Genomic DNA, 54931 nt, shown 5'->3' on the forward strand with positions numbered 1-54931 from the left:
GCTTCAGCCATTCCAAGGCGGGCGCTCGGGCTGGGTGGGGAAGCGTTCGAGGCGGTGAGGAATGACGAGGTCGACACCGCAGGTGGGACTCTCTCTTGGGGCCGCTTCATCCTTCCTGCTGCATGAGCAGGTCGCGGAGCAGGCTCGGCGCACGCCGGATGCCATCGCGATCTGGTCCGAAGAGGGAGAGGTGTCCTATGGGGCGTTGGAGGCTCGTGCCAACCGGCTCGCCCACCACCTGAGGCGGCTCGGGGTGGGGCCCGAGTCCATCGTGGGGCTGCACGTCCCACGCTCCATCGACATGGTGGTCGGTGTGCTTGGGATCTGGAAGGCGGCGGGTGCCTATCTTCCGCTCGATCCGGAGTACCCCGCCGAGCGCCTGCGGCGCTTCCTGGCGGACGCGCGCGCGGACGTGCTGGTGACCTCCGGCGCCGGGGACGTGCCGTGGGAGTGGGGCGGCCATTGTGTCGTCGATCTACGCCGGGATGCGGCCCGAATCGCTTCCGAGCCCGATTCTCCGCCAGACAACGGACTCACCGCCGAGCACCTGGCCTATGTCATCTACACGTCGGGCTCTACCGGGAGCCCGAAGGGCGTGATGGTGACGCACCGGGCGGTGGCCAACCACTTGCGCTGGCGTCAGGCGACGTACCCCCTTGGGGCGGCAGACGCGTTCCTGCAAAAGGCCTCACTGAGCTTTGACATCTCGGTCTGGGAGATCTTCGCGCCATTGATCGCTGGCGCGCGTCTGGTGCTGGCCCGGCCGGGTGGGCAGCGGGATGGAGGCTACCTGGCCGACCTGATCGCGCGGCAGGGCGTGTCCATCGCGCACTTCGGTCCCACGCTGCTTCGGTTGGTGCTGGACGCGCCGGAGCTGGAGCGCTGCACCTCGCTGCGGCACATCTTCTGTGGTGGTGAGGTGGTCCCGGTCTCCTTGTGTGAGCGGTTGCTCGCGCGGGTGCCGGCGCGGCTTCACCACCAATATGGGCCGACCGAGGCGACCATCGATGCTTCCTGCTGGGACTGTGTCCCGGGGGAGACGCGCTCCTATGTCCCGATGGGAGCGCCGGTGTCGAATACGCGGCTCCATGTCCTGGACGCGCGTGGTCACCTCGCCGCGCCGGGGGAGGTGGGAGAGCTCTTCATCGGGGGCGTGGGGCTGGCGCGGGGATACCTCCGGCGCCCGGACCTCACCGCCGCGGCCTTCGTCCCGGATCCGTTCAGCGAGGAGCCGGGCGCGCGGCTGTACCGCACGGGAGATCTCGTCCGAGGGATGCCGGATGGGACGCTGCACTTCCTTGGCCGCCGCGATCATCAGGTCAAGGTGCGTGGCTACCGTGTCGAGCTGGGCGAGATCGAGGCGGCCCTCTTGGGCCACCCCGGGCTCCGCGAGGCGGCGGTGGTGGTCCGTGGCGAAGGGGAGGACGAGCGCCGACTGGTGGCCTATGTCGTCCCGGCGCGGAATGCCGCGGAGCCGCTCGAACTCACGGGGCTTCGGGCGTTCCTGGAGCGGTCCTTGCCGGATTACATGGTTCCGGCGGTCTTCATCCCGCTGGACGGACTTCCGCTCACCCCGACAGGCAAGGTGGACCGCGGCGCGCTGCCTGAGCCATCGGAGTTCAACCGCCTCGTGCCCTCAGGCATCCATGAGGCGCCGCGAGGTGCGCTGGAGGAAAGGTTGTCTCGGCTCTGGGGCGAGGTGCTGCGCGTCGCGCTCCCAGGGCGCCACGCGCACTTCCTGGAGCTGGGGGGCGACTCCATCCTCGCTGTCCGGCTCGCTGCCCGTCTCCGCGAGGCGGGTTACCGGTGCCGCCCCTCCCAGCTCTTCAGCCATCCCACCATCGCGGAGCTGGCCGGGGTGCTGCGCGCGGCCTTGCCGAAACTCCCGGACGGAGGGAGCGCCTCCGCTGTCCCGGAGGACGAGTGGCCCTCCTCTGCCGTGTCAGAGCCGTATCCGCTCACGCCCATGCAGGAGGGAATGCTGTTCCATACGTTGCTCGCGCCCGATTCGCGCGTGTACCACGAGCAACTGGAGTTCGAACTTCGCGGTCCGCTCGTTCCGGAGCTCATCGAGCGCGCCTGGTGCGAGGTGGGCGCCCGCCATCCGGGGCTGCGGATGCGCTTCCAGTGGGAGGGGCTCTCTGCTCCACGTCAGGTCGAGGCGCGGGAGTTGCCGCCGATCGAGTGGTGGGACTGGCGCTCACAGGATCCGCTCGCGTTCGAGGAGCGGCGCGAGCGTTTTCTCGCCGAGGATCGTGCGCGCGGTTTCACGCTCACGGACGCGCCGCCGGTGCGCCTGGCGGTGGTCCAGTTGGAGGACGGGCGGTATTGGGCCGTCTGGAGCCTGCACCACCTCGTCTTTGATGGCTGGAGCGCGGCGCTCGTGCTGGGCGAGCTCTTCGCCACGTACGCGGCGCTCCGGGCTGGGACCCGCCATGAGCTGCCTCCGGCCCGACCGTACCGGGATTTCGTGCGCTGGATTCGCTCGCGCGACTTCTCCGCGGAGGCTCCGTTCTGGAGGGAAACGCTGGGCCCTGGTGTCTCGCCAACGCCCTTGTTCGTGGACCGCCGGCCCAGCCGCCGCGTGCCGGAGCCGGACGCGGCGCTGCTGCTTCGGCTCGACGCCGGACGGACCGCCCGGCTCAAGGCCCTGGCGGTGCGTCACCGCGTCACGCTGAACACGCTTCTGGCGGGAGCGTGGGCCGTGCTCCTGGGGTGCTACAGCGGCCAGCGCGAGGTCACGTTTGGGCTGGCGGTGTCCGGGCGCTCCATCGAACTGGACGGAGTGGAAGGCATTGCCGGGTTGCTGCTCAACACGTTGGCCGTGCGGGTGGAGGTGCCCTCCCAGGCCACTGCCGACGGCTGGCTGCACACGCTCCAGGCTCAGCTCACCGAACTCCTCGCACACGAGCAGACACCCCTGGCCGAGGTCCAGCGTTGGTGCGCTGGCAAGCCCGGTGAGGCGCTCTTCGAGAGCCTGCTCGTCTTCGAGAACTACCCCGCGGAGGCGGCGTGCTGGAGCCCGCCGGGGGCCGGGCTCGTTGTCGAGCGCCGGTTCGGCGCGGCGCGTGCTCCTTATGCGCTCACGCTCACCGCGCGTCCGGGCGAGTCGCTCGAACTCTGGGCTTCCTACGAACGTGACCGGTTCAGCGACGAGGTGATTCAACGGTTGTTGCGGCACCTGGAGCAGTCACTCTGGGCGCTGGCGGAGGGCGGCTCCAAGGTGTTGGCGTCGCTGGAGTTGCTGCCGGCGGACGAACTGTCGGCGCTGCTGGAGCGAGGCCGAGGACCGCGGGTGGCACCACCGGACGAGGCCGATCTCCCCGCCCTGTTCGAAGCCCAAGCCGCGCGCACCCCGGAGACCGTCGCTGCGGTGTTCCAGGATGAGCGGGTGACGTACCGCGAACTGGATGCGCGCGCGAACCAGCTCGCGCACATGTTGCGAGGCCATGGCGTCGGTCCAGAGGTGCGGGTGGGGCTCTGCCTCCCGCGCTCGCTGGAGTTGCTGGTCGCGGTGCTGGGGGTGCTCAAAGCGGGCGGGGCTTATGTCCCGTTGGATCCAGACTACCCGGCCGAGCGGACGGCCTACGTGATGGCGGACGCGGGCGTGGCCGTGCTGTTGACGCAGTCCTCGGTGCGCGGCCGGCTCCCCGCGGGGCAGGTCCGGTCAATCCTCTTCGATGAAGTGCGCGCCGAGCTGGCCGCGTTGCCCTCCAAGCCGCCGCCGCGTCCGGCGCTCTCCACCCGGTTGGCGTACGTCCTCTATACCTCCGGCTCCACCGGGCGTCCCAAGGGCGTGATGGTGACGCACCAGAATGTGCTCAACTTCCTCCAGTCGATGCGGCGCGAGCCGGGGCTGCGGCCGGAGGACGTGGTGCTCGCGCTGACCTCGCTCTCCTTCGACATCGCGGGGTTGGAGCTCCTACTTCCGCTGGCGGTGGGGGCCCGCGTGGTGATCGCGCCACAGGCGTGGCAACGCGATGGGGCACTGCTGGCCGCGGGGGTGAGCAGGTGCGGCGCGAGTGTGTTGCAGGCCACTCCCGCCACCTGGCAGATGCTGTTGCAGGCCGGGCTCCCAGCGGGCCTGCGGCTGCGAGCCTTCTGCGGTGGAGAGGCCATGTCCCGCCCGCTCGCCCGCGCGCTCGGAGAAGTGGCCGGGAGCGTCTGGAACCTGTATGGCCCCACCGAGACGACCATCTGGTCCGCGGTGGAGCGCCTCCAGGACGAAGAGGCCGACCCGTTACTCGGGCACGCCATCGACAACACGGAGTTGTACGTGCTCGATGCGAGTGGTCGCCCGGTGCCGGTGGGCGTCCCCGGTGAGCTGTTCATTGGCGGCGAGGGGGTGGCCCGGGGCTACCTTGGCCAGCCAACGCTCACGGCGGAGCGCTTCGTTCCGGATTCCTTCTCGGCCAGGCTGGGGGCGCGCCTGTACCGCACGGGCGATCTCGTCCGCTGGCGGGAGGGCGGGGGGCTCGAGTTCCTTGGGCGCGTCGACCATCAGGTGAAGGTGCGTGGTCACCGCATCGAGTTGGCGGAGATCGAGACGACGCTCGCGGGGCATCCGGCGGTGGAGCAGGCGGTGGTCGTTGCCCGGGTGCTCGCAGCAGAGGATGTGCGGCTGGTGGCCTACTTCATCCCGCGGACGGGGCAGGACGGAAGGGATGTGCAGGCGCTGCGCCAGTGGCTCTCGGAGCGGTTGCCTGGGCCCATGGTGCCCACCGTGTTCGTCCCGCTGGCCCGCTTCCCGTTGACGCCGAACGGCAAGGTTGATCGCCGCGCATTGCCAGCACCGGATTGGGGGGCCGTGCCACGAGGCGCGGGGGCGTCCGTCCCGCCGCGGAGTGCCACTGAGCGCGCCGTGGCGGAGCTCTGGCGCGAGCTGCTGGGAGGGAGTGCGGTCTCCGGCGTGTTCGACAGTTTCTTCACGGTGGGCGGACACTCGTTGCTGGCGGTCCGGTTCGCCATGCGGGCGCGCACGACCTTCAGGGTCGAGCTGTCGCTTCAGGCGCTGCTCGAACAGCCGACTATCGCGGGGATGGCAGCGGTCATCGACGCCGCGTTGGAGCGCTCGCCAGTTCCGGGGGGCGAGGCGGAGGTGGATCCGATGGCCGACGCCGTGCTGCCACCCGGGCTCGAACCTCGTGGCCCGATGCCCGCGCGGCCTCGCCCCCCTCGGCACCTCCTGCTGACTGGGGCGACCGGCTTCGTGGGGGCCTTCCTGTTGAAGGAGCTGCTGGAGCGGTTGCCCGCGCGCATCCACTGTCTCATCCGCGCGGCTGGGCGCGAGGAGGCGGGGGCCAGGCTGGAACGTAAGCTCCGCGCCTATGGGCTCTGGGAGGAGCGCTTCCGGGAGCGGATTGAACCTGTTGCGGGAGATCTGGCGGAGCCCGGGCTGGGGCTCTCGTCCGCGCAGCTCGAAGCACTTGCCGGGCGGATCGACGCCATCTACCACTGCGGCGCGGTGGTGAGCTTCCTCTACCCGTACCGGGAGATGAGGGCGCCCAACGTGCAAGCGACGCAGGCGCTTCTGGAGCTCGCGTGCCGGGGCCGGCCGAAGGTGTTCCACCACGTGTCCACGCTGTCCGTCTTCCCGCCGCATCTTCGCCAGGGTGGGGGCCTGCTCGCGGAGGATGATGGCATCGAGGGGGCGACGGGGTTCCGCACCGGCTATGCCCAGAGCAAATGGGTGGCGGAGCGGTTGGTGGCGCAGGCCCGTAGCCGGGGCATGCAGGTCGCCATCTACCGTTTGGGCAACGTGACCGGCCACAGCCAGACGGGCGTCTGGAACACCACCGACTTCGTCACCCGAAGCCTGAAGAGCTTCATCCAACTCGGCAGCATGCCGGTGTTGGATGGCACGCTGGATTTGCTGCCGGTGGATTTCGTGGCGAAGGCAATCGTGCACCTCTCGCGAGAGCCCGAGTCCTCCGGGAAGACGTTCCATCTGAGCCACCCACGCCCGGTGTCGGCGGGGCTGCTGCGCGGGTGGTTGGAGACGTTGGGCTATTCGCTGCGGAGTTTGTCGCAGACCGAGTGGCTCGATGAGTTGCGGCGGGAGACCGAGCACCGGGACCACAACGCGCTCTTCGCGCTCGCTCCGCTGATTGGCGCTCGGGAGGCTCCGGACGGCGCGGGGCCCCTGCGGCTCTTTTCATCCTGGGGACGCGTGGATCACCGGAACACTCGCGCGGGATTGGAGGGCAGTGGCATCGAGTGCCCGCCGGTGGACGAGTCCCTCTTCCGCACCTACTTCAAGTACTTCGTCGAGAGCGGCTTCCTTCGCGCGCCTGGAGCCTGAGCGCCGGCCCTCGCTGGCGAGGGCTCTCCCCGCCTAGTCGGACACCTCTGGAGGCAGCATGTCCTGGCAGCGCCGGATGCCTCGCTGGGCCTCCACGAGCTGCGGATGGTCGCGCTTCAAAGCGCGATAGAGGGTGATGGCCGTCTCGCAGTTGCCGTCGTTCTCCAGGGCGCGGGCGCGGGCCATGCGCTTCGAGGCGTCCTCCACCTTGCCTGCGAGCGCCGCCAGCTCGGGCTCGACGGCCTCCAATCCCAGGCTCCGTGCCTGGGCCAGCCGTTTCATCGCGCTGTCCAGCCGGCCTTCGTTGAAGTCATTGCCAATGTCGATGGCCTGTCCCGCCGCGAGTACCTTGAGCTGCCGGGTCGCGACATCGTCGGGCGCTGTCTCCACCGTCCCGTTGGTGGCGTGCGGTGGCGCTCCGGCCTCGTTGGTGGGGGGCGCCGGTTGCGCCGGGGTGCCGACTGGAACCAGGGTTCCCTCCTTGACGTCGTCGCCGCTCCCGCCCCGGAGGGCCACGATGCCCACGCCGCCCAGGAGCAGGACGCCGGCGATGCCCAGCCCCACCACCGCGCTGGACTTCGAGCGCTTCGGCGCCGCGTAGGGGGAGGCCGCGTGCGCCGTCTTGTTGAAGCCCTCCGCGCCCACCCGGAGCCCGGAGGGCGCGGCGGGCTGTGTCAGCGGAATGGGCGCGGTGCCCGTCACCGGCGCGGCCTCCGCCGGGGCGGCGCGCACCAGGGTGGCCTCGGAGCCCTCCGTGCCAAAGAGGAGCGTGGCCGGTCGCGCCGGTTCGAGGCCACCGCCGGTGATGGCGGGGTTGATGCCACTGACCGCGCGCCGGCGGGTGAGGGTGGGCAGCGCGTTGACCAGGTCCGACGCGAAGGCCTCCATGGTGGCGTAGCGCTCCTCGCGGCGCTTCGCGGTGGCCTTCTGGATGACGGCGTCGACGGCTGGCTGTTGGAGGTCCGCCACCACCTGCGCCAGTCGTGGCATGGGCTGGTGGACCTGCTTCTGCATGATTTCGGAGACGCTGCTACCGTCGAAGGGCTGCTGACCGGTGAGCAGCTCGAAGAGGACGATGCCCACCGCGTACACGTCCGCGCGGGCGTCCACGTCCAGGCCCATGGCCTGCTCGGGGGACATGTAGCGCGGCGTGCCGGCCACCGAGCCCTGGATGGTGAGCCGTGTCGCGCCGTCGGTGATTCGGGCGATGCCGAAGTCCAGCACCTTCACGTGCCGGCCACGCATGCCCTGCCGGACCATGATGTTCTCCGGCTTGAGGTCACGGTGGATGACCTGGCGTGCGTGGGCATAGGCGAGCACGTCCGCCACCTGGAGGACGATGTCCACGGCCTCGTCGAGCGCGAGCCGGCCACACGTGGCGAGCAGGCTCTTGAGGTCATCCCCCTCCACGTACTCCATGGAGATGTAGAGGCTGCCTTCCTCGTCCTGCCCGAAGTCGTGCAGCGTCACCGCGTTGGGGTGGGCCACCCGCGCGTAGCTCTTGGCTTCGTTGAGGAAGCGGCGGGCCACGTCCGGGTCCATGGACAGGCCGCTGTTGAGGAACTTCATCGCCACCTGCTGGCCGATGCCCACCTGTTCGGCCAGGTACACCGAACCCATGCCGCCCTGGCCCAGCCGCCGGAGGATGCGGAAGCGGCCCGCCACGACGCGGCCGAGCATCCGGTCCACGGCCGGCGCCACCGTCAGAAGGTCGGTGCCACCACAGGCCGGACAGGCGCCGTCCCACTTCTCATGCTGGGCCTCGCACCGCTGGCAGATGAAGAGCGACATGGTGTCCTTGCAGGGCAGGAGGGGAGGGGACCCCGGTCAGCGCGTGGCCGGGGCGTAGCGTTGGAAGAGGATGCGCTCCAACTCGCGAGCTCCCGCCTCGGGGGACTTCCGCTGGGCGGAGGCCGCGCGGAGCACGTCCGTGCGCGCATCTTGCGGCAGGTCCGTCTCCAGCACCGTCAGCGCGCCGTCCAAATCTCCGGCGCGCTGGAGCGCGGCGGCGCGCCACACGCGGTACTCGGTGCGCTCGGGCGCCGCGGATGCGGCCTTCGCGAACAGGCGCTGCGCCCCGGTGGAGTCTCCACTCTGGAGCGCCGCGAGCCCTTCCAGGAAAGGCGCCTGGGCAGCGGCCTTGGCGGACGGCTCCCCCGTGTCGCGAGCCAGGTCGAAGAGCGCGCCGGACTCCCGCAGGCGCGCCGTGGGGAGCGCTTCACCGGCCAGGGCCCGCTGGTGCAGGTCGTCGGTGGTGGACTGGGAGGCCGCGCTCAGCCGCGCGGCCATGTCGCCCAGGTCCGTGCCCAGGTAGCCCTCGGACACCAGCGTGCGCAGCGTCTCGCCTGCCGCCCCGGGGCCCACCAGCCGGCCTTCCTCCAGCGCGGCGAAGAAGCCGGCCTTCAGCTCCACGTGCCGGGCCGTCATGTCGGGCGGCACCTTGTTGCGCTTCTTGCGGCGCGCGGCCTTCAGCTTGCGTTCGCACAGGGCCAGCTCGCGCTGCGCCTTGGTGCGGTCCTGGATGTCCGGCGCGCTGCGCACGTAGGCGCGGTAGGCGGCGCAGGCACCGGGGACGTCCTTGGCCCCCATGCGCGCGCGGGCCAGGCCCAGGTATGCGGGCAGCAGGGACGGGTTGGCGCGCGTGGCCTGGAGCAACACCTCCGCCGCGTCCTTGTGCTTGCGCTTGTTGTAGAGGCGGGTGCCCTCGGCCAGCAGCGCATCGCCACGGCCGACGGAGGGCCCCACCAGGGGCTCGGCCAGGGACAGGCCACATGTCAGCAGCACACAGGCCCACGTCAGGCGCCGCAGGTCAGAACGCATAGCCCAGCCCTCCGCGAATGTTGCTCGTTCCGGCAATCTTCTTCAGCAGCGTGAAGCTGTGCAGGTACGCGACGGAGGCGTACAGACCCTCGTATACGAAGATGCGCGCGGTGGCCTGTCCGGACGCGTGCAGGTCCAGCGCGTAGAGGCCGTCCTTGAAGATGGCCGCGTCACCCGCGCGTTCCTTCACCAGCAGTCCTCGGCCCTCCAGTCCCACCTGGAGGGCGAAGGACACGGGCCCGAGCACGTAGCGCAGCTGCGGCTGGAGCGCGCGCAGCGACACCGCCTGCACCTGCGTGTCCAGCGACGACACTCCGTCCGGCCCCGCGCCGCCCACGCCAGGCGGTACGTCGATGCCCAGCGTCCACGTGTCTCCCGTGGAGGCGTAGGTGGCGCCCACCAGCATGACGCCGAAGAACTGGCCATAGCGGCCGTACTCGACACCCACGCCGCGCAGGTTGCGCGAACCCGGCGCGCGCACGTCCCGGGTGCGCAGGCTCTCCAAATCCTCCGAGGTGCTCAGCGGCTGGGTCGCCAGCGACGTGCCCGTGAGGCGCTGCAGTTCGAACGAGGCCTCCAGGTAGCTCTGCCGCGCCATGGTGGCTTCCTTGCGGCGGCGCATGGCCAGCTTGAAGGACTGCATGGAGGTGGGCGTCAGCGCGTGCTCCAGCGTGAATGTCCCGCCGGGCACGATCTCCGCCGTCACCTCGTGGGGCTCGTAGCCGTCCAGCGTCAGCGACACCCTGCGCGTGCCGGGCTGGATGCCCTGGTCCACCGCGGTGGTCCCCACCGGCTGGCCGTCCACGCGAATCTCCGCGCCCTCCGGCTGCGCCTTCACCACCAGCCGCGCGGGCACCTTCTCCAGCGCGGCGCCCAGCTTCACCTGCTGGCGCGAGCTCAGCACGCGCGTCTCTTCCTTCGGAAGGTGCGAAGCCAGCTCGAAGCGGAAGGTGTGCTCACCTGGCAGCACCTCCGTGGTGAAGGGCGTGGAGCCCACCTTCACGCCGTCGATGAAGACGGTGGCCCCCGCGGGCGTCGTCTCCGCCACCACCGTGGCGTTGAGCGACAGGAACTTCACCAGCACGCCGGCCAGGGCCTTCTCGAACGCGGGGTTCGCCGTCTCCGCCTGACCCCGGGCGCCCGTGCCGGGCCGGACGCTGACGGCGCGGAAGCGGTAGCCGGCGTCGTCCTGGCCCACCTGCACCAGCACGACGCGCTCCAGGCCCAGTGATTCCAGATACGCCTCCAGCGGCTCCCGGCAGCGCGCCTCGCCGGACACGCAGCGCAGGTCGCCGCCCTGGCCCTTCAGGTGCGTGGCCAGGGCGCCCCGGCCGATGAGCTGCTCCGCCTGCACGTCCTGCGGTATCAGCGCGGCAATCCCTTCCTCGGTGCGTTGCAGCAACGCGTCCTGCCCTGGGTACAGGGACTGGACGAGCCACAGCGTGTGCGAAGGGGCGGGGGCCTGGGTGTCCGGGGGCATTCCGGGTGCGGCGCCGGCGCTCAGCGCCAGGCTGACACTCAGGAGACAGGAGACGAACATGGCGTCCTCGGGGGAGAGGGCCGCGGCGGAACCGACCGGCGGCCCCCGTCCAAGGTGTACGCCAATGAACGCTCTCCTGCCTAGGGGGATGTCAGAGAAGATAGGAATTTCAGGGAAGTCTACTTCCAGGGTTGCCTGCTCGCCTGTCCTCCGGCCGCATGCAGGGAGGCTGGGGGCTGGAGGTCGCTTGGGGTGTGGGGAATGCGCATCCTTCCCCCGGTCGCAGCACCTCCGAGGAGGCGGAATGGTTCTCCCTGGCAAGGGAATGAGCTGGAAGACGTTCTTCCTGGCGCTGAAGGACGAGTGGACGCGCGACGAGGTGGGGGACGTCGCTGGCGCGCTCACCTTCCGGGTGATCCTCGCGCTGTTCCCATTCCTGCTGTTCCTGGTGTCGCTGGCGGGCCTCCTCATCGAGCCCGCCCAGGCCCAGGTGCTCATCCAGGAGCTGGCGCGGGTGGCGCCCCGTGAAGTGACGTCCATCCTGAGCGAGCGCATCGAGGCGCTGGCGAACAGCCGGCCGGTGGGGCTGCTGACGGTGGGCGGTGTCGGTGCCGTCTGGGCGGCCTCCGCGGGCGTGGTGGCGTTGATGACGGCGCTCAACAAGGTCTACGGCGTGACGGAGTCGCGTCCCATCTGGAAGCTGCGCGGCATCGCGCTGCTGGTGACGCTGGGAGGAGCGGCGGTGGCCATCTTCGCGGCGTTCGCGGTCATCGTCACGCCTGTCATCGCTGGCAAGCTTCCCGGCGGGTTGGGCACCGTGCTCATGTGGCTGCGGCTTCCGGTCGCGGGCCTGCTGATGATGTTCCTGTGGGCGGTGCTGTACTACGTGTTGCCGGACGTGAATCAGCGGTTCCGTTTCATCACCCCGGGCTCGGTGGTGGGCGTGCTCATCTGGGTGTTCGCGTCGTGGGGCTTCTCCCAGTATGTGGCCAACTTCGGCAAGTACGACGTCAACTACGGCGCCATTGGCGGTGTCATCGTCATGCTGCTGTGGATGTGGATCTCCGCGCAGGTCATCCTGCTGGGTGCGGAAATCAACGCCATCCTCGAGCACCGTTCCCCGGAAGGAAAGGCGCCGGGCCAGAAGGACCCGGAGCAGGGCAAGGTGCTGACCGCCACCAAGACGGAGTTGGAGGCGAAAGGCGCGTCGCTGCCGGGCGCGCCGGGCTTCCAGCCCGTGGTGGACCCGGTGACGGGCCGGTCCCTGGATTGCCCGCCGTCCGCTCCACCCAGGCTGCGTGACACGCCGCTCGCGGCGGCCTTCAAGTGGACCGTGGGCATGGGCCTGGGGTTGTTCCTGCTGCGCAAGTCGGCCTCCCGGTAGACCGTCCTTCTTTTCAGCGGCGCTCGCATCACCTATGTCAAGCCGGCCGTGGGCAACGTGGTGAATGACGCGGCGGGCTTCTTCCTCCAGGCCGAGCAGGAGGGGCCCGCGCTCTTCGTCGAGGTGGACCCGCTCACGCTCTCTCCCGCGCCGCAAGCGGGCGCCCGGGTGCGTGTCACCGTCTCCGAGAAGAGCCTCGTGAATGGCCAGGTGCGCGCGCGCATCTCCGCGTACGCCGTGCTCAGCACGGGCCACTCGCTGTCGGACCTGGTCCAGGACGTGAGCGGCGTGGATGGTCCTATTCCGTGCAGCGCGTCGGTGCCACGGACTCGGACACGCGGGATGACGGGTTCGTGGGCGGCTCCTCGTTCGGCGTCCGGAACCCGTCGTCCCGTCAGGGCAGGGGGAAACGACAATCGCCGCCTCGTCCCGGGAGCGCATCCCCGGGCCGGGCGGCGATTCGTGTTTCTGGCCAGCGTCTGACGGACTACCGGCGGCGCGCGGCGACGTCGGAGTGCTTCTCCACGAACTCCGAGTAGGGCCCGTTGAAGTCGAGCACCTCCTGGCCCGCCTGGAGCGACCAGATGCGGGTGGCCACCTCGGAGATGAGCTCCTGGTCGTGCGTGACGACGATGACCGTGCCCTCGTACTTCTGGAGGCCTTCGGCCAGCGCGGCGATGGACTCGAGGTCCAGGTGGTTGGTGGGCTCGTCGAGCACCAGCACGTTGTCCTGCATGATCATCAGCTTGGACAGGAGCAGCCGCACCGTCTCACCACCGGAGAGGGTGTCGGTGTTCTTCATCCGCTCCTCACCGGAGAACAGCATCCGGCCCAGCACGCCGGAGATCTCCTCGTTGGTGAGCTTGTCGTGCAGGTCACGCAGCCAGCCGAAGCAGGTGGTGCCCTTGCGCACGACGCCGTGGTGGTCCTGCGGCAGGTAGCCCACGGAGGCCTGGTGGCCCCAGCCAATCTTCCCGCCGTCCGGCTCCAACTGGCCGGCAATCATCTTCACCAGCGTGGACTTGCCCACGCCGTTGCGGCCGATGACGCAGACCTTCTCGCCCTTGCAGACCAGGGCGTTGAAGGGCTTGATGACCTCTTGGCCCTCGAAGGACTTGTGGATGCCTTCGACCATCAGCGTCTGCTTGCCGCTGACCACCTTCTGGTCGAAGCGGATGAACGGGCGCGCGATGTTAGAGCGCTTGAGGTCGTCCGACTTCAGCTTGTCGATCTGCTTGATGCGGCTCTGCACCTGCGAGGCGCGGGTGCCGGCGTGGAAGCGCGCGACGAAGTCCTGGAGCTGGGCAATCTTCTTCTTCTTCTCCTCCGTCTCGGACTCGACGCGGCTGCGCACCTGCGCCTTCTGCCGGACCATGTCGTCATACCCACCGGGGTAGTGGATGATGGTCTCGTAGTCGATGTCCGCGATGTGCGTGCAGATGGCGTTGAGGAAGTGCCGGTCGTGGCTGATGGTGATGAGCACGCCCTCGTAGTCGTGGAGGAAGCTCTCCAGCCAGCGGATGGAGTCGATGTCCAGGTTGTTCGTGGGCTCGTCGAGGAGCAGACCTTCCGGCTTGCCGAACAGCGCCTGCGCGAGCAGCACGCGGAGCTTGAGGCCGCCGGTGAGCTGCTTCATGGGCTCTTCGTGGGAGGCCTGGTCGATGCCGAGGCCCGCCAGCAGGGTGGCCGCGTCGCTCTCCGCCGAGTAGCCGTCCTCCTCGGCGATGACGCCCTCCAGGTCGCCCAGCCGGTTGCCGTCCTCCTCGGTGATGTCGGACTTGGCCAGCAGCTCGTTCTTCTCGGACATGGCCGCCCACAGGGCACGGTTGCCCATGAGCACCACGTCGAGGACGCGGTTGTCCTCGTAGCGGAAGTGGTCCTGGCGCAGGATTCCCAGCTTGCGAGGCCGGACGATGTTGCCCATGTCCGCTTCCTCGTCCCCCGCGAGGATCTTCATGAACGTGGACTTCCCGGCCCCGTTCGGACCGGTCAGGCCGTAGCGGCGGCCCGGCGAGAACGTGACGTTGACGTCCTCGAAAAGCTTCTTGGGCCCGTAGGCCTTGGAGACGTTGATGACGTTGAACATGGCGGCGGCGTTGTAGCGGAAATGGTGCGGTGGGCCAAAGCGGCGACGTGTTTCGCGTTCTGCAGGAGACCGCGAGGACTCCATGTAACCGCTGGGAAGGCGGGAGAATGCCGCCCCGGTGTCGACTTCAGGCCACGGAAGCGGCGGCGGAAGACGTGAGATGCCGGGAGGCCGGCGGCGTTCCGCCTCGGACGGAATGCCAGGATGCCTGTACGGCTGTCCAGGAGGGCAGGAGGCCCGGATGGCGGGTGGTGGAGCGGGCAGGGCAGATGGATGCGGTGCCTGCCGGGCATGACGGGTATAAGGGCCGGCCCATGGCCGTTCGTTTCGAGCTCCTCACCACCGACCCCACGGGCGCCCGTGCAGGCATCCTGCACACACGCCGGGGTTCCTTCAAAACCCCCATGTTCATGCCGGTGGCCACCCACGCGGGCTTCCGGCACCTGGCCATGGAGGAGGTGAAGGAGGCGGGCGCCAGCATCCTGCTGGCCAACACCTACCACCTGATGCTCCGGCCGGGCGCCGAGGTCTTCCAGCGCTTCGGCGGCATCCACCCCTTCATGCAGTGGGACGGGGGCGTGCTCACCGATTCGGGCGGCTTCCAGATCTTCTCCCTGCCGGAGGACCGGCTCATCACGGAGAAGGGCGCCCACTTCCGCAGCTTCTACGACAACAGCCGGCAGCTCCTCAGCCCCGAGTCGAGCATCGCCATGCAGCAGGCCATCAACTCGGAAATCATGATGGTGCTGGATGTGTGCATCGACTCGCGGACCGACGAGGCCGGCACGCGCGAGGCCATGGAGCGCACCCACCGCTGGGCGGTGCGCAGCCTGGAGGCGAAGGCGGCGCGGGACACGGGGCAGGCGATGTTCGGCATCGTCCAGGGCGGCGTCTTCCCTCACCTGCGTGACGAGAGCGCGGCCTTCCTGACGAAGCTGCCCTTCGACGGCTTCGCCATTGGCGGTCTGGCCGTGGGCGAGACGAAGGTGGAGCGCGAGTCCATGACATTGCGCGCCACCGCGTCCCTGCCCGCCGACAAGCCGCGCTACCTGATGGGCGTGGGCACGCCCACGGACCTGGTGGAAGCCGTGCTGCGCGGTGTGGACATGTTCGACTGCATCATCCCCACCAAGATGGCCCAGCAGGGGTATGCGTACACGTTCAGCGGGCTCGTCCGCATCTCCCGCAGCGTGTTCCGCCTCTCCGACGAGCCGCTGGACGCGGAGTGCGACTGCTACGTGTGCAAGCGCTACACCCGCGGCTACCTGCAGCACCTGATGCGGGGCAAGCACCACCTGGGCTCGCGCTTCCTGTCCGTGCACAACGTCCGGCACTATCAGAAGCTGATGGGGCGCATCCGCGAGGGCATCCTGGGTGGGACGTACGCGCAGGTGTACCGCGAGCTCAAGGCGGCCATCGCCACGCCCAAGGACTTGAAGGACGAGGCCCACGCGCGCGAGGTGACGCTGAAGGAGGTCGGGTGAGCACCGCACCCGAAGCCAACCCGCGCGACGGCGACTTCGAGCTCATCACCCTGCGCAATGGCGCTCGCGCCGTGCGGCACCTGGGCCATGGCGAGGTGATGCACCCCTCCGTGGGGCCGTGGCAGGAAGCGCTGCGCCTCTATGTGGAGCAGGCACGGCTGGCGGACCGGCTGCGCCAGCCTGGGCCGCCGCTGGTGATTCATGACGTGGGGCTGGGCGCCGCCACCAACGCGGTGGCCGCGCTCACCTGCGCCAGGAGTCTGGGCGCGGAGCAGCGCCGGCTGCTGGAGGTGGTCAGCTTCGAGGTGGACCTGGCGCCGCTGCGGCTGGCGCTGGCGGACGCCGAGGGCTTTCCCTTCCTCCAGCCGTTTCGTGACGCGGCGGAGACGCTGATGCGCGACGGGGTGTGGGAGGCGGAGGGGCTCCGCTGGCGGTTGCTGCTGGGGGACGCGGTGCCTCACCTGGACGGCACGCTGCCCGTGGCGGACCTCGTCTACTTCGACCCGTTCTCTCCGGCGTCCAATCCGGACATGTGGACCGAAGCGGTGCTGGCCCGCGTGCGCCGGCACTGCCGCGAGGACGGGGAGGGGGCGCTGCTGCTCACGTACAGCGCGGCCACGCCCACGCGGGTGACGCTGCTGCTGGCCGGGTTCTTCGTGGGCGCGGGTGTGTCGACGGGGACGAAGGGCGAGACGACGGTGGGCGCCACGCGGCGTGAGTCGCTGGAGGCGCCGCTCGGTGAGCGGTGGCTGGAGCGATGGAAGCGCTCGTCGTCCCGGGCGCCGCATGGTGGGCAGCTCACGCCCGACATCGAGGCGCGCGTGCTGGCGCACCCGCAGTGGCGGTCCGCCACCGAGTGACGGAAGACATTCGCCGCGGTCCGGGTTAATCGACGGGACATGCGAGACGCCCTTCAGATGGAGGACTGGGGCGGCACCGGTCCGGTGCTGCACCTGGCCCACGCCAACGGCTTTCCTCCGGGGTGCTACCGCAAACTCATCGAGCACCTGAAGCCGCGCTACCACGTCTTCACGCTCCGCACGCGGTGCCTCGTGCCGGGCTCCGACCCGCGCGAGCTGCGGACCTGGGATGACATGGCGGATGACCTGATTCACGCCCTGCGTGCTCACGGCGTGCAGGGTGTCGTGGGCGTGGGGCACAGCATGGGGGGCGTGGCGACGCTGCTGGCCTCCGCGAAGGCGCCCGCGCTCTTCCGGGCCGTGGTGGCGTTGGACCCGGTGTTGTTCACGGGGACGCGGGAATGGGCGCTCCGTGCCTTGACGCTGCTCGGGCTGCGAAGCCGCGTGCCGCCCGCGAGCCTGGCGCGGCGGCGGCGTGAGTCATGGGGCGCTCGTGAAGAGGCCGCGCGAAGCTACGGCAAGAAGCCGCTGTTCGCGCGCTTCGACCCGGAGTGCTTCCAGGACTACATCACCCACGGCCTCACCGAGGCCCCGAGCGGTGGCTTCCGGCTGACCATCCCCAAGGCCTGGGAGGCGCGTGTCTTCGAGACGTCTCCGAAGGATGTCTGGCGCGAGCTGGGCACCGTGAACGTCCCGGCTCTGGTGATTCGCGGCGGTGAGTCCGACACGCTGACGCGCGACGCGCTGGAGCGGGCCCGCCTCACCTTGAATGTTCCCCAGACGGAGGAGCTTCCCGGCACGGGGCACCTCTTCCCGCTGGAGCAGCCGGAGCGATGCGCCCAGCGCATCGTCGAGTTCCTCGATGGCCTGGAGTCGGCCCGCGCGGCTGCCAGGGCCGTATGTTGAACCCCGGGGCGGGTGCTGACATGTCCGGCCCCGACGGTCTTCAGGGGCGCTGACCGGGCCCCTCCGGAGTGACCTTGCGTGGTCGCTGTTCGGAAATGTCGGGACTTTTGTCGCGCCAAAACCCCCGACATTTCCGAACAGCGAGCTCCGTGTCCGCGTCCGGGCCCCCCACCTGCTGAGGCCACGTCGGGGCGGGCGCCCAGCGTTGGGACACCCATCCGTTGGGGCCGGCGCTCCTCGAGGTCAGCCCAGCGGCTTGCGCCTCCCGATGGCCCGAGACCTGATGGGGCCACCTCGCCCGCGCGCAAACACCCACCCCTTGGGCTCGGCGCTCCTTGGGCCAGGCCTGATGGTTTGCGCCCCTCCGGATGGCCCGGCCCCGGACGCGGACGGGGACCCTGCTCGCGGATATCCATCCGTTGGGCTCAGCGCTCCTTGGATTCGGCTCAGCGGCTTTCGCTCTCCGGATGCCCCGGGAGTTGATGGAGCAGGGGCGCTTCCAGGAGCCTCGCCCGCGCAGCCTCGCGCGCGAGGAAGGCCTGCCTCACGCGCAGGATGTCCTGGCCTCGCCGTGCTTCGAGGACCTCGAGATAGGGGCCGACACTCTTCCTGACGCGGCAGATTTCCGCGAAGTGTCGAACCTCATCCGTGGTGGTGAGCCCTGCGAGGAGGGAGTCGTGGAGCGCTCGCACGGCGATGGGGAATCCCAGCTTGTTTCGATACTTGAACAGGTCCGCGACCGTCTTCGCGACGCCGTAGACGGTGATGGGCAACCCCCCGAGCAGGCGGTGTTCGATGCCCTCGGCCTGTGCGCGCCCCGAGAAGCGGACCACCTGGAGCGGTGGCTGGTCCCAGCGCGGTTTACGCGCATGCGCTCCGATGGCCATCCAGACCTCTGTGGGGGATTCAGGCAACAAGCCGTGGACCCACAGCGCGGACTTCAGGCAGAGCACGCCCCGGGGGACGCGCTTCACGGCGATGGCCGCGGCCGTCACCATCGCGCTCGAGCGAGCCCAGACGCCGGGCGCGACTTCTCGCAGGGCCCCGACATTGCACAGCAGGTTGAGTTGGCTGCGTGGGGCGCCGTGTGCCTCCAGATCTCTCGACCGTAGCAGCCCCAATGACTCGACCAATCTGGCCACGGAGGGCCGGGTCTTGTAGCCAGGCCTCCGACGCATTCTGCTCCCCATTCCCCATCCCTCCCCAGCGCCCGGCGTTCCCGGGGCGCATTCCGGGAGCAGCGTACCGGGGAGCTCCGACGGCCTTCCGGCGGCTCAGCGCGTGGCCTGCTCCTTCGAGGAGAAGGTGAACTCCGCGCGGCGATTCTTGCGGAGCGCCTCTTCCGTCTGGGTGTCGGACAGTGGCCGCTCCTCGCCGTAGGAGACGATGGAGAGCTGCTTGGGCTCCACTCCCAGGTTGCGCAGGTAGTCGCGCACCACCGCCGCGCGCCGGTGGCCCAGCGCGATGTTGTACTCCGTGGTTCCCAGCTCGCAGGTGTGGCCCGACACCATCACCCGCGTCAGGGGCCGCTCCCGCAGGCCCGTGGCGAGCTGCGCGAGCATGTCGCGCGACTCGGGCCGCAGCGTGGCCGAGTCGAGCTCGAAGTACACCGGATCGGCGGACAGCGGGCCCATGGCCCGGCGGGCCGCATCCTCGTCTTCATCGGAGGTCCCGTTGGACGTTGTCGCCGTGGCGGTGGGGCCGCGCTGCCGGTCCGGCAGGTTGTCCGTGACGGAGGACGTCTTGGGCTTGGAAGCGCAACCAACCAGACTGACCGCGGCGAGGAGAGACAGGAGGGTTCGGTTCATGCCTTGTGTCATCTACAAGGCCCGTGCCGCACCCCCTGCCCTCTGAGACGCCCCAACCGTGGCCCGCGCACCGTTGCAGCGTGCCCAGGTCAGCGTTGCGGATTGCCTTCCGCGCGCTCGCGACGGTGGATGGTGGAGACGTCGATGCCGAGCAGCTCGGCCGCCTTCGTCTTGTTGCCTCCGCAGCGGGCCACGGCCCAGGCGATGTACTCCGTCTCCAACTGCCGCAAGGGGACGATGGTGCGCTGTGCCGCGGCCAGCGGGTGGCTCTCCTGGCTGGTGTCCGAAGGCAAGTGGGGGCGCAGCTGCGGCAGCTCCACCACCTCCGTCGAGCCGAGCACGACCAGCCGCTGCACCAGGTTTTCCAGCTCGCGCACGTTGCCCGCCCAGGGCAGGGCCCCCAGCGCTGCAAGCGTCTCCGGGGAGAACCGCTGCACGACGGAGCGCGGATTGCGCGCCTTGGCCTGCTGGAGGAAGTGCTCGATGAGCGCGGGGATGTCCTCGCGGCGCTCGCGCAGGGGCGGCAGCCGCAGCGTGACGACGTTGAGCCGGTAGAAGACGTCCGCGCGGAAGCGGCCTTCCTTGACGCGCGTCTCCAGGTCCTGGTGCGTCGCGGCCACCACCCGCACATCCACCGTTCGCGAGCCGTCCGCGCCCACGGCCCGCACCTCGCCGTCCTCCAGCACGCGGAGCAGCCGGGCCTGGAGCTCGGGGGCCATGTCGCCAATCTCGTCCAGGAACAGCGTGCCGCCGTCCGCCTCCACGAAGAGGCCACGCCGGGCCGTGGTGGCGCCGGTGAAGGCGCCCTTGACGTGGCCGAACAGCTCACTCTCCAGAAGCGCGTGTGGAAGCGCGGTGCAGTTGACGGCGACGAAGGGCCCCGCGCGCCGGGTGCCCTCGAAGTGCAAGGCCCGGGCGACCAGCTCCTTGCCGCTGCCGCTCTCGCCGCGCACCAGCACCGGGGCGCCGGACCAGGCCACCCGCTCAATCAACGTGTAGAGGTCGCGCATCGCGGCGCTGCTGCCCACCAGGGCGCCCAGGCCCCCGCGGTCCGCGGCCTGCTGCTTGAGCGTGCGGTGCTCGGTGCGCAGGCGGCGCTGCTCCAGCGCGCGCTCCAGGGACAGGCGCACCTCGTCCAGCCGGAAGGGCTTGGTGAAGTAGTGGAACGCGCCGCGCTTCATCGCCTCCACGGCGCTCTCCACGCCGCCGAAGGCCGTCATCACCACCACGGGCAGGTCCGGGTCCAGCTTGCGCGCGGCGTCGAGCACGTCGAAGCCGTCCACGTCTTGCATGCGCAGGTCGCACAGCACCGCGTCGTAGACGCGCGCGCGCAGCTGGGCGATGGCATCCGCGCCGCCGGTGGCGATGTCGACCTTGTAGCCGTCGTCCGTCAGCGGTTCCTTCAGCATCTGTCCCATCTCGACGTGGTCGTCGACGACGAGGACCCTGGCTCTAGACGACATGTCGCTCCTCTCCGGCGGGCGCAGCGGCGGGCCAGCGCACGGTGACGCGGGTGCCTCGCTCTGGCGCGCTGTCCAGTTCGATGCGGCCTCCGTGGTTGCGCACGATGTGCGCCACCATCGTCAGGCCCAGTCCGGTGCCCTGGCCGCGCTTCTTGGTGGTGAAGAAAGGGTCGAAGACCTGGTGGACGTGGCGGGGGGCGATACCGCAGCCGTTGTCCTCGACGTCCACGCGCACCATGCCCCAGGAGCCCGGTGCGTCTCCGGTGTCCATGCTCGCGCTCAGCCGGACGAGTCCGCCGCTCCCGCACGCGTCACACGCGTTGAGCACCAGGTTGATGAGCACCTGCTGGAGCTGGTCGGGGTCGGCCGCCACCGCGGGCATGGATGAGGCGACCGTCACCTCCAGCTTCAGGCGCCGCCGTTCGGCCTCCATCCACAGCAGCTCCCGCACGCCGTGCACCAGGGGCTCCAGCGGGACCGCCTGCGCGTCCGCTGGTTGGAGCCGGGAGAAGTCGAGCAGCTGGCGCAGCGTCCGGCTCACCCTGTCTATCTGCCCGACGATGGTGCCCAGGCCGGCCGCCTGCGGGTGCTCGCGACCCAGCTTCTCCTGCACGTACTCGGCCCGGCCGCGGACGATGCCCAGCGGCGTGCCAATCTCATGGGCGATGCCCGCCGCCAGCACGCCCACCGTGGCCAGCTTCTCCGCGCGCAGCAGCTGTCCTTCCAGCGCGCGCAGGCTGCTCAGGTCCTCGATGACGACCAGCGTGTGGACCTCCGGCGTGTTCGGCTCCAGCGGCACCGCGTGGACGTTGTACTGGCCGGGCTCTTCGAAGAGGCAGAGCGGTTCACCGTGGAGGCTGCGCACCCGGCCGTCGCTCGTGGCCGCGTGAACCAGGTCCTCCAGCCGCTGGATGACGGGGGCCTGGGCCTGGGGAAAGGCCGCCGTCAGGGGCTGGCCCACGACGTCCGCCGGCATGCGGGCGCTCAGCGCGCGGTTGGCGGCGGAGATGTGCCGGGTGGAGGAGAGCGCCAGGACCCCGGTGGGAATGTTGTCGAGAATCTTCTGCGTCTTGTCGTGCAGGTGGGCCAGCCGCTGCGCATGGAGCTGGCTGTCCCGCAGGGCCTCCGCCCGGCTGCGCGCGAGCACGACGTACACTCCGAAGGCGATGAGGAACCCGGAGACGAGCATCGCCGCCAGCGACAGGCGCAACACCAGGCCGCGCTCATGGCTCCGGAGCACGCGCGTCGACGCGAGCGTCGCCACCGGCCAGGCCGCGCCATTCTTGAACCGCACCGGGCTGAAGGTGGCCACCACCTCCGAGTCGCCCAGGCCGAGCCGGGCGGCCTCCTTGCGCTCGATGATGCGCGTGCCCGACTCGCCCGCGCGAAGCGCCCGCGCCAGCGCAGCGAGGCCGGGCGTCTGGTGGCCGTCGGTGTCCAGCCGCCGGTACCTGTCGGCCAGGTTCGGGTGGGTCAACGCCGTCGGCGTTCCATGAACTCCCAGCACCAGCAGCTGCGTCTCCGAGTCCGACGCGAGCAGCTTCAGCGGGGCGAAGCGCGGCTCGGCGTCCACCAGCACCACGACGACGCCGCCGCTGTCCTGCGCGTCCTCCGGCAACGCGGTGGCGAAGGCGCGCAGCCAGCCCGATTGGGCGCGGGGAAGGGGCGGGGAAGAGACGACGTGGCCCGGCGGATGACTGCGGGCCTGCGCCACGGTGAGGGCCAGGTCCTCCGCGGTGAACTGGTGCGTCATCGCCGCCGCGCTGCGCCGGTCCACCAGTCGGAGCCGTTCCTGTCCGTCCGTTCCGAAGACGAGGATGGCCTTGTACTGACCCACCGCCTCCAGCAGGGCGCGCATCTCGCGCCGGTGCTCCTCGGCGGTTCCCGGCTGGGCCAGCAGCTCGCCCGCGAAGCGCAGGTCCTCCTCCGCGCTCTCCAGGGCGGCGGAGACGCCGCGCACGGCCTCCAGCAACTGCGCCTGTCGCTCGCGGGCCATCTGGTCCACCAGCGCCTGCCGGTCGCGCTGCATGAAGTGCAGGACGCCCGCGATGACGCCGGAGAGCATCAGACACAGCAGCAGCACGGGGAGGACAGGCAGGCGCATGAACACGGAACGCAGGGGCGACACCGGCGCGGGGGCTCCGGTGCCTGCCGGGCCCCCACGCCGCCTGGCAGCGCTTCGTCCCGGAGGAAAGCGCCTCCGGTAGCAACGCCCGTGCCCCCCGGCTTGTGCCTCTGCGCGGCGGCTCACCCCCCATGGCGAAGCGCCGCAATCTGCATGGCCCCCGTTGCATCCTGCCAGGGCTCGCGCGGGTGACGCGCGCTGGCAAAAGGCATGCAGGTAGGGCCGTTGAAGCCTTCAGCGGCGGGACGCCTGCCGAGTGAGCTGCTGGGAGGCCTCGCGCACCTTGCCCTGGATGCGGCGGAGGTTCTGCGGTCCCATCCGCAGCAGGTGCTTCTGCGCGGCCGTCAGCCCTTCGAGCTTCGGGTCGGCGTAGACGAACATCGCGCCCTTGGGGACCACCTCGATGTCACCGTCGATGACTGGGACGGCGAGCACCTGCTCGAAGGCGAGGTGGAGCGTGGCGTCGAAGGTGCTTCCGGGGCGAGCCGTCTCCATGTGGAGGCGCTCGGCCAGGTGACGCACCTCGCGGTAGGTGGACACCAGCGCGCCCACGTCGAGCGAGCCCACCACCTTGCCGATGACGTCGTAGCGCGCGTAGCTCTGCTTTTCGATGACGCGCTTGCCGGCCTTGCGGCGCGCCTCGAAGGTGCCGGCCGGAGCGAGGAAGCTCACCGCTTCGCGGGGGCTGTCACCCTGGGCCACGTTGGCCACGACGGTGACGAAGCGGCGCAGCAGGTCCTGCTCCTTCAGCCACGTGGCGAACTCCGGCATGAGCGACGCCCCGGCGAGCCGTGCGCGCAGCAGCGCGTCCATCTCCGCGGAGGAGGGCAGCGGCGGCTCCGCGCGCGGCGCCAAGCCGGGGTGGGACGGCTTGGGGATGACCGCAATGGACGGATGCGGCAGCTCCGCCGCCGAGTGGCGCAGCACCAGCCACGTGCCCACGCCCGCGAACAGCATCACCAGCGCCGCCACGCCCACGCCCCAGTGCATCCGGCGCTGGGACTTCGTCACCACTTCAGGGTTGCTCATGCGTCCATCCTCCGAGGGATGCCGCATGGGATTGCAGCCGCGATGCCAGCAGATGCGCGCCGCCGTGAAGCCGCGCGTTTCCCTCTGAGGGGGCGGGCCGCCGTGTGTCCCCGTGGCCACGCTCGGCTGCCTTGCGAGCGTGGCGTGCTGCGCTGCATCCCGTGGCGAAGCGCCACGGGGCGCGCGGGGGATTGCTACGCGCGAGGCCGGGATGCGCCCGAGTCGTCATCCGTGGCGGTGAGGGCGGCCTCGGCTGGGGCCTCGGACCAGCGGATGTGGAAGGTGGCCGCGGTGCCGTCGAACTCCTCGGGGATGCTGACCACCCGCCACCCACCGCACAGCTCCACCGCGCGCGCCAACAGGCCCGCGGAGAACGTGGGCAGGTCCGCCAGCACGTCATTCATCCGCAGCTCCACCGAAGTGGGGCTGCGCTCGACGATTTCGACCACACTGAAGTTGTTGCCGGCGCGAAAGCCCATGCCCGCGCGCAGCAGCATCCGCCGGGGCCCGGCCAGCCGCACGACGCCCAGCAGGGCCCGGCCGAAGAAGGTGCCGAAGTACGCGTCCATGAACCGCTCGCCCAGCGAGTAATAGGCCGCCTCGGCGGGGACGCCGCCGTAGACGTGGCCGGCGGCGATTCGGAGGAACTCCTTCCACTGCTCCAGGGTGTAGGCCCGCTCCAACTTCTGGTCGAGCTCCAACCCCGCCCGGCGCAGGTGCTCACGGCACGCCGGGGTGAGGCGGTTCTCAAGGGCGCGCACGAAGAGCGCCTCGACGGTCTGGTTGAAAACGAGCTTCTCGGAAGGAGTCATAGAGGCGCCCCGTATACACCGGGCGGGCCGTGGGATGCTTGCCTACCGGTGAAGTTTTGTTCAGTGAAACTGTCAGCGAGTGTCAGAACGACCTGCGTCACGTACGGGTTGTCAGAGCGACATGTGGGTGACACGCGCAGGGCGCACCTCCTGGTTCCTTGACGGGGAGTGCAGTTATTCCAGTTCTATCTCATTCGTGCGAGGACCTGGGAGGGGGCGTTCACGGGGCAGGCACGAGAAGGCCATTGCGCCCCGGGGAGCCCGGCCGCAATGACGGAGGCCATGGACACGCGCGCCCCTGGTACCTCGAAGATGGACCCGTCCTACAACGTGCTCCACCAGCAGCGGACGCGGCTGCCGCTGGACGTCCTCTTCGCGCCGCGCAGCGTGGCCGTCGTCGGGGCCACCGAGCGGCCCGGCAGCGTGGGGCGCACCGTGTTGTGGAACCTCATCAGCAACCCCTTTGGCGGCACCGTCTACCCCATCAACCCGAAGCGGCCCAACGTGCTGGGCATCAAGGCCTGGCCGTCCTTGGGAGCCTTGCCGGAGCGGGTGGACCTGGCCATCGTCGTCACGCCCGCGCGAGCGGTGCCCGGCGTCATCCAGGAGTGCGCGGAGCTGGGCATCCGGGGCGCCATCATCCTCTCCGCGGGCTTCAAGGAGATTGGGGCGGAGGGGGAGCGCCTGGAGCAGGAGATCCTCCGCATCGCGCAGGCGGCCCAGGTGCGCATCATCGGCCCCAACTGCCTGGGGGTGATGCGTCCGCCCAGCGGCTTCAACGCGACGTTCGCCGGCGCCATGGCCCGGCCGGGCAACGTGGCCTTCATCAGCCAGAGCGGCGCGCTGCTGACCTCCATCCTCGACTGGAGCCTGCGCGAGGCGGTGGGCTTCAGCGCCTTCGTGTCGGTGGGCTCGATGCTGGACGTGGGCTGGGGCGACCTCATCGACTTCCTGGCGGACGACCCGATGACGCGCTCCATCCTGCTGTACATGGAGTCCATTGGCGACGCGCGGGCCTTCCTCTCCGCGGCGCGCGAGGTGGCGCTCACCAAGCCCATCATCGTCATCAAGGCAGGCCGCACGGCGCAGGCCGCGCAGGCGGCGGCGTCCCACACGGGCTCGCTGACGGGCAGTGACGAGGTGCTCAGCGCCGCCTTCCGGCGCACCGGCGTGCTGCGCGTGGATTCCATCGCCGACCTCTTCTACATGGCGGAGACGCTGGCCCGGCAGCCGCGCCCCGCGGGCCGGCGCCTCACGGTGCTCACCAACGCGGGCGGCCCCGGGGTGCTGGCCACGGACGCCCTGGTGTCGGGGGGCGGCGAGCTGGCCACGCTCAGCGCGTCCACGCGCGATGCGTTGGACGCCTTCCTGCCGCCGCAGTGGAGCCACGGCAACCCGGTGGACATCCTGGGCGACGCGGACCCGGAGCGCTTCGCAAAGGCGCTGGAAATCACCGGCAAGGACGAAGGCAGCGACGGGCTGCTCGTCATCCTCACGCCGCAGGACATGACGGAGCCCACGCAGACGGCGGACCGTCTCAAGCCCTACGCGAAGCTGCATGGCAAGCCGGTGCTGGCCAGTTGGATGGGCGGCTCGGAGGTCGCGGCCGGGGAGCGCATCCTCAACGATGCGGGCATCCCCACGTTCGACTATCCGGACACGGCGGCGCGCATCTTCAATTACATGTGGCGCTACACGTACAACCTGGCGGGCCTGTATGAAACGCCCGCGTTGGCGCAGGCGGAGCGCAGCGCTCGGGGCGAGGTGCGCCGGTGGGTGGAGTCAGCACGCGCGGAAGGGCGGACGCTGCTGACGGAGTACGAGTCCAAGAAGCTGCTCGCCGCGTATGGCATCCCCACCGTGGAGACGCGGCTGGCGGTGACGGAGGACGCCGCGGTGGCGGAGGCCGCGGCCCTGGGGTTCCCGGTGGTGGTGAAGCTCCACTCGCTCTCGGTGACGCACAAGACCGACGTGGGCGGCGTGCGGCTGAACCTCCCGGATGCGGAGGCCGTGCGCGCCGCCTTCCGGGACATCCGGACGCGGCTGGAGGCGATGGGGCAGGGGCGCGCGTTCGACGGCGTCACCGTGCAGCCGATGGTGCGGCTGGATGGCTATGAACTCATCATGGGCAGCAGCGTGGACGCGCAGTTCGGTCCGGTGCTGCTCTTCGGCGCGGGCGGGACGTTGGTGGAGGTGTTCAGGGACCGGGCGCTGGGCCTGCCGCCGCTGAACACCACGCTGGCGCGGCGGATGATGGAGCAGACGCGCATCTATGAGGCGTTGAAGGGCGTCCGGGGCCGCCCGCCGGTGGACCTGAAGGCGCTGGAGCAGCTCATGGTGCGCTTCAGCCAACTGGTGGCGGAGCAGCGCTTCGTGAAGGAGGTGGACATCAACCCGTTGCTGGCCTCGCCCGAGCGGCTGCTGGCCCTGGACGCGCGCGTGGTGCTGCACCCGGCCTCGGTGACGGAGGCGGAGCTGCCGAAGCTGGCCATCGAGCCGTACCCGAACCAGTACGTGGCGCCCTACCGGCTGCGCAGCGGCGAGGAGATTCTGCTGCGGCCCATCCGCCCGGAGGACGAGCCGAAGATGGCGGAGTTCCACCGCACGTTGTCGGAGCAGACGGTGTTCCTGCGCTACGCGGGGTTGATGCAGCTGAGCACGCGCGTGGCGCACGCGCGGCTGTCCCGCATCTGCTTCAACGACTACGCGCGGGAGATGGCGCTGGTGGCGGAGCGCAAGGACGGAGAGCTGCTCGGCGTGGGCCGGCTCACGCGGCTGCGAGGCACGCGCGACGCGGAGTTCGCCATCCTCATCAGCGACCCGGTCCAGCGGCAGGGGCTGGGCGCGGAGATGCTGAAGCGGCTGGTGGGCATCGGCCGGGATTGGGGCATGGAGCGCATCGTCGCGGACATCCTCGCGGGCAACCGCGCCATGCAGACCATCAGCAGGAAGCTGGGCTTCTCCATCCTCCAGCACGAGGAGCTGTCGCCAGACATGGTGAAGGCCGTGAAGGTGCTTTGACGCGCTGGAGTCGGGCGTTCACGACGCCATTGCCCCAAGCGACAGGGGGCATGGTCCGGAAGCCGTCACGCGCGAAGCGCCGTCACGCCCAGGGCTGCGAGTCCCGGGCGGACGGCTGCGCGTCGCGGCTAGGGCTGCTTCGCGTTGTAGAGGGTGGTCTGGATGTTCGAGGCCTCCTGGAGGTGGGCCTGGACCGTCTTCCGAATCGCCATCAGCTCATCCTTGAGCGCCGGGTTCTGCACTTGCATCGCGAGCAGAGAATCCCCCAGCAGGGCGGTACCCGCGTGGGCGGCGACCTGCGCATCCATCACGGACAGGTCGAAGGCCGGGCCCTGCGTGGCGCTCACCAGGTCGATGGTCTTTTGCGCCGTCTGCTGGAGGTGCTGCGACACCGGGCTCTCCGCGGGCGCGATGCCCTGGGCCATGGCCAGCTGCTCCAGGCGCTGGATGACGTCTGAGTGCATGGTGACCATGCGTGCGTTGAAGTCACGTGCCGTCGGGTCGGTGGCCTGCGCCTGGCCCACCTGGCCCAGCATCACCTCGCCCGCGTTGGCCACCAGGAGCACGCCCAGAATCTGGCCGTCCGTGAGTGTCACTGGATGGCCCGCGGCCGCCTGCTGGGGCCCCAGTGTGTTCTCGCTGGCGCTGCTCTCTCCGCAGCCGGCGAACATCACGGCCGTCCCCACCATCGCCACACCCAACATCGCTCGTGTGATTCGCATGACTGTTGTCCCCCTCAACTGCTGTTCAGCTGAAGGTTGGGCAGTTCAAAAGCACACCGCCATGGCCGGGAAGCACGAGCGAGATGTGCACGCGACAACGCTTCGGTGGACGGTGGGGACAGCCCATGGCGGCGAAGCAGTTCGTAGACGGCCGTGCGGTTGTGGCTGGCCATGCACGCGCTCCTTGACCGTGCCGGACTCGCCCAGAATCAGCACCGCGGCTTCCGATGGCGCAACCCGCGCGATGCGGTCGCGCACCATCGGCGATGGCGGGACTGGTGCCCGAAGGCCGCTCCGGCGTGGTGTCCGCGGCGATGCGGCTCAGGCCGGCGAGTTCGCCCGCATCTGGGCCTGGGCTTCCAGCCCGTCCACGCCCTCCAGCCGGAGGTAGAGTACCGGCGCGCGGCGGCGCTGAGGCCCATGCTTCAGGCAGCCGGAACAAGGACGGGCACCGGGCCGCAGGCGCTGATGGCGCCGGTGAGCGATGTGTTGGAGGACATCGGGCCGCAGGGGCGCAGGGCCCGGTCACCCAGACGACGCAGCCAACGACGTAGGCCGCGTCACATTCGTTTGAACGCGCGGGATGATGGGCGGCACGGTCCGCTCATCCCGTTTGCTTTTCCAGGAGCGTTGGGTCCAGGCGGTACGCGCGCCGGCCGTTCCTCCAGCGCGATTGCAACGCGCGTGGCGGTGAGGTGCACCGCGTGAGGCGGTGTCAGCGCCCCACCATCCCACCGGGCCGCGAGCCTCCCTCGCCGCTGCCGTCGCCGGACGCGCTGTCGCCGCCCCTGGCACTGTCCAGCCCTCCACTTCCCGAGGCCGAGCCCCCCCCGCGCTGCTTCCTCAGTTGCGCAAGCCCGTGGCTCTACCCGAGCCACTGCCGCCCTGGCCGGTGCTGCTGCCGCCCCCCGTCACGCTGTTGCCGCTCGACAGGCTGTCCCCACCGGTGGCGCTGTGGCCCCCCGTGAGGCTGCCCCCGCCTCCGAAGCCACCTCGGCCAGCACCGCCGCCACCAGCGGCCCGGCTGCCGCTGTCCCGCGGGCCGCTGCCGCCCATGGTCCAACTGCCGCTGCTCCGGGGGGCGCTGCCACCAGCGGCCCGGCTGCCGCTGTCCCGCGGGCCGCTACCGGGTATGTATGCGCTCGCGCCCGGAGTCTCACTCCGGTGGCCGGCTCCGCCGTGGGCTCCTGCACCGCCCGTGCCGGCGTCGGCGTGGCCTGGTGCCTGGCCCGGCCCCGCGCCAGCAGTCCCGCCGTCAGCCGTTGGAATCGTGTCGGTGAGGGGGGCGCCTTCCAGCCCCGCGACAACCGGGGCCTCGGCAATATCGGCCGCGTCCACCGGGGGGGCTCGTCGCTGCTCACAGCCGCTCCAGAGGCAGGGCGCGGAAGCCAGACCTCCCAGCAGTGCCGCGCGCTTGAGGCGCGTCATCTTCTGTCTGACGGTTCTCTGCATCCCCACCCCCTGAGCTTCAGTCCAGGAGCAACGGTATGGAGGGGCCCGGGGCCCGGGTATCGCGCCCCCGGACCTTGCGCCCGGAGACTCGCGGACACCTCTCCAGGGGGCCATCCCCCCGGCCCTTCCGTGCGGGAAGGGGGGGGCCTGCCGTCACGCCCCGTGCCGCCCATTGCGATTTTCCCGGTAGGGGCTGGCCGCGCCGCCTATTGTCCACGGGTGATGGCCACCCCTGAAACCCAAGCTCCGCTCGCCGCACTGCTCCCCAAGAAGGGCGAACCGCCCCTGGACGCGGATGAAATCCTCAACCGCTTCGTCGGCTACGTGGCGGCCAATGGCTTGAGCCTCTATTCGGCCCAGGAAGAGGCCATCCTGGAGCTGCTGGCGGGCAAGCACCTGTTCCTCAAGACGCCCACCGGCTCCGGCAAGTCGCTGGTGGCGACGGCGCTCCACTTCAAGGCCATGGCGGAGGGGAAGGTCTCCTTCTACACCTGTCCCATCAAGGCCCTGGTGAACGAGAAGTTCTTCGCCCTCTGCGACGCCTTCGGCGCGGAGAACGTGGGCATGCTCACCGGCGACGCGAGCATCAACCGCGACGCGCCCATCATCTGCTGCACCGCCGAAATCCTCGCCAACCTGGCCCTGCGCGACGCGAGCGCCCGCGTGGACTACGTCGTCATGGACGAGTTCCACTACTACTCGGACCGTGAGCGCGGCGTGGCCTGGCAGTTGCCGCTCATCGCGCTGCCGGACACCACCTTCCTGCTGATGTCCGCCACGCTGGGCCCCACGCACGTCATCGAGGAGAGCCTGGTGAAGCTCACTGGCCGGGAAGTGGCCACCGTGCGCAGCGCCGAGCGCCCCGTGCCGCTGGACTTCGACTACCGCGAGTCGCCGCTGCACGAGACGATTGAAGACCTGATTGCTCGTGGGAAGTACCCCATCTATCTGGTGAACTTCACCCAGCGCACCGCCGCCGAGCAGGCGCAGAACCTGATGAGCGTGGACTTCTCCACCAAGGAGGAGAAGGAGGCCATCCGGCTGGCGCTCCAGGACGCGCCCTTCGACACGCCCTATGGCAAGGAGTTCCAGCGCTTCCTGCGCCACGGCATCGGCATGCACCACGCCGGCCTGCTGCCCAAGTACCGCCTGCTGGTGGAGAAGCTGGCCCAGCACGGACACCTCAAGGTCATCAGCGGCACGGACACCCTGGGCGTGGGCGTCAACATCCCCATCCGCACGGTGCTCTTCACGCAGCTCTTCAAGTTCAACGGCGAGAAGCTGACCACGCTGAGCGTGCGCGACTTCCAGCAGATTGCCGGCCGCGCGGGCCGCAAGGGCTTCGACACCCAGGGCAGCGTGGTGGCCCAGGCGCCCGAGTACGTCATCGAGAACATCAAGCTGGCCGCCAAGGAGGCGGCGGGCAAGAAGAAGACGCCCAAGGCCAAGCCGCCGCAGAAGAACTTCGTGCAGTACGACCGGAGCACCTTCGAGCGGCTCCAGAACGGCATGCCGGAGCCGCTGGAGTCCCGCTTCGCGGTGTCGCACGGCATGATTCTCAACCTGCTCCAGAGCGACCACCAGACGGAAGGCAACGGAGGGTACAAGCGGCTGGTGACGCTGGTGCAGCGCAGTCACGACTCGGACTACCTCAAGCGCCGGCACCTCAAGGAGGCCGCGCGCGACTTCCGCACGCTGCGCGAGGCGGAGATCATCGAGGTGGTGAAGGGGCAGGGCGGCTCGGGTGCCACGGTGAAGGTGGCGGGGGAGATGCAGCACGACTTCAGCCTCAACCACACGCTGTCGCTGTACCTGCTCGACACGCTGGAGCTGTTGGATCCGACCACGGACACGTACGCGCTCGACGTGGTGTCGCTGGTGGAGGCCATCCTGGAGAACCCGGACGTGGTGCTCTACGCGCAGCTCAACCAGCTCAAGGGCGAGAAGATCAACGAGCTGAAGGCGCAGGGCGTGGAGTACGACGACCGCATGGCGGAGCTCGAGAAGCTCGAGTGGCCCAAGCCCAACCGCGACTTCATCTACGGCACCTTCAACAAGTTCGCGCAGAAGCACCCGTGGGTGGGCGAGGAGAACATCCGGCCCAAGTCCATTGTCCGGGACATGTTCGAGCGGTTCATGTCCTTCCCGGACTACATCCGTGAGTACGGCCTGCAGCGCAGCGAGGGCGTGCTGCTGCGGTACGTGAATGACACGTACAAGACGCTGGTCCAGACGGTGCCGGAGCGCTTCCGCACGGAGGAGGTGGAGGACTTCATCGACCACCTGCGCGCCACGCTCCGGCAGGTGGACTCCAGCCTGCTGGATGAGTGGGAGCGCATGCGCAACCCGGACGCCGCCGTCGAGGCGAAGCCGGTGGTGGAGCTCAAACCGAAGGAGCTCACCGACGACCCGAAGGCCTTCGCCGCGCGCGTGCGCGAGGAGCTGCACCGGCTGCTCAAGGCGCTGGGCCAGAAGCGCTACATGGACGCGCTGGCCATGCTGGACAACGCGCTGGGCGAATGGACGGCCCCCAAGCTGGAGCAGGCCATGGCGCCGTACTTCGAGGAGCACAAGGTCGTGGTGCTCACGCCCCAGGCGCGCAAGCCCGCCAACACCTTCTTGAAGGAGTCAGGCACGCGGCTGTGGGAGACCCAGCAGCGCATCATCGACCCGGAAGGGCACGGCGACTGGATGATTGACTGCGAGATCGACCTGCGGGACAGGCGCCTGGATGAAGGCCCCATCCTGATGCTCCGCCGCATCGGCGTGTAGCCCGGCTCAGTCCTCGGAGGCCGGTGTCTCCGAGGGACGCGCCGCCGACAGCGACTCGGGCTCCGGCGGCGTCAGCTCAGTCACCTCCAGCCCGCCGCCCGCGCCTGGCGTGAGCACCATCCGCCATTCGCCCGCGGCCAGCACCACGCGGTCCGTCTCACAGCGCACTTCCAGCCCCGCGTCCTCGACGGTCCACGAGCCCGCCCACACCGTCGTGAGCGACTCGCAGCCGGCCTCGTCGCACGCCTGCGTCTCCGCCACCCACACCCGGCCCTCGGGCGCAGCGGGGCAGGACACCGGCTCCGCGTAGCGAAGGACGGGGCCGTCCACCTCGCCTGGGCCCGCGTCGGGGAACATCGACTCGGCGGAGAGCAGCTCCGCGCCACGCGCGGCCCTCGCCTCCCTCGGCACCCCGTCGAGCACCGCCGTCTCGGCCAGGGCCACCGGCGCGGCCAGCCAGCCGCACAGCAACGTCACCTTCCACCCCCGCATCGTCCACATGGCGACAAGCTCCTCGGCCGCGGTGTCGTTCGCGGCCCACGGGAGGGCTGTTGTGCAAGGCATGGACCGGGCGGGTGTGTGGCTCAGGAGCCACGGGGCCGGGTGGCTTTCGGGCGGTGGCGCGTGCTGGCGCGCTTCAGGGCCGAGTCGGTCGGGAATGACGGACGCATCGCCGTGATTCGCGGGCGCACGTCACTTTCTCGCGCGGAAATGCGGGCCAGTTCGCTGCTCAGCGACTACCGTCGCAGCATATGGCCCGACTGCGTGCCGTGGATCAGCCGCTGCGCCGGGATGTCCGCCTGCTTGGCCGGCTCCTGGGAGAAGTCCTCGTCGAACAGGAAGGGCAGGCGCTCTTCGACCTGGAAGAAGAAGTGCGCCGCCTCGCCATCCAGCGCCGCCGGGGCCCCATGGCCGGCCGGCGCGCGGTGGCGGCCGAGCTGGCGGAGGTGCTCCAACGCCTGCCGCTGGAACGGGCCGAGCCGGTGCTGCGCGCCTTCTCCGTCTACTTCCAGTTGGTGAACCTGGCGGAGCAGCACCACCGCATCCGCCGCGCCCGCACCCACGCGGAGGTCGCGTCCGCCAGGCCCCAGCGCGGCTCGCTGGAGGCCACGCTGCAAGTGCTCAAGGACGCGGGCATCCCCGCGGAGCGCGTGCGAGAGGCCATGCGCACCATGCGCGTGACGCTGACGCTCACCGCGCACCCCACGCAGGCCGTGCGCCGCACGCTGTTGGAGAAGCTCTACCGCATGGCGGGCCTGCTGGAGGAGCGGGACCGCTGCGAGCTGACGCCGCGCGAGTCCTCGGTGAACCTGGCGCTGCTGCGCGAGGAAATCACCCTCCTGTGGCAGACGGACGAGTTGCGCCGCGAGCGCCCCACCGTGGGTGACGAGGTGAAGAACGTCCTCTGGTACGTGGAGGAGGTGCTCGCCGACGAGCTGTCGCTGCTCCCCGAGCTGCTGGACTGGGCCTTCGAGCGTGCCTACGGCGAGCCGCTGGGGCCGGTGGACACGCCCGTGCGCATCCACTCCTGGGTGGGCGGGGACATGGATGGCAACCCGCTGGTGACGCCCGACGTGTTCGCGGACACGCTGCGCGCCCACCGGGCCCGTGGACTGCGGCGGTTGCTGCTTGACCTGGAGCGGTTGGGCGGGCGGCTGTCCCAGTCTGCGCGTCACGCGAAGCCGTCCGAGGAGCTGCTGCGCTCGGTGGCGAAGGACGCGGCGGAGCTGCCCGACACCGAGCGCCGCCACGGCCCCCGGACTCCGGGCGAGCCGCTGCGGCACAAGCTGCGCTTCATGGAGGAGCGGCTGCGCCGTGCGCTCCACTACGTGACGCAGCAGCGCGCCGGGGCGAGCGTCCCCATGCCGCAGGGCGCCTACCGCACGCCGGAGTCCTTGCTGGCGGACCTGGACGTGCTGGGCCGCGCGTTGCAGGCGTCGAAGGGCACGCACGCGGGGCTTCGCGACGTGCGGCAGGTGCGGGAGCGGGTGCTCGCGCTGGGACTGTCGCTGGCGGAGCTGGAGGTGCGCGCGCCGGCCGAGGACGCGGTGAGCGCGGCGGGCTCGTTCAACGGGGGCCCGGCGCCGACGGAAGGTGGGGCGCGGCTCCTGGAAGTGCTGGCGCGGCTGAAGGAGGCTCAGTCGGAGTCGGGTGAGCCCGCGTGCCGCACGCTCATCCTCAGCATGGCCAGCACCGCCGAGGACGTGCTCGCGGCCTTCCGCTGCTTGAAGCACGCGGGCCTGTGGGACGAAAAGCGGGGCTGCGCCACGGCGGATGTGGTGCCGCTGTTCGAGCAGCTGGGCGCGCTGGACTCGGGCCCGGACGTGCTGCGTACGCTCTTCGCGGACGCGGAGTACCGCAAGCACCTGGACGTGCGCGGTGGCCAGGAGGTGATGGTGGGCTACAGCGACTCCGGCAAGGAGGTGGGGCTCCTGGCGGCCAGCGCGGCGCTGTACCGCGCGCAGGTGGCGCTCACGGAGGTGTCTCGCGAGGCGGGCGTCCCGCTGCGACTCTTCCACGGCCGCGGCGAGTCCGTGGCGCGTGGCGGTGGTCCCGCGCAGGAGGCGATTCTCGCGTTGCCGCCGGGCGCGGTGGCGGGTGGCTACAAGGCGACGGAGCAGGGCGAGGCGCTGGACCACAAGTACGCGCGCCCGGAGCTGGCGCGGCGCACGGTGGAGCTCATCCTGGGCGGCGTGCTGCTGCACATGCTGGATGCGCAGCCGCGGCCGGAGCCCGAGGCCGAGCGCGCCTTCCGCACCGTGTTCGACACGCTGGCGGAGACGGGGCGCAAGGCGTATCGCGCCCTGGTGTGGGAGGACCCGCGGTTCCTGGAGTTCTTCACCGCCGCGACGCCGGTGGAGGAGATTGCGTCGCTGCCCATCGGCTCGCGCCCCAGCAAGCGCAAGGCGGGAGGCCTGGACACGCTGCGCGCGATTCCGTGGGTCTTCGCCTGGACGCAAAACCGGGCCATCCTCCCGGGCTGGTACGGCGTGGGCTCGGCGCTGGAGGACTTCTCGAAGGAGGAGGGCGGGGCGGCGCAGCTCAAGCGCATGTACCAGGAGTGGCCCTTCTTCCGCGCCGTCATCGACAACGTCACCATGGTGCTGGCGAAGTCGGACATGGCCATCGCCGGGCGTTACGCGTCGCTGGCGCCTCCCGCCACCCGTTCGGTGTGGCGGCGCATCCAACAGGAGCACCGGCGCACGCGCAGGCAGGTGAAGCAGCTGACGGGCGAGTCGAAGCTGCTCGACAACAACCCGCAGCTCCAGCGCAGCATCTCCCTGCGCAACCCCTATGTGGACCCCATGTCCTTCCTCCAGGTGGAGCTGCTCAAGCGCAAGCGCGAGGGCCAGGCGGAGGTGGATCGTCCACTGTTGCTCACGCTCAACGGCATCGCCGCCGGCATGCGCAACACCGGGTAGGCTCCGCGACGTCGGACATCCGAGGAGACGGCGATGGCCAGGGAGACGTTCAGCGTGGTGGAGGTCAACCCGGCGCACCGCTTCGCGCGGCTGCGGCCCGAATCAGGCGGGCCGCTCCTGCACGCGGGGCTGTACCCGGAGGAGGAGGCCCCGGAGCCGCAGCTCCAACTGCGTGAGGGGGACCGGGTGGAAGGCCAGCGGCGCGGGCAGTCGGTGGCGGACTGGGGCTGGGTGTCCCGCGCCGAGCCGCCCGCGGACCTGGTGGAGCGGATGGGCGAGCTGCTCGCGAAGCTGGAGAAGTACGAGCTGCGCGTGCCCGCCACGGCCTATGACCTGGCCGAGCACCACTGGCGGCAGAGCCGCGCCAACCCGCTGCACCTGGAGCTGCTCGCGCAGCTGCCCACCTTCTTCGACTGGGAGCTGTCCCACCCCTACGAGGACGGCGCGCTCTTGGAGCGGCTCCAGGCCGCCATGCAGCCGTACCTGCCCGGTTTCGAGGTGACGCCCCAGCCTGGCCGCGCCGCCTTCCGCCTGGAGCCCGGTGGGCACGACGTGCCGGCACCGGAGGGGCGCCGCGAGGCCCCCGTCTCCACGTTCGAGCCGTTGCTCCTTCAGGTGAACCGCCTGCTGGAGGGGGCCGGGGCCCCGGTGCGCTGGGTGCCCACGGAGGATGACTGGATTCTGGCGCCGCCGGGGCTCGCGGAGCTGCTGGTGCTCCACGGGGTGCTCGGCTCGCGCCAGGGCTGAGCGCGGGGGCGCGGCTAGAGGCCGCCCTCTTCGCGCAGCACGCGCGCGACTTCGTCCGCCATCACCCGGTGGCCTTCGATGCTGGGGTGGATGCCGTCCACCTCCAGCCCGTCGAGGAACAGGTGCACGTTCGCGGGCTGGCGCGTCACCGCCTCCAGGTCGATGATGTCCGGGCCGCCGCCGCCGCCGCGGAGCCACGTGTTGAGCTCCAGCCGCTGGGCCTTCACCACTTCGTAGGGCGCGTAGTTCGACTTCTCCTTGGGCAGCAGGGTGCTGACCCAGGTGCGGCAGAAAGGCGCGAGCCGGCCCAGCATCGTGTTCATCCGCGCCTGGATGACGGACAGGGAGTTCTTGTCGCCCAGGTCGTTGGTGCCCAGCAGGACGATGCAGTCGGTGATGCCCTGGAGCGCCAGCACCTCGCCGTCGAGCAGCGCCAGCGCGTCGTAGAAGCCCTGGCCACTCACGCCCGCGTTCACCACGGGCACACCCAGCGCGGCCTCCACCTTGGCGGGCCAGGCGTTGCGCGTGTCATTCTTCGTGTCGATGTAGCCCTCGGTGATGCTGTCGCCAATGGCCACGAAGGCGCGGCCCGTGGGGCCTTCCACGTCGACGGTGGCCACGCCGACGGCGCGGTCGAACAGGGTGCCGCCCAGCGCGCCCGTCACCAGCGCATGGTTCCCCGCGCGCGCGAAGCTGCCTGGGAAGGCGCTGATGGCGCTGGCCGCCAGCGCGCCGCGGACCTCGAAGGTGATGGCCAACTCGTCCCGGAACGCCACCGGGAAGTCCACCGGGTCCGACGTCTTCCGCGAGCGCGCGTCCACGGTGAAGCCCTCCGCGCCACTGAAGGAGAGCTTCACCGGCGTGGACACCAGCGCGCCATTGGCGCCCGCCCGGCCCACGGTGGCACGCACCAGCGTCATGCTCCCGTCGCCCGAGCGGAACGTCACGCGGATGCGCCCGCCGTCACGCGCCACCGGCACGCGCATGCGGAAGGTCGTCACGCTTCCCGCTGAGTGGGACGCGCGGAGCGCTTGATGGAAGCCCGGTTGGAACGAAGTCGCAGGCGGCGCGAAGGGCGGCACGGCCTGCACCTGCCGCCCGTCGTTCAGCACCAACACGGGCGCGACTTCCAGTGACGCGTCCGGCGCGTTCTGCTCCATCGTGGAAGAGCGGCTGTCGTCGTCTGGTGGCAGGTCGCCGTCGGGGGAGTCCGCCACGCTGCCGGCACACGCCAGCAGCGCGCTGCTCGCGCACACGACGACCTTCCGCCACCCCGGCTTCATTCCCATTCCCATCCCTCCAGGCTTTGCAGGATGCACACCACACCGTGCCCTGCCAGCCGGCCGTCTGGGAACCCTCCCTCTCTGAAGCCTCGTCTGCCTGCCCGCCCGCCACAGCGACCGGCCGGCTATCTAGGGGACGCAAGCCCCCACGCCTGGGTTGCCATCCAGTGCCCGGCAACTGCCCGTGGAGCAGGCGGGCGTGCCACCGGGCTGACAGAGCGGGCGGCAGGTGAGGCCGCCTCCCGCATTCACACACGCGCTCCCCGGTGCGCATTGATTGCTGAAGTCGCACGACTGCCCCTCCGCCCGATTGCCGCTGCCCGCACACAGCGGGCCTGACGTGGACGGGTAGCAGCTGAGTGGCGCCTCGCAGTCATCGCCAAAGGGCGTGCACGCCCTGGACGGCGGGCCGCAGACCAGCGGCAGCTCGTCGGTGCCTTCCAGGCGGAGCACGGTGTTGCACTCGCTCGCGTTCCCACATTGGGTCGTGGCATGGCACAGGCGCTGGCAAGTGAAGCCACTTCCTGCGCCGTCAGGCGCCTCGCGGCAGAACAAGCCTTGCCGGCAGGTGTCGTAGGCCAGGCCCCCATCACCGGGCGCCAGCGTGCAGGGCGCGCCTTCGTCCGCGGTGCCCGGGGCCACGCAGCGCCGCTGGGTGACGCCATTCTCCATCGTATACGTGCAGCGCTGCTCCTGGGCGCAGTCCTGGGCCACCACGTCGCACTCCGCTTCGAAGCAGCGGCTGCCAGTGCCGCCGTCCGCCAGGTCCGCGAAGTAGCAGCCCTGGCCGTCGGGACAGCCTTCCTGCCGCGCCACGTTGCAGGCGAAGTCCCGCGCGCCGCCGTCCGCGTCCGGCCCACCCCCGTCTCCGGTGGGCGTTCCGCCTCCATCGGTGCCCGCGTCCTCCTGGCCGCCGGGGCCCGGTCCGTTGCCGCCGTTGCAGGCCGCGGCCCAGAGGGCCAAAGCCAGGGTTCCAGTCAACACATAGAGGCGGTTCACACGCATTCCAGAGCGCTCCCGGGGAAGTCCCCGAGGACATAGGCACCCGAATTCGATAGAGGGGGCCTCTTGAATCAGGCGTGGAAAGCAGCGGACACTTGGCTGACGCCCGGGGCATGGAGGTTGGCCTGGCGCGTCACCCTGTGGGACTGTGGGTGTGGGAAGCAGCGTGGTGTTCGCCAGGAGCGTCGAACGTGGGGGCTATCGGGTGCGTATGACAACCAAGGCGGCGGATGACATGGAGAACGGGGATCCTGCCGCATACGCGAACCGGCGGGCGGATGAGCGCGTGGCGGCGCGGTTCGAGGTTCGCTTCAACCAGACGCAGGACGCGGCGCGGGCGCTGCGTGCGTACTCCATCAACCTCTCCGCGGGCGGCCTGTGCCTGCTGACGCGGAAGTCCTACGACGTGGGCGCCCACGTCCGGCTGTCCATGGTCATTGAAGGCGAGGAGTTCCACCTCACCGGCGTCATCGCCTGGGTGCGCGACGAGGCCGAGGCCATTGGCGTGCGCTTCACGGACATGAGCGACGAGGACCGGGCCCGGCTTCAGCGCGTGGTGGACAGCTTCAAGCGATAGCGGACGGGGGCACCGCGAATGTTGGTGCCCGCCGCCTCGCCGCGGTCAGCGCTGGGATTCCGTATCGACGTGGCGGAACACGCCCGAGTCGATTTCGGAGAAGCCACACGCCGTATAGAAGTTGCGCGTCTCCGGCGTCGTCGTCATGGGGGAGACGAGCTGGAGCTGCTTCGCGCTCAGCACCTTGCAGCGCTCCAGAATCTGCCGGATGAGCGCGCGGCCCACGCCGCGACGACGCCAGGTCTCCGTCACCACCAATTCGTCGATGGTGCCCACGCGTCCGCGCAGCCGGAGCTGGGGACGGTGGGAGAAGGACACCATGCCCACGGGCCGGTCCTGCGGGTCGCCGGCCACGAAGATTTCAATCTCCGGATGGCTGACGACCCAGTGGACCGTCTGCTGGTCCGTCCCCTGGGGGTAGCCCAGCTCCTTGAGGAGTGACGCCATGGCTTCGGCGTCACCCCGGCGGGCGCGGCGGATACGGAAGGCCGGCGCATCAGCGCCAGCGACGGGAGTGGCTGTCCGGAAGATTGGCTGTGACAAAGCCCTTGGAGTCTAACGAATGGGCCGCCATCCCTCCAAAGAGGAATGGCGGCCCGGGGTGCTTCGCTCGTGAGACAAGGGGCTCACGGGCAGGGGATTGTGGGTGCCGCGCTTACGGCTGCTCGCCCGCGAGCGACCGGATGGCGGTGGTGATGTCACCCAGTTGCGGCACCGACGCCATCTCCAGCGCGTCCGCCAGGCCGATGCCCGGCAGGAACTTGCCGGCCAGCAGCCGCGGCGGGGCCAGCAGCGAGTAGAACAGCTCCTCCACCGTGCGGCGCACCAGGTGCTCTCCGAAGTTCGTCACCTCGGTGTCCTCGTTGACGAAGAGGACGCGGCCCGTCTTCTGGACGGAGGCCTTGATGAGCTCCCAGTCGTACGGCCACAGCGAGCGCAGGTCGATGACCTCCGCGCTGATGCCGTCCGCGGCCAGCGTCTCCGCGGCCTTCGTGCACAGGGGCAGGGTGCGGCCGTAGCTCACGACGGTGAGCTGCGTGCCCTCGCGCACGATCTTGCCCTTGCCGAAGGGCACCGCGTACGCCTCCAGACCCGCGGGCCACTGCGGCTTCCACTGGGAGCGGTCTCCCAGCGGCGCGTCGATGAGCTTCGACAGCGCGCGGTCGTCCTCCGGCTCGCCCGGAATCCGCTCCTCGCCCTTCACGCGCAGGAGCGCCTTGGGCTCCAGGAACATGACGGGGTTCTTCTCCTGGCACGCGGTGATGAGCAGCCCGTACGCGTCCAGCGGAGTGGAGGGCATGACCACCTTCCACCCGGCGATGTGGGTCATCGTCGCGTCGAACGAGTGCGAGTGGTAGATGGACCCGCGGATGCCGCTGCCCACCGGCGTGCGCACCACCATGGGCAGGTTCCAGTCACCGAAGGTGGACCAGCAGGTGTTGCCCGCCAGCTTCAGCAGGTCGATGGTGTTGTAGACGTAGTCGCAGAACTGGATCTCCGCCACCGGCCGTCCGCCGGCCATGGCGATGCCCATGGCCGCGCCGATGATGCCGCGCTCGTCCAGGGGCGAGTTCCACGTCGTCTTCAGGCCCTGCGTGCAGGTGAAGACGCCGCCCAGGGGGGCGCCCACGTCCTCGCCGAAGATGTCGGTGACGCCCAGGTGCTCCTCGGCGTAGTGCAGGGCCATGCGGATGGCCTGTGCCATGTTCGCCATGGGTTACTTGTCCTCCGCGTAGATGTGCTTCCAGATGGATTCGGGGTCGGGCTGTGGCTCGTCGCGCACCTGTCGGGCGGCGGCGGCCATCTCCTCGGTGTAGCGGTTGCGCAGCGCGTCCATCTGCTCTCGCGTCAGGACGCCGTCCTTCTCCAGCTTCGCTTCGAACTCCGTGAGGCAGTCGACCTCGTTGCCCACGTAGTTGGCTCCGGAGGCGGACGAGTGGCCGTAGAGGCGCGACACGTTGGCCTCCAGGAGGAAGGGCTTGCGCTCCGTGCGCACGTAGGTCATGGCCTCGCGCAGCTCGGTGTAGGCCTCCACGGCGTCGTTGCCGTTGATGGTCTTGCTGCGGATGCCAAAGGCCTTGCCGCGGTCGCTGATGCGCTGCTCGCCGTGCTGGCCCTCCGCCGCCGTGGAGATGCCCCACTTGTTGTTGGTGACGATGATGAGGATGGGCAGCGGGTTGACGGGGCGGCTGCTCCACACCAGGCACGAGGCGAAATCGCCCTCGGCCGTGCCGGCGTCACCACCGGTGACGATGGTGATGCCGTCACCACCGTGGCGCTTCTGCACCATGGCCGTGCCCGGGGCGATGGCGTACTGGACCTCGATGGGCGAGGACACCGGCGCCACGTTGTACTTCCGGGCGGAGTAGTGGCCCGCGAAGTTGCGGCCGCCCGAATACGGGTCCGTGGCCGTGTTCTTCATCTGCCGCAGGGAGCCGATGGGCTCCTCACCCAGCGCGAGCAGGGTGCCGGATTGCCGATAGTGCGCATGCAGATAGTCGAAGTCGGGGCCCTGGCCCTTCTTCATGAGCAGGCCCAGGGAGACGTTGAACGCCTCCTCGCCGGGGCCGCCAATCCAGAAGTATCCGTGGCCCTGCTTGTACATCTGGATGAGGCGCTCCTCGAGGACGCGCGTCTTCACCATGAGGTCATGGATGCGGACCAGCAGCTCCCGCTCGAGCGGCGCGGACGCTTCTGAGGATTCTTTGATGAGTCGGGGACGAGACACGCGCGACCTTCCTCTGGCTGGAGGGGACGCCCCTATAACCCGGATACGTGCTTCCCGCTCAAGGCAGTTGATGGGGGGCCGGTCGGGACGTCAGGCGGAGAGCACCTTCTGGCGCGGCGCGGCAATCAGCGGGGCTCATCCGTGACAGGAGTCCGCCCGTGCCGCAGCGCGGTAATTCGCTCGGTGAGTGTGGCCTCGCGGGCCGCCCCGGCGTGCTCGGAGATGAGGGCCAGGGTGTCCTCGGACAGCTGCCGGGCGTGCGAGCTGTCCAGCAGCGAGGCCAGCTCCTGGAGCCGCCCGGTGTGCAGCAGCGCCAGCACCAGGGCATGGCCGGTGCGCGGCAGGGGTGCCTGCGTGAAGGCGGATTGGAGCGAGCCCACGGCCAGCTCCGGCAGCCCGTTGTCCAGGAGCATCTCGCCCACCAGGGCCGGGTCGTGAGGGCCCTCCAGGTCATCATCCGCATCCGCGTCGGCCGCGCCCGTGGGGCGGGGCGCTCCGCGCAGCTCGTCCATCAACTGTTCGATGGAAATGGCGTCCGCCGGTGCCGCCTGGGGCTTGCGGACCGCGCGGGGGAGGACGAACCGCCGTTCGGCGGGGCGCTGCTTCGGCGTGCGGCGGAGCTGCTCGAGGTTCATCACCCCCAGCACCATCGCCAGCATCCCCATCCACAGCTGCTTCGACCCGATGGCCAGCCCCAGCACCACCACCGCCGTGGCGATGCCCACGCCGAGCACCGCCCGTTCGTGGCGGTAGCCGCTGCGGGCGCGCACCAGGTCCGCCAGCAGATGTCCACCGTCCAGCGGCTGCATGGGCAGCAGGTTGAAGAGCCCCCAGCCGATGTTGACCCACAGGAACTGCCGCACGCCCTGGTCCGCCAGTCCGCCCGGCTCACCCAGGGGGACGAGCTGTGACAGGCCCCAGATGAGCCCTCCCGCCAGGAAGCCGATGCCCGGCCCGGCGAAGCTCACGAAGGCTGACTGCGTGTGAGTGAGGTGCGCGGCGTCGTGGGTCTGGGTGGTGCCGCCCATGCCATGCAGCTCGATTCGAGCGCGACAGCCGTAGCGGCGGAAGGCCAGCGCATGCCCCAGTTCATGGAGCAGCACCGACACGAAGACGATGCCCACCCACAACGCGAGCCTCGAGGGCTCGGAGATGAGCGTCCAGCCCGTCATCAATGCGACGACGAAGAAGAGCGGATGGAGCCGGACGGGAAAGCCGGCCACGTGGAAGTGGGGCCGCATGGACATCCGACTGTAACGGGCACCCCCGCACCGCGCCCGGCGAAGGGGAGGAGGCGCGGCGGACCCCGGGTGAATGACGCGGGGCTCCAAGCAGGCCATGACATTGGCATGACATGGCTTCAGTGACATGCCAGCCGTGGCGTCTTCCCCGGCGCGGCGTGGATGTGGGGACAGGGCCTCGCGAAGCACGAGAAGTGAGATAGAGTCTCGAAACACCCCTGTTTCCCCGCGCGCCCCCGCGCGTCCCCACCCCGGCCCGCCCTTGTCCAGTACGAATACGCGACTGAAGTCCGCGCCCGCGTCCGACGAGTTCCCGGATGACGCCGCGCTCCCGCCGTCCGAGCGGACAGGCACCCAGGAAGCCACCGGCGCGCGGGAGTCCACCGCCACGCGCCTGACGGGCCCCTTGGGGCTGGCGGAGGGGGGCACCCGCACCCTCATCGCGCCACTGGAGGCGGGCGAGCTGCCCAACGTGGCCCAGATCAAGGGCCTCCGGCTGGACCAGATTCTCCTGCTCACCACCGGTGTCCTGGTGGTGCTCATCGTGGGCTTGCTGGCGGCGCTGTCGGTGGCCTCCACCAAGTCCCAGTTCGAGGAGACGGCGCTCGTCTCCAAGGAGCGCATCCAGGAGCAGGCGCGCGAGCTGGGCCAGACGGTGGGGCAGACCATCGCGCTCACCTCCGCCACCAACCTGCGCGACAACAACTACGCCTTCCTCGAAGAGGTGGCGGGCTCCATCGTCAAGACGAACCCCAACATCCTCCGGGTGCAGATTTTCGACCCGGACGGAGTCCGGATGGCGGACAGCGAAGGCGCCAGCGAGGACAAAGAGGACGTCGCGCCGGTCCGCCGCGCCGAGCGCCGGCTGGTGAGCGCCTTCTACCGGGGGCAGCCCATCTCCGAAATCCAGGAGCCCATCGACTACGGCTCCAGCAGCGGCAAGGGGCTGGTCGTCATCAGCTACTCGCTGGGCGGGCTGCAGAAGCAGCTGGCGTCGCTGGAGCAGGACAAGCGCGCCACGGTGCGCGCCACCACGCTGCGCATGCTGGGGCTGGGGCTGGGCTTCGTGGTGCTCGCGGGCGTGCTGGTGGCCTACCAGAGCCGGCGCATCACCCGGCCGCTGGGCATGCTGACCGGCAAGGTGATGCAGCTGGCCGCCGGCAACCTGAGCGCGCGAGCGGGAACGGCGCAGGGCGCGGGCCGCGAGGTGGTGACGCTGGGCGTGGTGTTCAACCACATGGCCGAGCGCATCAAGGTGTTGCTGGAGGACGTGCGGGCCAAGGCGCAGCTGGAGCGCGAGGTGTCGCTCGCGCGCACCGTGCAGGAGACGCTGCTGCCGGGGCGCGAGGGCGTGCAGGTGGGGCCGCTGCGCATCGCCGGCCTGGTCGTCACCGCGGACGCGTGCGGCGGCGACTGGTGGTTCCGGGCCGCATTGGATGACCGGCGCATCGTCATTGGCATTGGCGACGTGACGGGCCACGGCCTGTCCACGTCGCTGGTGGCCACCAGCGCCACCAGCGGCTTCGCCTCGGCGATGACGCTGCGCGAGCCGTCGCAGGTCAACGCGCAGATGCTCATCACCGCCCTCAACGTGACGCTGGCCAACGTGGGCCGGGGTGAGCACCAGATGTCCAGCGCGCTGGCCGTCATCGACGTGTCCAATGGCTACATCGACTACGCGGCGGGCGCGCACCCCAGTCCGCTGGTGTTCAACAAGCGCAGCGGTCAGATTGCATCGCTGCCCGCGCGCGGCCCGCTGCTGGGGGCCTCCGTCGAGTCCGAGTTCACCTCGCGCCAGGCACAGCTGCGGCCCGGGGACGTGGTGGTCTGGTACACGGACGGCCTCACCGAGGCGCGCGACAACGCGGGCAAGCTCTACGGCACCCAGCGTCTGGCCGCCGCGGTCCAGGCGCACGCCCACCTGTCCGCGGAGGCGCTGCGTGACGCGGTGCTGGCGGACGCTCGCGCCTTCAGCGCCGGCCAGCCGCAGCGGGACGACATCACCGTCGTCGTGGCCGAGTTCAGCCCCGCCGCCTGACTTCCTTCTGGGACTCCTCACGCATGCGACGCTCCCCACGACATCCTCGGTCGCGCCGTCTCACGCCGGCGCTCGCGCTGCTGACCTCCCTGTGCGGCCCGCCCGCGCTGGCCCAGTACCGCCCGCCCCCCATGTCCGAATCCCAGCGGCTGGTGCGGGACGGCGAGGCGGCGCAGGTGGCCGCCAGCGCCGCCAGCGCCTCGGGCGACAAGAAGGAGGCCGAGGAGAAGTACCGCAAGGCCCTGGCCCTCTTCGACCAGGCGCTGGCCGCCGAGCCTGGCTCGGTGGCCGCCGCCGCCGGCCTGGGGGCCAGCGCCAACGCGCTCAATGACTGGCAGCGCACCGTGGACCGGGTACAGCCGGTGCTGACGGCGAACCCCGCGGAGCTGGCCCTGGCCTATCCGGTGAGCGTGGCGTACTTCAAGCTGCGCCGCTTCCCGGAGGCCGTGCCGCTGATGGAGCGGGTGGCCTCGGCCGACAAGGCCGAACACCTCATCGTTCATTACTACCTGGCCAGCTACTACCTCTACGTCCAGCAGGGAGACGCGGCGGCCGCGCGGCTGAAGCGCTACCTGGCGCTGCGTCCGCAGGCCCTGGCGCCCAACGACTTCCAGATTCACGAGCTGCTGGGCCGCGCGCACGTGCTGCGCCGGGATGCCGCGGCGGCGCGCGCGTCCTTCCAGCAGGCGCAGGCGGGCAGGCCAGAGTCGGCCTCGGTGCAGTTGGGCCTGGCGCAGGTGCTGGAGCTGGAGGGCAGGGCGGTGGAGGCGCGCACGCTGCTGGAGGGCGTCACCACGCGCTTCCCGCAGGCGGGTGATGCGCGCGAGAAGCTGGCCCGCCTGTACCTGGGCGCGGGGGACGTCGCGAAGGCGGACGCGCAGGCCCAGGCGGTGGTGAAGCTGGGCAGCTCACCCGCGGCGCACCTGCTGCTGGGGGACGTGCGCTTCGCCCAGAAGAACGCGGCCGCCGCGGAGGCGGAGTACCGCAAGGTGCTTCAGCTCCAGCCGGGCCTGGTGCTGGGGCAGATGGCGGTGGGCAAGGCGCTCCAGGCACAGGGCCGGCACGAGGAGGCCATCCAGTTCCTGGAGGGCGCGGTGCGCGCGGGCGCCAACAGCCTGGAGCTGTGGGCCAACCTGGGCTCGGTGAACCGGCGCGCGGGCCGCTTCCAGCGCGCGGTGGAGGTGCACCGGCGCGTGGTGGAGATGGCGCCGCGTCAGGCCCTGGGCTACGTGCTGCTGGGCGCGGACCACTTCGCCACCGGCCAGTGGGACCAGGCCATCGAGGACTACGCCAACGCGCTGCAGGTGGAGCCGGACCACGCCGGGGCGAAGCAGTGGCTGGCCCGGGCCCTGGCGCACCGGGCGCGGGACAGGGCGGGAACGGGACGGCTGGAGGACGCCGTCCGGGACTTGCGCCGCGCGTACGACCTGGACCGGGGCGCACCCATGGCGCGCCGGCTGGGCGCCGCGCTGCTGGAGACGCGCGCCTACGCGGACGCGCGCAAGGTGATGGAGCAGGGCGTGACGCTGCCCGGCGCAGCGTGGCGTGACAGCCTGCTGCTGGGGTACGCGCGGCTGGCCACGAACGACGCCCAGGCGGCGCTGGAGGCCTTCAACCGCGCGGCCACCCAGACGGAGGAGCCCGACGAACAGGCGGAGGCCTCCGTCGGCGCCGCGCTGGCCGAGGTGGAGCTGGGGCAGGTGGACGCGGCGGTGCAGCGCCTCACCGCGGTGGGCCCGTCGCGCGCCGCGGCGCAGGTGGCGGGCGCCAACCTTCCGCGCGTGCTGGTGCGCCGGGCGCTGGTGCGCCTGGAGGCCGGAGACGCCGAAGCCGCCGAGCGGGATTTGGACCTGGTGGACAAGCTGGGCACGGGCAACCGCAAGGAGCTGGTGCGGCTGGCCCAGTTCGTCCGCGGCCTGGCGCGCGCGGAGTCGGGACGCCACGCGGAGGCGAGCGCGGCCATCACCAAGGCCCTGGCGTCCACGCAGCCCTGGGCCTGGCCCAACACGCGCGCGCTGGCCACCGCCTTCGTGCTCTACAAGAAGGGGCAGGTGCCCGCCGCGCGCAAGCAGCTGACCGCGGCGGCGAAGAAGCCGATGCCTGGACAGCCCAGGTGGCTCACGGCGATGACGGGCGCGCTCCACCGGCGCGAGGCATCCCAGGCGTACAATGCCGGCAACATGAGGGTGGCGGAGAAGGCCTTCAAGGCCGCGCTCGCCGGCAACCCGGACGACACGCAGGTGCAGCACAACCTGGCCTGCGTCGACTGGCGCAAGGGCCGCACGACCGACGCCGTGGAGACGTGGCGCCGGCTGGAGTCGAGCGTGCCGGTGGCCGCGCTCAACCTGGGCATCGACGCGCAGGAGCGCCGCAAGGACGCGGGGGAGGCCGTGGAGGCCTGGCGCCGCTACCTGGCCGGCGGCAGCGGCCCGCGCATGGCGCAGGTGCGTGAGTGGAAGGAACGCCTGCAGAGTCTGCACGGCCTGACCGAGCCCGCCTCGGGCGCGCCCGCGGACGCCGCCGCGGAGGAGACCCCATGAAGACGTCACCTCGCATTCTCCTGGCTGGCCTCATGCTGGCCTGCACCCTGACGGCCAGCTCCGCGTTCGCGGCGCCGAAGAAGGCCACGCTGGGGGTCTTCCTCGCCACCACGCTCGCGGATGGCCAGGAGCGCTTCGAGTACGCGGAGGCCCTGGCCGCGCGGCTGACGGAGACCCTGGACACGCCCGTGGCCGCCAAGAGCTTCGGCCGCTACGAGGACTTCTCCCGCGCGGTGGCGGGCGGGATGGTGGACTTCGCGGTGGTGGACGCGTGGGCCGCGGTGCAACTGGGCGCGAAGGCGAAGCCGGTGGCCTGGGCCTCGCGCGCGGGTGACACGCAGCAGCGCTGGGCCATCGTCGCGTTGCAGCGCGGCGCGGTGAAGGACCTCGCCGGCAAGCGCCTGGCGCACGTGAAGGGCGCGGGCCCGGCGGACCCGAAGTTCGTCACCCACGTCGTGCTCGGTGGCGACCTGGACGCCCAGAAGCACTTCAAGCTGGCCCCCGTGCCGAACGTGGAGTCCGCGCTGAAGATGCTGGAGGCCAAGGGCGCGGAGGCGGCGCTCGTCCCGCTGGCGCACGTGCCGAAGGGCAAGGATGTGCGCGTGCTCTTCCGCAGTGGCCGGGTGCCGGGGGCCGTGCTGGTGGACCTGCGCAACCACGAGGCCGCGCTCACCGGCGCGCTGGGGAAGGTGGGCGCGGTGGCGCCCTTCGATGCCTTCGCGCGGCTCCAGGACAAGGACTTCGACGAGTTCAGCAAGCTCGTCACACGCGGCCCGCCGCGGCGTCAGCCCGTGCTGGCGGAAGGGGCGGAGCTTCACGTGGAGGCCGAGGTGCTGGTGCGCTCGGAGGAGCTGGGCCCCGCGCTTCCGTCCTTCGTTGGAGACCTCGCCGTCTCCGCGGAACAGCCGGACGACTGAGCCTTTCCCGAGTTTCTAGAGAATGAGAGCCAGCGACTTGGCCCGGCGTTGTCTCTGGGGTAGCTTGAAAATGATGGCGTTGGTGTCCAGCCGAGAAACCGCGTTCCCCCGGACGCAAGCGCTGGCGCCGAGCCCGTCTCCGGGTCGTACGTACAGGACCTCGGGTGTCCATGCTCCACCCTTGGATGTGAGAACGATGCACTCGACTCTGTTCGGTGAGCCGCGGCTGGGTGCGGCGAAGGCGGTTGCCGGTCGCCGCGCCCTGCGCGCCGGCCTGCCTCTTTCCATCATGCTGTGCGTGCTGTCCCTCGCCGTCCCTTCGAGCGCGGCGGCGCAGGCGGCCGCGGAGGCGGAGGCTCCCGCCAAGGTGAAGCGCCGGAAGCGGGTGGTGAAGCCCGCGGCCTCCGCGCGTCCCGCCGCGAAGACGGCGAAGAAGTCGAAGAAGCCCGTGAAGCCGCCCGTCGAGAACGCGGACGACCCGACGGCCGAGCCGGAGATTCCCGTCCTGGGGGGTGGGCCTGCCACGGATGAGCCGTCGCCCGCGAGCGCGCCGGCCCCCGTGCCCACGCCGCCGGCCGCCGCGCCCCTGACGCCGGCCATGCCCCTGACGGCCGAGCCCGCCTCACCGCAGGCGCTGCCGCCGGTCGGCGCGGACTTCAACCCGCCGGACGCGCCGACGCATCTTTCGCCGGCCACCGCGACGCTGCCCGCGCATCCGCCCGCGCCCGCGTCGAACATCCCCATCAGCGCGCCCTTCGCGGAGCCGACCCTGGATCGCCCCTTGCCGCCGCAGTCCGGGCTCGCGGGCCTGGGCGTGGACCCGCTGGACGGCGCCGACGCGCTGGAGGAGTCCGTCAACCGCGTGCTGAGCGAGGCGGTGGTGACCACCGCCGGCAAGCGCAACCAGCGCATCTCCGACGTGCCCCTCACGGTGTCCTGGATTCCGGCCGACGAGCTGGAAGGCACCGGCCAGTTCACGCTGTGCGAGGCCATCCAGTACTTCCCCGGCATGGAGTGCCGCCGGGGCTCCATGCGCAAGGCGGCGGTGAGCGCGCGCGGCCTGGGCTCCAACTACCTGTCCAACCGACTGCTGCTGCTCCAGGACGGCCGTCCGCTGACGGACCCGTGGACGGGCCAGTTCTACGCGGACGAGACCACGCCGCTCACGAACCTCAAGCAGGTGGAGGTCATCCGCGGCCCGGGGTCCTCGCTGTACGGCTCCAACGCCTTCAGCGGCGTCATCAACGTCATCCAGCGCCAGCCGTCGGACCTCATCGAGAAGGGCAAGAACGTGGGCGCCGAGGCCCGGGTGCTGGCGGGCCAGGACCAGACGTGGCGTCTGCATGGCACCGTGGCGGGCCGTGGCGGTCCGGTGGAGGCGCTGCTGGGCTACTACGGCTTCGGCTCGGACGGCCCGCAGCTCTTCAACGACCCGCGCGTGGGCCGGGTGGACACCAACCAGGACTCGCTGGTGCACCAGGTCAACGGCAAGGTGCGCATCGGGCCCCTGGCGCTGGACGCGGACTTCACGGACGCGGAGATTGGCCGCCCGGGTGGCACGCACATCTCCACCGTGGGCAACTGCGGTCGCTGCCACTACACGCCGAACGACTCCGAGTCGGTGCAGAACTTCAACGCGTCCGCGCAGGTGGACCAGCAAGTCACCGACAACCTGCGCCTCTTCGGCCAGGCGTACGGCTTCTTCAAGCGCCGCGACGTGCTGATGGAGAACGCCTTTGGCGGCGACCCCACCCGCGCGCTGGGCAAGCGGCGCCGGCTGGGCGGCGAGGCGCGCGCGCTGTGGACGGTGGGCGACCTCAACGTCACCTTCGGTGGTGACTTGAAGGCGGACGCCGTCAACGTGCCCAACGTCCTGCCCGAGCTGAGCATGGACGACACGCGGCAGACCATCCTGGGCGGCTTCGTGGACGCGGAGTACCGCCTCTTCAACCGGCTGGTGTTCGGCGCAGGTGCCCGTTACGACCGCTACCAGATTCCGGAGCGCGTCTGGCAGAACCGCACGGACCAGGTTTCGCCGCGCGCCAGCGTCGTGTTCCACGCGGTGCCGGAGTTGCTGACGCTGCGCACCAACTACGGCCGCGCCTTCCGTGCGCCCACGTTGGCGGAGCTGGCCATCAACCAGCAGATGTACGCGGCCACACTGGTGGGCAACTCCAACCTTCGCGCGGAGACGCTGGACACCATCGAGGCATCAGTGGATTTCTGGCCCTTCGATCGGAGGGTGCGCCTGACGGGTACGGGCTTCTACAATCTGGCGAAGAACTTCATCAACCAGCAGCTCGTCTTCGGCTCTGTGTCGCAGTTCCAGAACCTGGGCGACGCGCGGGTGGCGGGCTTCGAGCTGGAGGCGGCCGCGCAGATTCCGTCCATCAACTCGTCCTTCGACATCGCGTACCAGTTCCTCGACGCCAAGGCGCTGCCGTACGACGACGGCCCGCAGTCACCGTTGGACTACGCGCCGGCCCATCGCATCTACGCGCGTGGCCGGACCAACATCGGCAAGGTCGCCTTCGTGGAGCTGTACGCGCTGCTGGTGGGCTCACGTTATGACCCGGGCTTCGAGGTGGATGAGACGACGGGCCTGCCCACCACCCGTGTGCAGCTGCCCAGCTACGTCACGGCCAGCGCGCGGGTGGGCTTCAACGTCTACGACGGCATCTCCGTGTCGTTCCTTGGCTCCAACCTCTTCAACGCGAAGTACGAGGAGTCCCACGGTTTCCCAGCACCGCCCCAGTCGTTCTTCAGCGAAGTCAAGGTTCGATACTAGCCCTTGAGTACCGCCCCCCACCTGGAGGCCGGCGGCCTCCTGTTGATCGCAGATGAGACGCTTTCTCCGGCGCTGGTGGAGCAGGCGGCTCCCGTCCTCGCACAGGGCGGCATGGCGCTTTGCCAGGGGCCTGGGTCGCCTTCGGGGCCCCGGCGCCTAGTGCTCTTCGACGGGAAGCTGACGCCCGCGCACGCGGAGGCGCTGCGCGGCGAGCCGCCCGCGCTGCTGCTGGCGACACGGGCCTCCGACGGACGTCCCTCCGCGTGGGAGGTGCGCCTGTTGGGGGACCTGCTTCGCGGCGCGCCGCTGCTGCCCGCGGGGGCATCGCGTCACCGGCTTCAGTCGGTGGCGGACATCAACGCCACCGGTGAGGCCGCCGCGCAGGCCGTCACGCAGGCGCGGGGTTCACGCACGGCGGCGGCGCTGGTGGGCGACGTGGTGCACGAACTGGCGGCCAACGCGATGTGGGACGCGCCGGTGGATGCGCAGGGCCAGCACCGGTACGCGCACCGCCGCTCCGAGGTCCGCGAGGTGGCGCCGGAGGACGCGTGCGAGCTGTCCTTCGTGGTGGAAGAGGGCCGCATGTGGTTGGAAGTCGTGGACCGCTTCGGTGGTCTGCGTCCGGGGCCCTTCGCCCGGGCGCTAGGAGGGTGGGGCGGGCGCGTCCAGGTGGATGCGTCCGGAGGAGGGGCGGGGCTGGGACTGCGGCGCATCCTGGAGCACAGCGATGTGGTGGCCGTCCGTGTGGCCGCTGGCCGTGAGTCACGAGTCCTGTGCGTGGTGGACCTGGGGGAGGCCCGCCGCCGCGCCACACAACCCAAGTCGCTGCTGTTCTGTCTTCAATGAGGTCAGGGCCGGTGGATAGCCAGGTTTCCAACGCCATCATCAGCCGGCTCCGCGTGGGGACGATTACCCACGTCCGGATTTCCGGCGTCATCGACGAAACATTCCCACTGACGTCCGCCAGCCCGGAGATGAGCGGGCTGCTGGTGGTGGACCTGGGGCAGGTGGAGCGCATCAGCTCCTTCGGCGTGCGGCGGTGGATTGAGTTCGCCGCCAAGCTGCCCCAGGGGGCCCTGGGCCTCTACGTGGTCCACGCGCCGCCCGTCATCGTGGACCAGCTCAACATGGTGGAGGGCTTCGCCGGCGTCGCCCGCGTCCTCTCCGTGCTGGCGCCCTACACCTGCCGCGCCTGCAACGAGGACCGCCTGCGGCTGGTGAACCTGCTGGACGAGGCGCAGGTCATCTCCGAGGAGCGCGCGCCCGACCATTCCTGCCCCGTGTGTCAGGGGCCGCTGGAGTTCGCGGACCTGCCGGGCGAGTTCTTCGACTACGCGCGGCGGCAGCAATTCGGCCAGGTGGACCCGGTCGTCATGCGCTACCTGCGCGCCAGCATGCCGGCGGAGCAGCCGGAGCTGTCGCAGCACCTGAAGATCATCCAGGACGACATCACGTACATCACCCTGGCCAGCGCGCTGAAGGGGGACCTCAACGTGCGCCGGCTGGCGTCGGGCCTGGAGGGCCGCGTCGGGTTCGACTTCAGCCACGTCAGCAAGGTGGAGCCGGAGGCCCTGCCGAAGCTGGAGCAGGTGCTGGAGACGGCGGCGCAGGGCGGGCACGTGGTGTTGTGCCGGGTTCCGCCGCCCGCGCTGGCGGTGCTGGCGCGCTCGGCCAAGGTGTTGCCGGTGCGGCTGGCCACGCTGTGGCTGCCGTGTGACTGCCGCAACTGCGGGCAGGTGAGCCACCAGCGCCTCCAGGCCGCGGACTACCTGGCCAGGTTGCGGGCGCAGGCGTCCGGCGTGGAGGTGCCGTGCCCCATCTGCGGCGGCAACGCGCGCGTCCCCCACATGCCCCAGCTCCAGGGGCTGCTGGCGCGGGTGCAGCTGACGGACCGGCCGCTGGAGGACCTGGAGGCGCTGGAGACTCGCGCCCTCAGTCAGTACCTCTTCGGCGCCACGAACATCGACCCGGCGGCCCGCCAGGGCGCGTCCACGGACATCTCCAACTCGCTGGGCAGCACCAAGCTGACCATCATCCGGCGGCTGGGGCAGGGCGGCATGGCGGAGGTCTTCCTCGCCAAGCAGGTGGGCGTGAAGGGCTTCGAGAAGTTCCTGGTGATGAAGAAGATTCTCCCGCAGTTCGCGGAGAACCCCGAGTTCGTCGACATGCTCTTCGCGGAGGCCCGCGCCAACGCGCGGCTGACGCACCCGAACGTCGTGCAGACGTTCGACGTGGGCGTGTCCGACGGCGTCGCGTACATCCTCATGGAGTACGTGCGCGGGCCGGACCTGAAGAAGCTGGTCATCGAGCTGCGGCGCAAGGGCCTGGCGCTCCCGCTGGAGCATGCGCTGCGCATCGTCGCGGAGGTGGCCGCGGGCCTTCACTACGCCCATGCCTACGTGGACCCCGCGGGCACGCCGCACCCGGTGGTGCACCGGGACGTCAGCCCGCACAACGTCCTCATCTCGCTGGACGGCGCCATCAAGCTGAGTGACTTCGGCATCGCCAAGGTGGCGGGCGAGGAGCACACGCAGGCGGGCGTGCTGAAGGGGAAGATTTCGTACATCTCCCCGGAGGCTGCGTCCGGGCGCACGCTGGACGCGCGCAACGACGTGTTCGCGTTGGGCGTGGTGCTCTTCGAACTCCTCACCGGCACGCTCCCGTTTCGCCGGGACCACGACGCGGCGACGTTGCAAGCCATTGTCCGGGACCCCGCGCCAGTCCCTTCGCAGCTCAAGCCGAACATCCCGCAGGACGTCTCTGACCTCGTCCTCCGCGCGCTGGTGAAGGACCCGGCGCGCCGCACGCCGTCCGCCGCCGCGCTGCGCGAGGAAATCGAAGCGGTGATGGCGCATCACCGGCTCAACTCGTCGCCCGCGGCGGTGGCCCAGTTCTTCCGGGACACGCTGGGGGACCGGCTGGTGGAGTTCGCGCCGTCCGCCGTCGGCGGGACGGGAAGCCACCCGCGTCCGGTGCCTTCGGGCAGCGGCAGCGGCAACATCGGCAGTGGGGAGATGGCCGCGCCCACGGATGGACGGACACCCAGCCGGGGCAGTGTGCCCATGGCCGGAAGCCGTCCTGGGATGGGCGGCAGTGGCGGCATTCCCCGCCCGGGCCCACCGG

36 protein-coding genes are annotated in these 54931 nt (G+C 70.4%); 17 read left to right on the top strand and 19 right to left on the bottom strand.

Annotation, left to right across the window (positions count from 1 at the left end; genetic code table 11):
* Positions 1–61 precede the first annotated feature (61 nt).
* A complete protein-coding gene (locus tag HNV26_RS17110; RefSeq protein WP_216612429.1) occupies positions 62–6301 on the top strand; it encodes a non-ribosomal peptide synthetase in 6240 nt (2079 codons plus the stop codon).
* Between the two features lie 33 nt (positions 6302–6334).
* Here the strand turns inward: HNV26_RS17110 and HNV26_RS17115 are convergent, their stop codons facing one another.
* The 3 genes from HNV26_RS17115 to HNV26_RS17125 are packed head-to-tail and all read right to left on the bottom strand — an operon-like array spanning position 6335 to position 10661.
* On the bottom strand, positions 6335–8092 hold the full coding sequence (locus tag HNV26_RS17115) for a serine/threonine protein kinase (protein WP_171439564.1): 1758 nt from the start codon (positions 8090–8092) through the stop codon (positions 6335–6337).
* A 36-nt stretch (positions 8093–8128) separates the two neighbouring features.
* The gene (locus HNV26_RS17120; RefSeq protein WP_171439563.1) at positions 8129–9121 is read right to left on the bottom strand and encodes a tetratricopeptide repeat protein; all 993 of its coding nucleotides are present in this window, start codon (positions 9119–9121) and stop codon (positions 8129–8131) included.
* Positions 9111–10661, bottom strand: a complete 1551-nt coding sequence (locus HNV26_RS17125; protein ID WP_253816696.1) for a PEGA domain-containing protein — start codon at positions 10659–10661, stop codon at positions 9111–9113. Before HNV26_RS17125 ends, HNV26_RS17120 begins: the two co-directional genes overlap by 11 nt.
* Positions 10662–10905: 244 nt before the next feature.
* On the opposite strand from HNV26_RS17125, the gene HNV26_RS17130 reads away from it, so the two are divergent.
* Together HNV26_RS17130 and HNV26_RS37915 are read left to right on the top strand one after the other, a co-directional pair.
* Positions 10906–11985 carry a YihY/virulence factor BrkB family protein gene (locus HNV26_RS17130; protein WP_171439562.1) on the top strand — a complete coding sequence of 360 codons (1080 nt, stop codon included), beginning with the start codon at positions 10906–10908 and terminating at the stop codon, positions 11983–11985.
* A 48-nt stretch (positions 11986–12033) separates the two neighbouring features.
* Positions 12034–12468, top strand: coding sequence for a hypothetical protein (locus HNV26_RS37915; protein WP_216612430.1), 435 nt, complete (start codon positions 12034–12036; stop codon positions 12466–12468).
* A 4-nt stretch (positions 12469–12472) separates the two neighbouring features.
* Here the strand turns inward: HNV26_RS37915 and HNV26_RS17140 are convergent, their stop codons facing one another.
* Positions 12473–14071, bottom strand: coding sequence for an ABC-F family ATP-binding cassette domain-containing protein (locus tag HNV26_RS17140; RefSeq protein ID WP_140864138.1), 1599 nt, complete (start codon positions 14069–14071; stop codon positions 12473–12475).
* Between the two features lie 314 nt (positions 14072–14385).
* Between HNV26_RS17140 and tgt the strand changes: the two genes are divergently transcribed.
* From tgt to HNV26_RS17155, 3 genes are read left to right on the top strand one after another with little or no spacing between them, the layout of a single operon-like run.
* Complete coding sequence (tgt, locus tag HNV26_RS17145; protein WP_171439561.1) at positions 14386–15555, top strand: tRNA guanosine(34) transglycosylase Tgt; 1170 nt, start codon at positions 14386–14388, stop codon at positions 15553–15555.
* Positions 15552–16415 carry a tRNA (5-methylaminomethyl-2-thiouridine)(34)-methyltransferase MnmD gene (locus tag HNV26_RS17150; protein ID WP_171439560.1) on the top strand — a complete coding sequence of 288 codons (864 nt, stop codon included), beginning with the start codon at positions 15552–15554 and terminating at the stop codon, positions 16413–16415. The genes tgt and HNV26_RS17150 overlap by 4 nt, the downstream gene beginning before the upstream one ends.
* Positions 16416–16454: 39 nt before the next feature.
* Entirely contained in the window at positions 16455–17321 is an 867-nt protein-coding gene (locus tag HNV26_RS17155) for an alpha/beta fold hydrolase (protein WP_171439559.1), read from the top strand.
* A gap of 446 nt (positions 17322–17767) precedes the next feature.
* Here the strand turns inward: HNV26_RS17155 and HNV26_RS17160 are convergent, their stop codons facing one another.
* From HNV26_RS17160 to HNV26_RS17185, 6 genes are all read right to left on the bottom strand, one after another.
* Positions 17768–18463 (bottom strand): type IV toxin-antitoxin system AbiEi family antitoxin domain-containing protein, encoded by a 696-nt coding sequence (locus HNV26_RS17160; RefSeq protein WP_366816887.1) that lies wholly within the window; start codon positions 18461–18463, stop codon positions 17768–17770.
* Between the two features lie 132 nt (positions 18464–18595).
* On the bottom strand, positions 18596–19129 hold the full coding sequence (locus HNV26_RS17165; protein WP_171439557.1) for an OmpA family protein: 534 nt from the start codon (positions 19127–19129) through the stop codon (positions 18596–18598).
* Positions 19130–19218: 89 nt separating this feature from the next.
* Entirely contained in the window at positions 19219–20592 is a 1374-nt protein-coding gene (locus HNV26_RS17170; RefSeq protein WP_171439556.1) for a sigma-54-dependent transcriptional regulator, read from the bottom strand.
* Entirely contained in the window at positions 20582–22696 is a 2115-nt protein-coding gene (locus HNV26_RS17175; protein ID WP_171439555.1) for a two-component system sensor histidine kinase NtrB, read from the bottom strand. The genes HNV26_RS17170 and HNV26_RS17175 overlap by 11 nt, the downstream gene beginning before the upstream one ends.
* 255 nt (positions 22697–22951) lie before the next feature.
* Complete coding sequence (locus HNV26_RS17180; protein WP_253816700.1) at positions 22952–23746, bottom strand: DUF3014 domain-containing protein; 795 nt, start codon at positions 23744–23746, stop codon at positions 22952–22954.
* 194 nt (positions 23747–23940) lie between these two features.
* Entirely contained in the window at positions 23941–24558 is a 618-nt protein-coding gene (locus HNV26_RS17185) for a DUF2378 family protein (RefSeq protein ID WP_140793303.1), read from the bottom strand.
* A gap of 270 nt (positions 24559–24828) precedes the next feature.
* Between HNV26_RS17185 and HNV26_RS17190 the strand changes: the two genes are divergently transcribed.
* Complete coding sequence (locus HNV26_RS17190; RefSeq protein ID WP_253816702.1) at positions 24829–27579, top strand: bifunctional acetate--CoA ligase family protein/GNAT family N-acetyltransferase; 2751 nt, start codon at positions 24829–24831, stop codon at positions 27577–27579.
* Between the two features lie 128 nt (positions 27580–27707).
* Here the strand turns inward: HNV26_RS17190 and HNV26_RS17195 are convergent, their stop codons facing one another.
* Positions 27708–28301 carry a DUF4142 domain-containing protein gene (locus HNV26_RS17195; protein ID WP_253816704.1) on the bottom strand — a complete coding sequence of 198 codons (594 nt, stop codon included), beginning with the start codon at positions 28299–28301 and terminating at the stop codon, positions 27708–27710.
* An 843-nt stretch (positions 28302–29144) separates the two neighbouring features.
* Positions 29145–29753, bottom strand: coding sequence for a hypothetical protein (locus tag HNV26_RS38990; protein ID WP_171439553.1), 609 nt, complete (start codon positions 29751–29753; stop codon positions 29145–29147).
* 222 nt (positions 29754–29975) lie between these two features.
* Here HNV26_RS38990 and HNV26_RS17205 point away from each other — a divergent pair, with 222 nt between their 5' ends.
* Entirely contained in the window at positions 29976–32525 is a 2550-nt protein-coding gene (locus HNV26_RS17205) for a DEAD/DEAH box helicase (RefSeq protein WP_171439552.1), read from the top strand.
* Positions 32526–32531: 6 nt separating this feature from the next.
* Here HNV26_RS17205 and HNV26_RS17210 read toward each other — a convergent pair whose 3' ends face one another.
* The gene (locus HNV26_RS17210) at positions 32532–33026 is read right to left on the bottom strand and encodes a hypothetical protein (protein WP_171439551.1); all 495 of its coding nucleotides are present in this window, start codon (positions 33024–33026) and stop codon (positions 32532–32534) included.
* A 251-nt stretch (positions 33027–33277) separates the two neighbouring features.
* Here HNV26_RS17210 and HNV26_RS17215 point away from each other — a divergent pair, with 251 nt between their 5' ends.
* Together HNV26_RS17215 and HNV26_RS17220 are read left to right on the top strand one after the other, a co-directional pair.
* Positions 33278–35947 (top strand): phosphoenolpyruvate carboxylase, encoded by a 2670-nt coding sequence (locus HNV26_RS17215; protein ID WP_171439550.1) that lies wholly within the window; start codon positions 33278–33280, stop codon positions 35945–35947.
* A gap of 33 nt (positions 35948–35980) precedes the next feature.
* A complete protein-coding gene (locus tag HNV26_RS17220) occupies positions 35981–36694 on the top strand; it encodes a hypothetical protein (protein WP_171439549.1) in 714 nt (237 codons plus the stop codon).
* Positions 36695–36708: 14 nt separating this feature from the next.
* Here HNV26_RS17220 and HNV26_RS17225 read toward each other — a convergent pair whose 3' ends face one another.
* Both HNV26_RS17225 and HNV26_RS17230 read right to left on the bottom strand, forming a co-directional pair.
* A complete protein-coding gene (locus HNV26_RS17225; protein WP_171439548.1) occupies positions 36709–37983 on the bottom strand; it encodes an SGNH/GDSL hydrolase family protein in 1275 nt (424 codons plus the stop codon).
* Positions 37984–38106: 123 nt separating this feature from the next.
* Entirely contained in the window at positions 38107–38982 is an 876-nt protein-coding gene (locus HNV26_RS17230) for a hypothetical protein (protein ID WP_171439547.1), read from the bottom strand.
* Between the two features lie 208 nt (positions 38983–39190).
* Here HNV26_RS17230 and HNV26_RS17235 point away from each other — a divergent pair, with 208 nt between their 5' ends.
* Entirely contained in the window at positions 39191–39556 is a 366-nt protein-coding gene (locus HNV26_RS17235) for a TIGR02266 family protein (RefSeq protein ID WP_216612433.1), read from the top strand.
* Between the two features lie 45 nt (positions 39557–39601).
* On the opposite strand, the gene HNV26_RS17240 is transcribed toward HNV26_RS17235, so the two are convergent.
* The 4 genes from HNV26_RS17240 to HNV26_RS17255 form a co-directional block, all read right to left on the bottom strand.
* A complete protein-coding gene (locus tag HNV26_RS17240; RefSeq protein WP_237078582.1) occupies positions 39602–40003 on the bottom strand; it encodes a GNAT family N-acetyltransferase in 402 nt (133 codons plus the stop codon).
* Positions 40004–40211: 208 nt separating this feature from the next.
* On the bottom strand, positions 40212–41270 hold the full coding sequence (locus HNV26_RS17245) for an alpha-ketoacid dehydrogenase subunit beta (RefSeq protein ID WP_171439545.1): 1059 nt from the start codon (positions 41268–41270) through the stop codon (positions 40212–40214).
* A gap of 3 nt (positions 41271–41273) precedes the next feature.
* The gene (locus HNV26_RS17250) at positions 41274–42284 is read right to left on the bottom strand and encodes a thiamine pyrophosphate-dependent dehydrogenase E1 component subunit alpha (protein WP_171439544.1); all 1011 of its coding nucleotides are present in this window, start codon (positions 42282–42284) and stop codon (positions 41274–41276) included.
* A gap of 125 nt (positions 42285–42409) precedes the next feature.
* Positions 42410–43525: a M50 family metallopeptidase gene (locus HNV26_RS17255; protein ID WP_253816705.1), complete on the bottom strand. Its 1116-nt coding sequence runs from the start codon at positions 43523–43525 to the stop codon at positions 42410–42412.
* A 262-nt stretch (positions 43526–43787) separates the two neighbouring features.
* Here HNV26_RS17255 and HNV26_RS17260 point away from each other — a divergent pair, with 262 nt between their 5' ends.
* From HNV26_RS17260 to HNV26_RS17285, 6 genes are all read left to right on the top strand, one after another.
* Positions 43788–45563 carry a PP2C family protein-serine/threonine phosphatase gene (locus HNV26_RS17260; RefSeq protein ID WP_171445246.1) on the top strand — a complete coding sequence of 592 codons (1776 nt, stop codon included), beginning with the start codon at positions 43788–43790 and terminating at the stop codon, positions 45561–45563.
* Positions 45564–45586: 23 nt separating this feature from the next.
* Positions 45587–48103 carry a tetratricopeptide repeat protein gene (locus HNV26_RS17265; protein ID WP_171445245.1) on the top strand — a complete coding sequence of 839 codons (2517 nt, stop codon included), beginning with the start codon at positions 45587–45589 and terminating at the stop codon, positions 48101–48103.
* The gene (locus HNV26_RS17270) at positions 48100–49020 is read left to right on the top strand and encodes a PhnD/SsuA/transferrin family substrate-binding protein (RefSeq protein WP_171445244.1); all 921 of its coding nucleotides are present in this window, start codon (positions 48100–48102) and stop codon (positions 49018–49020) included. The genes HNV26_RS17265 and HNV26_RS17270 overlap by 4 nt, the downstream gene beginning before the upstream one ends.
* Before the next feature lie 22 nt (positions 49021–49042).
* Positions 49043–51808: a TonB-dependent receptor plug domain-containing protein gene (locus tag HNV26_RS17275; RefSeq protein ID WP_171445243.1), complete on the top strand. Its 2766-nt coding sequence runs from the start codon at positions 49043–49045 to the stop codon at positions 51806–51808.
* Between the two features lie 3 nt (positions 51809–51811).
* Entirely contained in the window at positions 51812–52654 is an 843-nt protein-coding gene (locus tag HNV26_RS17280; RefSeq protein WP_171445242.1) for a hypothetical protein, read from the top strand.
* Positions 52655–52665: 11 nt separating this feature from the next.
* A partial coding sequence (locus HNV26_RS17285) for a serine/threonine-protein kinase (protein ID WP_171452832.1) occupies positions 52666–54931 on the top strand: 2266 nt, incomplete at its 3' end.

Source organism: Myxococcus xanthus (genome assembly GCF_013116825.1).
Lineage (GTDB): Bacteria > Myxococcota > Myxococcia > Myxococcales > Myxococcaceae > Myxococcus > Myxococcus xanthus_B.

Coding starts and splice junctions, on each gene's coding strand:
- HNV26_RS17110 (WP_216612429.1), top strand. CDS start 62: ATGACGAGGTCGACACCGCAGGTGGGACTCTCTCTTGGGGCCGCTTCA.
- HNV26_RS17115 (WP_171439564.1), bottom strand. CDS start 8,092: ATGTCGCTCTTCATCTGCCAGCGGTGCGAGGCCCAGCATGAGAAGTGG.
- HNV26_RS17120 (WP_171439563.1), bottom strand. CDS start 9,121: ATGCGTTCTGACCTGCGGCGCCTGACGTGGGCCTGTGTGCTGCTGACA.
- HNV26_RS17125 (WP_253816696.1), bottom strand. CDS start 10,661: ATGTTCGTCTCCTGTCTCCTGAGTGTCAGCCTGGCGCTGAGCGCCGGC.
- HNV26_RS17130 (WP_171439562.1), top strand. CDS start 10,906: ATGGTTCTCCCTGGCAAGGGAATGAGCTGGAAGACGTTCTTCCTGGCG.
- HNV26_RS17140 (WP_140864138.1), bottom strand. CDS start 14,071: ATGTTCAACGTCATCAACGTCTCCAAGGCCTACGGGCCCAAGAAGCTT.
- tgt (WP_171439561.1), top strand. CDS start 14,386: ATGGCCGTTCGTTTCGAGCTCCTCACCACCGACCCCACGGGCGCCCGT.
- HNV26_RS17155 (WP_171439559.1), top strand. CDS start 16,455: ATGCGAGACGCCCTTCAGATGGAGGACTGGGGCGGCACCGGTCCGGTG.
- HNV26_RS17165 (WP_171439557.1), bottom strand. CDS start 19,129: ATGAACCGAACCCTCCTGTCTCTCCTCGCCGCGGTCAGTCTGGTTGGT.
- HNV26_RS17170 (WP_171439556.1), bottom strand. CDS start 20,592: ATGTCGTCTAGAGCCAGGGTCCTCGTCGTCGACGACCACGTCGAGATG.
- HNV26_RS17175 (WP_171439555.1), bottom strand. CDS start 22,696: ATGCGCCTGCCTGTCCTCCCCGTGCTGCTGCTGTGTCTGATGCTCTCC.
- HNV26_RS17180 (WP_253816700.1), bottom strand. CDS start 23,746: ATGAGCAACCCTGAAGTGGTGACGAAGTCCCAGCGCCGGATGCACTGG.
- HNV26_RS17185 (WP_140793303.1), bottom strand. CDS start 24,558: ATGACTCCTTCCGAGAAGCTCGTTTTCAACCAGACCGTCGAGGCGCTC.
- HNV26_RS17190 (WP_253816702.1), top strand. CDS start 24,829: ATGACGGAGGCCATGGACACGCGCGCCCCTGGTACCTCGAAGATGGAC.
- HNV26_RS17195 (WP_253816704.1), bottom strand. CDS start 28,301: ATGCGAATCACACGAGCGATGTTGGGTGTGGCGATGGTGGGGACGGCC.
- HNV26_RS38990 (WP_171439553.1), bottom strand. CDS start 29,753: ATGCAGAGAACCGTCAGACAGAAGATGACGCGCCTCAAGCGCGCGGCA.
- HNV26_RS17205 (WP_171439552.1), top strand. CDS start 29,976: ATGGCCACCCCTGAAACCCAAGCTCCGCTCGCCGCACTGCTCCCCAAG.
- HNV26_RS17210 (WP_171439551.1), bottom strand. CDS start 33,026: ATGTGGACGATGCGGGGGTGGAAGGTGACGTTGCTGTGCGGCTGGCTG.
- HNV26_RS17215 (WP_171439550.1), top strand. CDS start 33,278: ATGGCCCGACTGCGTGCCGTGGATCAGCCGCTGCGCCGGGATGTCCGC.
- HNV26_RS17220 (WP_171439549.1), top strand. CDS start 35,981: ATGGCCAGGGAGACGTTCAGCGTGGTGGAGGTCAACCCGGCGCACCGC.
- HNV26_RS17225 (WP_171439548.1), bottom strand. CDS start 37,983: ATGGGAATGAAGCCGGGGTGGCGGAAGGTCGTCGTGTGCGCGAGCAGC.
- HNV26_RS17230 (WP_171439547.1), bottom strand. CDS start 38,982: ATGCGTGTGAACCGCCTCTATGTGTTGACTGGAACCCTGGCTTTGGCC.
- HNV26_RS17235 (WP_216612433.1), top strand. CDS start 39,191: ATGACAACCAAGGCGGCGGATGACATGGAGAACGGGGATCCTGCCGCA.
- HNV26_RS17240 (WP_237078582.1), bottom strand. CDS start 40,003: ATGGCGTCACTCCTCAAGGAGCTGGGCTACCCCCAGGGGACGGACCAG.
- HNV26_RS17245 (WP_171439545.1), bottom strand. CDS start 41,270: ATGGCGAACATGGCACAGGCCATCCGCATGGCCCTGCACTACGCCGAG.
- HNV26_RS17255 (WP_253816705.1), bottom strand. CDS start 43,525: ATGCGGCCCCACTTCCACGTGGCCGGCTTTCCCGTCCGGCTCCATCCG.
- HNV26_RS17265 (WP_171445245.1), top strand. CDS start 45,587: ATGCGACGCTCCCCACGACATCCTCGGTCGCGCCGTCTCACGCCGGCG.
- HNV26_RS17270 (WP_171445244.1), top strand. CDS start 48,100: ATGAAGACGTCACCTCGCATTCTCCTGGCTGGCCTCATGCTGGCCTGC.
- HNV26_RS17275 (WP_171445243.1), top strand. CDS start 49,043: ATGAGAGCCAGCGACTTGGCCCGGCGTTGTCTCTGGGGTAGCTTGAAA.